This is a genomic window from Ureaplasma rhincodontis (assembly GCF_057537535.1).
Genome location: NZ_BAAKAX010000002.1, coordinates 115,343 through 173,013 on the forward strand (window position 1 = coordinate 115,343; position 57,671 = coordinate 173,013).

A 57,671-nucleotide genomic window follows, 5' to 3' on the forward strand; every position below is an offset into this window, starting at 1 on the left:
CAACTATTAAAGGACCTATTCCTTTACCTACTAAAAAAGAAATATTTACAATTTTACGTTCACCTCACGTTAATAAATCATCACGTGAACAGTTCGAAAGAAGAACACACAAACGTTTAATTATATTTACAAATACAAAACCAGAAACTATTGAGAAATTAAAACATTTAATTACTCCAGCTGGTGTTGAAATTAAAATAACTTTTAACTAATTGCTAGAACTATAGAAAGGAAACATAATGAAATCACTTTTAGGAACTAAAGTCGGAATGACTCAAGTCTTTACAAAAGACGGTAAAAAAATTCCTGTAACTGTTGTTTTTTGTGAACCCAATCAAGTACTAGCAGTCAAAACTCTAGACAAAGATGGTTACAAAGCTATCCAAGTTGGATATCATACAGTTAAAGAAAATAATTTAAATAAACCAAAAAATGGTTACTTTAAAAAAGTTAAATCAGAACCAAAAAGATTTATAAGAGAATTTAGAGACATGGAAGGTTTTAATGTTGGAGACAAAATTAAAACTGACATATTTGAAAATGGACAATTCGTTGATGTTCAAGGAATTTCAAAAGGACATGGATTCACTGGTGCTATTAAGCGTCATAATTATTCAATCGGTTCAATGGGTCATGGTGCAGGATATCCTCACCGTTATCTAGGTTCTATCGCTGCAGGTCGTGGGGGTAGTCAAGCTCAACGTGTTTTAAAAGGTACTAAGATGCCTGGTCATTGAGGACATGAAACTATAACTACTAAAAATTTAGTTATTGTTGATGTACTAACTGATAAAAACTTAATCTTAATTAAAGGTGCAATACCTGGACCTAAGAATAGTTTAGTTAGAATTAGAACTTCAAAAAGTTTTCCAACTAAAAAAGAAACCTTTGAATTAATCAATAATTCTGTTAAACAAGAATCAGCTAAAACAGAAGAAGTAAGTAAATAGGAGTTTTTATGGCAAAAATTAATTTGTTAAATATGGAAGGCAACATTGTTAAAGATGTTCAAATTTCTAAAAACGTTTTTGTTGAAGAACCACATAAACAATCTATCTTTGATTGCATTATTGCTGAAAATGCTGCTTTAAGACAAGGTACTCACTCAACTTTAACTAAAGGCGAAGTTAGAGGTGGTGGTAAAAAACCATGAAGACAAAAACATACTGGTAGAGCAAGAACTGGTTCTACAAGAAATCCACACTGAGTAGGTGGTGGTGTTGTATTTGGTCCTAAACCAGGAAGAAATTACAACAAGAAAGTTAATAGCAAAATATTTAAACTAGCTTTTAAATCAGCATTAACTTTAAAATTAAATTCTGATTCATTGTTTGCTTTATCAAACGATGCTAAATTTGAAAAACCTTCAACTAAGAAAGTTATTACATTATTAAGTAATGCTAAATTAGAAGATAAAAAAGTATTATTCGTAGTTGATAAAATAGATGAAAACTTCTTAAAGTCAACTGCAAACTTACAAAAAGCTAAATTAAAAATGTTAAACCAAGTGTCTGTAAAAGATATTGTTGAAGCATCAACTATAATTTTTAATGAAGCAACAATTAAAAATCTAGAAACAGAGGCAAGTAAATAATGGAATTAACAAATATTATTATTAAACCATATCTAACTGAAAAAACATTTACAGTTAGAGAAGCCTCTGAAAAGAAAGTTTATGCTTTCATTGTTGATAAGAGAGCTAACAAAAACCATATTAAAAATGCTTTTGTTGCAATTTATGGAGTAAATCCAGAAAAAATTAACACTATTAAAAGAAAATCAACAAAAGTTAGAACAGGAACTGCTAAACCTGGATTTTCAAAAGTTAAAAAAATTGCTTATGTTACACTTCCAAAAGGTGTAGACATAGCAGTTGAAGCTGATGAAATTGAAGAAGCAAAAGACGCAAAATAGTCGAAAAGATCTAATATAAGGAAAATCACATATGGCTGTTAAACATGTAAAGTCAAGAAGTAGTGGTAAACGTCAAACAGTTATGATTGATTACAAATCAGTTTTAACTACAAACAAACCAGAAAAATCATTACTTGTTACATTAAACAAAAATGCTGGTAGAAACAACCAGGGTAAAATTACAATCCGTCACAGAGGTGGTGGACATAAAAGAAAATATAGATTAATTGATTTCAAAAGAAATAAAGATAATATTGTTGGAACAATTAAATCAGTTGAGTATGATCCAAATAGAACATCATTCATTTCATTAGTATCATATGCAGATGGTGAAAAACGTTACATCATTGCTCCTAACGGAATTAAAGTTGGGGACAAAATTGTATCTGGTGATGAAGGCATTGATATTATTGTTGGTAACACAACATCATTATCAAAAATTCCTGAAGGTACACTAGTTCATAACGTTGAGCTACAACCGGGTCATGGTGGTCAAATTGCTAGAAGTGCTGGTTCATCAATTCAAATTTTAGGTTTTGATGAATCTGGAAAATATGTAATTTGTAAACTTTCAAGTGGTGAAGTTAGAAAAATACGTAAAGAATGTAGAGCTACAATCGGTACTGTTTCAAACTCAGAACATAACTTAGTTAATTTAGGTAAAGCTGGTAGAAGCCGTAACTTAGGTATTAGACCTACAGTTAGAGGTTCAGCTATGAATCCTAATGATCACCCTCATGGTGGTGGGGAAGGTCGTACACCTGTTGGTAAAGATGCACCTAGAACACCTTGAGGTAAAAGACACATGGGTGTTAAAACTCGTAATAAAAAGAAAAAATCTACAGATTTAATCATACGTAGACGTAATAGCAAATAATAAGAAAGGGAATTATTAAATATGTCAAGAAGTTCAAAAAAAGGAGCTTTCGTTGAACCTAGCCTTCTAAAAAAAGTACAGGCAATGCAAGCTGCTGAAAAGAAAAAACCTATAAAAACATGATCTCGTAAAAGTACAATCTTCCCTGAATTTATTGGTCTAAACTTTGAAGTTCATAATGGAAAAGCTTTTCTTAAAGTTTTCGTAACTGAAGATATGGTTGGTCATAAACTTGGTGAATTTGCACCAACTAGAAACTTCAAAAATCATACAGAAGCAAAACGTTAATTTAAATAAGGATAGAATATGAAATCACGTGTTATTCAAAAAAACGTTAATGTTTCACATAGAAAAGCAAAATTAGTTGTTGATCTAATTAGAAATAAAAACGTTAATGAAGCAATTAGAATTTTAGATAATACTAATAAAAAAAGTGCTCCAATATTAAAAAAATTATTATTAAGCGCTATTGCTAATTCAACAAACAATCATTCAATGAATGCTGCAAATCTTTATATATATGAAATATTTGCAAACCAAGGTCCTACTTTAAAAAGGACTTTACCAAGAGCTAAAGGTTCAGCTGATCGTATTTTCAAAAGAACAACTCATTTAGAAATTATTTTAAGTGATGATAAGTTTGAGAGAAATAACGATTTACAAGCCATTAAGGATCTTATTAAAAAAAGAGCTGATGGTAATAGAAATAAAAACAAAACAGTTAATACAGTTAAAAAAACTGAAACTAAAAAAGTTACAACTTCTAAAAAACCAGCAGCCAAAAAACCAGTTGCTAAAAAAACAACAACTGCTGCTAAAACAAGCACAGCAAAAACTACTAACAAAACAGTTAATAAAAAAGGAGAATAATCAATATGGGTTCTAAAGTAAATCCAAACGGTTTAAGATTTGGTATAAATAGAGATTGACATTCTAGATGAGTTGCTAATGACAGCGCTCAAACTGCTCAATGATTAGTAGAAGATGACAAGATCAGAAATTTAATTATTTCAAATTATAAAAAAGCTTGAGTAGATCATGTTGAGATTGAAAGAGATCAAAAATGAATTTCTTTATTCATATATGCTAACCAACCAGGAATTATCATTGGTAATGAAGCAGCTGAACTTAAAAAATTAACTTTATCTATTAACAAAATTGTTGGTAGAAACATTAAAGTTAAAATAAATGTTTTAGCAAATGAAAACCCAGCATTATCTGCAAGAGTAATTGCTAGAGAAATTGCTGATGCTATTGAAAACAGAGTTTCATTTAGAAATGCACAAAAGTTTGCTATTAGAAAAGTTCTAAAAGCAGGAGCTAAAGGTATCAGAACTCATGTTTCTGGACGTTTAGGTGGTGTTGAAATGGCCAGAGAAGAAGGTTATTCAGAAGGTATAGTAACTTTATCAACATTGAGAGCTGATATTGACTATGCTTTAGAAGAAGCACAAACTACTTATGGTATTATTGGTGTTAAAGTTTGAATCAACAAAGGTGAAATCTTTGGTAAAGGTTTCAAAAAACCAGCACCTGTAAAACCAAAAAGATCATTCAACAAAAATCAAAACAACAAAAACTTTAAAAAGCCTGAAACTTCAAAGGGACCGAAAAAATAGGAGGATTTAGTAAATGTTACAACCAAAAAGAACAAAATATCGTAAACCTCATAAAGTAAGTTATGAAGGAAAAGCTAAAGGTAATAGTTATGTTGCTTTTGGTGAATATGGATTAATGGCAAGCCAAGGTGCTTGAATTGATGCAAGACAAATTGAATCAGCTCGTATTGCTATTAGTAAAAGACTTGGTAAGACTGGTAAAATGTGAATCAGAATCTTTCCACATATGTCACTAACTAAAAAACCCCTAGAAGTTCGTATGGGTTCTGGTAAGGGTGCACCTGAAAAATTTGTAGCTGTTGTTAAACAAGGAACAGTTATGTTTGAAATTGCTGGTGTTACAGAAGAAATTTCAAAAAATGCTTTAAGAGCAGCTGGTAACAAATTGCCAATTGGCTGAAAAATTGTTAAAAGAGAGGTTAAATAATGAGTAGATTAGTTAATCAAGATCTTCGTAAAAAAAATAACGAAGAATTAACAAATATAGTAACTGAACTTAAAACTAAATTATTAGAAATTAGATTCAGTGTAGCTAGTGGTGAAACTTCACAGTTAAACAAATCAAAAGAAATTAAAAAAACTATAGCAAGAGTACTAACTATATTAAATGAACGTGCTAGAGAGGAAAGTCAAGATGGAAAGAAATAATAGAAAAACACTTCAAGGAATTGTTGTTTCTGACAAAATGACTAAGACTGTAACTGTTTCAGTTGAAACAAAAATGAAACACTCAAAATATAGTAAATTAGTTATTCAAACTAAAAAATATCATGTTCGTGATGAAAAATCTGAAACAAACGTTGGAGATAAAGTTGAAATTGTTGAAACTAGACCTATTTCAAAAACAGTAAACTTTAGAATTTCAAAAATTATAGAAAGAGCTAAATAATATGATACAAACTCAGACAAGATTAAAAGTGGCTGATAATTCTGGCGCTCGTGAAGTTGGAGTTATTAAAGTACTTGGCGGAACTGGTAGAAGATATGCAAATATCGGAGATATTGTTGTAGTTTCTGTAAAAAAAGCAACTCCTAATGGTGTTGTTTCAAAAGGTCAAGTTCTAAGAGCTGTTGTTGTTAGAACAAAAAAAGGTGTTAAACGTGAAAATGGTAACACAATCAAATTTGATGAAAACTCATGTGTAATTATCAAAGATGATAAATCACCTAGAGGAAGTAGAATTTTTGGACCTGTTGCTCGTGAATTGAGAGACAGAGGATACTCAAAAATTGTTTCTTTAGCACCGGAAGTTCTTTAAGGAAGGGTTTTTAATGAATAGAATTAAAAAAGGCGATAGAGTCAGAGTTATTTCTGGAAAACACACAAACAAAGAAGGTGTTGTTTTACAAATTTTTCCTAAAGATGAAAGAGCTATAGTTGAAGGTGTTAACATGGTTAAAAAACATGTTAAAGCAAACCAAGAAAATGAAAAAAGTGGAATTGTCTCAAAAGAAGCTCCAATTTATTTATGTAAATTAGCTGTAGTTGAACAAAAAGGAAAAGAAAAAGGCCAAATCACAAAAGTGAAATTTGGTAAAAATAAAGATGGTAAAAAAATTAGAATCTCTAAAAAATCAAATCAAGAGATTGTAGTTGGAACTAAATAAGGAATATTATGAATCAATTAAAAAATAAATATAATACTGAAATTGCTTCTAGTCTAAAAAAAGAGTTCAACTTATCATCAATTATGGAAGTTCCAAAATTAGAAAAAATAGTAATTAATAAAGGTGTTGGATCAGCCGCTAATGATTCTAAAAATTTAGAAATTGCTATGAAAGAACTTGAATTAATTACTGGTCAAAAACCAGTAATCACAAAAGCTAAAAAATCTATAGCTTCATTTAAATTACGTGAAGGCCAAGGAATTGGTTGTAAAGTAACTTTACGTGGAGACAAAATGTGAGCTTTCGTTGAAACATTATTCAACGTGGCTTTACCTAGAGTTCGTGACTTTAGGGGTTTATCAAATAAATCATTTGATGCATTATCAAATTATACATTTGGTGTTAAAGAGCAAATCATCTTCCCTCAAATTGTTTATGACAATGTTAAACAAGTTGGTGGATATGATATTACATTTGTAATTTCTAATTCAAAATCTAAAGAACAATCACGTTCTTTATTAAAACACTTAGGTGCTCCATTCCAAAGAATAAAGGGAGAAAAATAATATGGCTAAAAAATCATTAATTGCAAAACAAAAACGTCATCCAAAATTCTCATCAAGAGCATATACTCGTTGCCAAAAATGTGGTAGAGTACATGCTGTTAATAGAAAATTTGGTCTTTGCCGTTTATGCTTTAGGGAATTAGCATATAAAGGCGCAATCCCTGGCGTTAAGAAAGCTTCATGATAGGAGAATAAGAAAATATGCATATTGATCCAATATCTGAATTATTAACTAAAATTAGAAATGCTAAAAAAGCACGTCATAATTCAGTAAAAATAGCAAACACTAATATGAAAAAAGCCATTGTTACACTTCTTAAAGAAGAAGGTTACATTAGTGACTTTAAAATAAACGAATTAGAAAACAATAAATCAGAAATCGCAATAAAATTAAAATACAAAAATAATGTATGTTCAATTAATGGATTGCGTCAAATCTCAAAACCAGGTTTAAGAATTTATGCTAAGAGTTCAAACTTACCTAAAGTTTTAAATGGTTTAGGAGTTGCAATTATTTCAACTTCAAAAGGAATTATGTCAGATAAACAAGCCAGAGCTGAAAAAGTTGGTGGTGAAGTAGTGGCATACGTTTGATAGAAAGGTTTACACATGTCAAGAATTGGTAATAGAGTTTTAACAATACCTGCAAACCTTTCAGTAGAAGTTACTAAAGAAAAAGTAATTGTTAAAAATGCTAAACAAAGCTTAGAAGTTAATTACGATTCAAAAATTCTAGAAATAGAAACAAAAGATAATCAATTAACTGTTAAAGCAAACAAAAATATTCAAAAAGCAAACATGTTTCAAGGAACTGTTAATGCTTTAATTAGAAATACTTTCATTGGTTTAACCGATGGATTTAAAATTGAACTTGAACTTAAAGGTGTTGGTTATAGAGCCAAACTTGAAGGAAACAAAATTAATTTAAACTTAGGATTTAGTCATCCTGTAATAATTGATATTCCTGCTTTAGTTGAAGTTACTGTACCTTCAGCAACTGAAATTGTAATTAAAGGTGCTGACAAACAAGTTGTAGGACAACTAGCTGTTGAAATTAGAAAATATAGAAAACCAGAACCTTATAAAGGTAAAGGTGTTCTATATAAAGGCGAACACGTTGTACGTAAAGTCGGTAAAACAGCTGACAAGAAAAAATAGGAGGTTTAATATATGAAAAGAATTAATTTTGATAAAAAACAACAAAGAGTTTTACGTCATAAAAGATTTGTGAATAAATTCAAATCAAACACTATTACTAAACCTCGTTTAATTGTTGTTAAATCAAATGCACATATTAGTGCTCAATTGTTTGATGATAGAACTAATAAAGTATTATGTTCAAGTTCTTCAGTACAATTAAAATTAAAAAATGGTAATGTACAAAACGCAACTAAAGTTGGTGATGACATTGCTAAAAAAATAAGTAAATTAAAAATCACTGAAATTGTTTTTGACAGAGCTGGTTCAAAATACCATGGTCGTGTTAAAGCAGTAGCCGAAGCTGTTAGAGCAGCTGGATTGAAATTCTAAGGATAAGGAGAAATAATAGAATGTCAAATAAAGAAAACAATACAAAAAAACAACCTATTAAAAGATCTTTATCTCCAGACGGTTTTGAAGAAAGAATCGTTAAGATTAAAAGAATTTCAAAAACTACAAAAGGTGGAAGAATCATGAGATTCAGTGCCTTAGTAGTTATAGGTGATAAAAAAGGAACAGTTGGATTTGGAATGGGTAAATCTAATGAAGTTCCAGATGCAATCAAAAAAGCAATTAAAAATGCAAATAATAACTTAGTAAAAGTTAAAATGAATAAAAACGGTACAGTTTATCATGAAATGAATGGTAGACATGGTGCTTCAAAAATTCTTATCAAACCTGCACCACTTGGTAAAGGTATTATTGCTGGTGGACCTGTTCGTGCAGTTGTTGAACTTGCAGGGTTCCAAGATATTTATACAAAATCTCTTGGAGCAAACACAGCTATCAATATGATAAGAGCTACAGTTAATGGATTAACTGGACAATTTAGTCCTCAAGAAATTGCTAATCTTCGTGATAAAGAATTGAAGGATTTATAATGAATTTACACAATTTAGAATATACTAAAGGTTCACGTAACCAAAAAGAAAAAAGAGTTGGTCGTGGTCATGGATCTGGTATGGGTAAAACTTCTACTAGAGGACAAGATGGTCAAAAAGCTAGAAAATCTGGTCATACAAGATTAGGTTTTGAAGGTGGTCAAACGCCTTTATACCGTCGTGTTCCAAAAGTTGGTTTTAACAATGACAGATTTGCTACAAAATACAATGTTGTTTCTTTAAAACAAATTAATGCTTTAGAAGCAAAAACAATTAATTTTTCATTGTTATTAGAAAAAGGATTGATTAAAGACAAAAAATTACCTATTAAAGTAATAGGAAATGATAAAATTAATTCAAGTATAGTAATTGAAGCACATAAATTTTCTAAAGGCGCTTTAGAATCTATCGCTCAATCAAAATCAACAACAAAAATAATAAAATAAAATGATAACTAAAAAACACAGAAATCCAAAATTAGAAGAACTGAAAAAAATCTTCACTAATAAAAAAGTAATAATTGCTATTGTAACAACAATAGCATTATTAATTTTATTTCGTTTGGGCTCTATAGTTCCTATGCCATTCATTACCATTAAAGAATCAGCCAATGGTTCAAACTCTTTAATGGAAATGATTAACTTATTAGGTGGTGGTGGTTTAAGCCAAGTTTCAATGTTTGCTATTGGAATTTCTCCCTACATTACTGCTCAAATTATTATGCAATTATTATCTTCTGATTTAATACCTCCATTATCAAGACTGTCTAAGTCTGGTGAAAGAGGTAGAAAAAAAATAGAAGTATACACTAGAATTCTTACATTACCATTAGCTGCTATACAAGCCTATGCTATATTGATGTTAGTTACAACAGGACAAACATCCATTGTTGATTTTTCAGCAAGTATGACATTTGCTCAAAATAGTCCTATGTTTTATTTCTTTTATATAACATTAATGATTTCTGGAACTTACATTTCAATTTTCCTAGCTGATCTTATTACTAAGAGAGGTGCAGGTAATGGTGTAACTATGATTATTCTTGCTGGTATATTAAGTTCTTTATTCAGTTCTTTTCAAACTGTTTTCATAAGTTTTCAAGCTATAAGCGGACAAAATGCAAAATTAATATCAATAATTTCATCTATTGTTTATGTAGTGTTTTACATATTATTAGTAATAGCTGTTGTCTTTGTTAATGGTTCTGTTAGAAAAATACCAATACAGCAAGTAGGACAATCACTTACATTGAATCCAGATGAATTATCATATTTACCATTAAAAGTAAATACAGTTGGAGTTATTCCAGTCATCTTTGCTTCGTCATTAATGACAATACCTTCCACAATTGCTCAATTTTTACCAGCATCTGATCCTTCTAGATATGTAATTGAAGAATACGTATCTTTAAATGGAGTTAGTGGAATAATTATTTATTTTTTATTAATACTATTCTTTACATTCTTCTATAGTTATGTTCAACTTAACCCCGAGAAGATATCTAAAGACTTTAAAAAATCTGGTAGATTTATACCCGGTATTAAAATGGGTAGAGACACAGAAAAACACATTACTAAAACCTTATTTAGAATAAATTGAATAGGAGCCCCTTTCTTAGGAATAATTGCTGCTATTCCTTATATAGTAAGTTTGGTCTCTAAAATAGTAAGTAACGGAACAGTCACAATACCTTCCTCATCAGCTCTTGGTGGAACTGGGTTAGTTATTATTGTTACAGCAGCATTTGATTTTTGATCTTCAATTCAATCAACTGCTACTACAACGTCATATACAAATAAGAAAAAACATATTGAAAACAATATTGAAAAGACGTACGTTGATTCTCAACTTTGATAGGTAAATAAATGAAATTATTAATAATTGGTGCACCAGGTTCTGGTAAAGGCACCGTTGCTAATTACATTGTAAATGCATCAAACATTAAACACATCTCAACAGGTGATTTGTTTAGAGCAAAAATTAATTTAAATGATGAATTAGCTATTAAAATTAAAGAATTAATTAAAAATGGAATATTAGTACCTGATGAAATTACTAATGAAGTTGTTAAAGAAGCTTTAACAAATACAAAAGACAATTTCATTCTAGATGGTTATCCAAGAACCTTGGATCAAGCTGAATATTTAGAATCTTTAATAGATATAGATAGAGTGCTTTATTTAAATGTTAATATCGATTCTTTAATTAAAAGAATTGTAGGAAGAAGGATTTGTGAAGAATGTAATTTTATATTCAACATTTATACTAATCCTATTCCTAAGAATGAAAATATTTGCGATAAATGTAATGGAAATCTTTATCAAAGAAAAGATGATAACGAAGAAACAGTTATCAAAAGACTTAAAATATTCAATGAACAAACTTCAGCTTTAATTGAATATTATAAAAACAAAAACTTGCTTGTTGAAATTGATGCTAATCAAAATTTAGAAAACATTTTTGAAGAAATAAAAAAATGAATATAGTTTTAAAAAACTTCGATGATATTTCAAAAATCAAACAAGCAGTTGAAATTTGAAAAGAAGTTAAAAAAGAACTTATTGCAAATGTTAAAGTAGGAATAAGTCTAAATGAATTAGATTTAATTGCTAAAAACAAAATAGAAGAGTTAGGAGCAATTCCAACTTTTTATGGATATTATGATTATCCAAAGAATATTTGTATTTCAGTGAACGAAGTTGTAGTTCATGGAGTCCCCAACAATTATCTTATAAAAGATAAAGATTTGATTACTTTCGATATCGGAGTAACATTTAAAGATCATGTTTGTGATTCTGCTTTTAGTGTTATTGTAGGCGAAAATCAAGAAGCCCAAAGAATAAGCTCTGTTTGTGAACAAGCTATTTATGAAGCTGCTGATATGATTAAGCCTGGAATAACTAATTTGCAAATCGCAAAAACAATTCAAACATTTGTAGAGAATAATGGTTATGAAGTATTAAGAGACTTCACTGGTCATGGATGCGGAAATGTAATGCATGAAGATCCATATATTCCCAATTATTATTCAAAGACATTCACTGAAGTTCCTATGCAAGAAAATATGGTTATATGTATTGAACCTATGATTCTTACTAGATCTAAAAAATATTTTATTGATCCTATGAACAAATGAAGTGTCATTGCTAAAAACAAAAAATTAACAGCACATTGAGAACACATGATTCTTATTACTAAAGATGGCTGTGAAATATTAACAAAAGAAGATTAAAAGGATTTTTAATATGACAAATGATCAAGTGATCAAAATGACTGGTGTAGTATCAGAAATGCTACAAGGTAATAAATTCAAAGTTAAATTAGAAAATAACGTCGAAATTGATACTCATGTCTCAGGTAAAATGCGTGTTTATAAAATTCGTATTTTACCAGGCGACAAAGTCGATGTTGAATTAAGTCAATATGATTTAACTAAAGGTAGAATTGTTTATCGTCACAAAGATGAAAGGAAATAATTATGAAGGTAAGAGCTTCAGTTAAACCTATTTGTAAAGACTGTAAAATTATTAAACGTAGACGTGTTATCAGAGTAATCTGTAAAATTAAAAAACACAAGCAACGTCAAGGATAGGAGAAATTATGGCACGTATATTAGGTGTTGATATTCCAGATAATAAAAGAGCTGTCATTGCTTTAACATATATCTATGGAATCGGAAAAAGTACTGCTACAAAAATTTTAGAAGAATCTAAAATTGATTTAAGCAAAAGAATAAAAGAATTATCTGAAAGTGAATTAGCTACTATAAGAAAAGTTGCTAGTCAATACACTTTAGAAGGTGATCTACGTAGAGAAACAGCTATGGACATCAAACGTCTAATGGAAATTGTTTCTTATAGAGGGATTCGTCACCGTCGTTCACTTCCTGTAAGAGGACAGAGAACTAAAACTAACGCTAGAACTCGTAAAGGTCCTAGAAAAACAGTTGCAAATAAAAAAATGGAATCTAGATAATAAGAAAGAAGTAAAATTATGGCTAAAAAGAAAAAATTGAATTTTACTAGTGGGCTTGTTCATATTCATGCAACTAGAAATAATACTATAATTACAATATCAGATGAAAAAGGTAATGTAATTTCATGAGCTTCTTCTGGATCAATTGGTTATAAGGGTTCTAAAAAAAGAACACCTTATTCAGCAGGTATTGCTGCTGAAAAAACAGGTAAAGATGCATTTGATTTAGGTTTAAGAACAGTTTCTGTTGAAGTTAATGGTACAGGTTCTGGTAGAGATACTGCAATTAGAAGTTTACAAACAGCAGGATTAGAAGTTACAAGAATTAGTGATGTGACACCTATTCCTCATAATGGTTGTAGACCACCTAAGAAACCTCGTTAATTAATTGAAAGGGAAATACAATGAATAAATTCTTAAAATACGATATCAAACCAGAATTTTTAACTGATGATAAAAACAAAGCAAAAATTGTTATTCATCCATTAGAAACAGGATTTGGTACAACATTAGGTAATGCTCTTAGAAGAGTAGCGTTATCAAACATTCCAGGAGCAAGCATTTTTGCTGTTAAAATTCCTGGTTATACACATGAATATCAAGCAATTGATGGAGTTTCAGAAGATATTACAAATATAATTCTTAATCTTAAAAAATTAGTTATCAAGGTTGATACTAATATACATTCAGAAGAAGAATTTGAAGAAACAAGATTAGAATCATGACCAACATTAAAAATAAATGTTAACGGCCCAACCAATGTTACAGCAGCTGACATTGTTTGTCCAACAGGTTTTGAAATTGTTAATAAAGATTTAGTTATTGCAAATGTAACTGAAAAAATTGAATTTAAAATGGAAATCTTTGCTACTTTAGGAAGAGGATTCACAACATTTACTGATAATAAAGATAAATGTAATTCATTATCAATTATTCCTACTGATTCAAACTTTTCACCAGTATTGAGTTTTAATTACAATGTTGAAGAAGTTAAATTATCAAAACTTAATTCATCAGATAAATTAACAATTGAACTTTCAACTAATGGTTCAATTTCTGCAACTGAAGCTTTAGCTTTAGCTTCAAAAATTCTAACAGCTCACCTTGATTCTCTAATAACAACTGATTATGAAAATATTATTGTTATGAAAGAAGCAGATGCTCAAGAAACTAAACAAGAATTATTCATACCTATTGAAGAACTTGACTTCACAGTTAGAGCTTACAACGCTTTAAAGAGTCGTGGAATTAACACAGCTCATGAATTAATTCAATTACCAAGATCAGAAATTGAAAAAATCAAAAATTTAGGTAGAAAATCAATCCATGAAATTATTGAAAAAGTTCATGAACATGGTTTAAAACTTAAAGACGAATAAATTTTATAGAGAGGAAGAATGTATTAAATGAGTTTTATAAACAAACCCGGTAAGACGCGTTCATGAAGAAAAATGGTTAGCCGTCAACAAGTTAGTGACGTACTAGCTTATGGTGAAATCATTACTACTGCTACAAAAGCTAAAGAAACACAACGTCATGTTGACAGAATAATAACTTTAGCTAAAAAGAATACTTTAGCAAGTAGAAGACAAGCTGCTTCTATTATCTTAAGTACTTCAAAGTTAAATGATAAAGAATTACTTACGAAATTATTTGATGAAATTGGACCAAAATATAAAGATAGAAATGGTGGATACACTAGAGTTCTTAAATTAGGAACTAGACCTGGTGATAACACTGAAAGAGCTATCATTCAATTAGTTTAATTTTTAAAAAATATAACGATAAAAACCACTCCAAGTTGGAGTGGTTTTTATATTAGATGTTTTTAATAACTCTATAAATATTTCATTTGTATTAATTGAAAATAATATAAGCAATCAACAAAAAAATTGTAATAAAAAAAATCACCCTTAAAAAATAAATAATTTTTAGTGGCGATTTTTAATTAAAACAATTATATTATTTATTGTTATCAATTCTATTTATTGTTTTAGAAAGTCCTGAAACAAAAACAAATTGAGCAATTCAACTTAATAGTAATAAGCTTAACAAACCTCATATTATCTTGTTGGTGTGCGTCTCAGCATCATTGTTGTCATTCATAACTAATATTGTTATTGAGTTAATGAAACTTAATAAACAACTTAATGGCAATGAAATTAGAAAAACTATTCCAAGAGATAATTTAATTGTCTTATAATTTTGAGTCACATTTCCATTGTTAGACACTGAAAATACATATAATATAAGAACAGAAATGCACGCAATAAGCATTAATATAAGAGTAACAACAGCTAAATTTCTAATTGTTTTTCTTTTTTGTTTTAAATAATCCATAAACTATATACCTTTATTTAGATTTAATAATGAATATGATAACAATCATTTTCATTATTTAAATTAACATATTCACTTAAAAAAATTATATTACATTTTATAAACTTAATAATAATATTATGAATTAATTTAAGATAAAAATTTTTTGTTTTGCTTTTAAGTAATGTTATTAATTTTAAATAATATTGATAAAATAAATACATGTTTAAATAAGGAAATTAAGAATGTCAAACAAAAAAACAGCCATTGAATTTATTGATGTTAATTTCTCTTATGTAGAAAATCAACCTATACTTAAGAATATAAATTTTAAAATTTATGAAAATGAATATGTATGTATTATCGGACATAATGGTTCTGGTAAATCTACTGTTTCTAAAATACTAACAGCTTTGTTGAAACCACAACATGGAACTATTAAATTATTTGATCAAGAAATAAATACAACTAATTTAAAATATTTAAGAAATAATATTGGAATAGTTTTTCAAAACCCTGATAATCAATTCGTAGGTCTTACAGCAAGAGATGATATTGCATTCGGATTAGAAAATAGAAAAGTGCCAACTCATTTGATGAATGACATAATTCTAAATGCTGCCAAAACTGTTGAAATAGAACATTTATTACATAAAGAACCATTAGAACTCTCTGGTGGGCAAAAACAAAGAGTAGCTATAGCTTCTGTTTTAGCTATTAATCCGAATGTGATGATTTTTGATGAATCAACTTCAATGTTGGATCCAAAAGGTAAATTGGAACTTAAAGAACTTATGCTTGATCTTAAAAAACAAGCCAACAAAACAATAATATCTATAACACATGATATGGAAGAAGTAATTAATGCTGATAAAGTTATAGTTTTGGAAAAAGGTGTAATTCAAATGATTGATAAACCTGAAAATGTTTTTGTTAATAAAAAAAATCTGGAAAAACTAAAACTTGACTTTCCATATACTTTAAATTTATCTGCTCTTTTAGAAGACAAAAAAATTATAGATAAAAGAACTTTAGATTATGGAGAATTAATAAATTTAATATGTCAAAAATAAATAATACATTGTTAGAAATTAATAATTTGTTCAGTGTCTATGATGAAAAAAAAGAAGCACAATTCGTTTCTTTAGCAGATATTAATTATAAATTCGATAGAAATAAAATATATTGCATAATTGGAAACTCTGGCTCTGGTAAATCTACTTTGGTTACTCATTTCAATGGTTTATTGCCAACTAAATACGGAACTATAAAATTACAAGACAGAGTTTTGGGTCACGATTGAAATTTACAAAATTTATTATTAGGCGCTTTTGAAGATAAAGACTTTCTTGCTAAGTTTAATAAAACATTTAACGAAGCTTTTGTTTTTAGTTCAAAAATATCTTCTTCAAAAGCTTCATTGTTAGTAGAAGCTTATTACAAAACAAAAATAAAAAAAATAAAAATCATTAAATATCTAGATACAGATTTTTATATAGCGTTGGTTTTGTTTCAAAACCCTGAATATTTAAATGTTCTTAAAAAATGAAACAAAGAGGATTTAAAAAATTTCAAGAATGAAATTATCAATCAACCAAGTTTATTCAAAAGAATAAACCTTAAAAAAATTAAAGATATTAAAAAAATAAGACAAGAAATTGGAATGGTATTTCAATTCCCTGAATATCAGTTATTCAAAGATACTATTGAAAAAGATATCATGTTTGGACCAATGGCTTTAGGAGTTTCTAAAGAGGAATCTCAAAAGAGAGCCAAAAAATATTTAAATGCTTTAGGTCTCGATGATTCTTATCTTCATAGAAATCCTTTTGGATTATCCGGTGGTCAAAAAAGAAGAGTTGCAATTGCTGGAATACTGGCAATTGAAACTCCAATATTAATATTTGATGAACCAACTGCAGGATTAGATCCCCAAGGTGAAGAAGAAATGATGTCTATCATAAAACAAGCCAAAGCAGACGGAAGAACTGTTTTTGTTATTACACATACAATGGAGCATGTATTAGAAATAGCTGATGAAGTAATAGTTTTAAACGATGGAGAAATTGTTAAATCAGGAACGCCTTTTGAAGTGTTTTCAGATTTAGAATTAATCAAAAATACTTCGATAACACCTCCAAGAATCATGAGAACTATTAATGATTTAATGAAGAAAAATAAAAAATTTAAAAAAATATTAGATTTTGAACCAAGAACAGTTAATGACTTAGCTGATGGTATAGAAAGAATACTGAAAGGAAATTAATGAATTCATCAAATGCTTTTGTTAGTAGAAAATCATTAGTACATAAAATTAATCCTGCTTTAAAGGTGTTAATTTTTGCTATGTTCATTGCTATGATTTTTATGCCAATCGGTTTTGTTTTACAAATATTTTTAATTTTATTTTTAGTTTCTATATTCGTTATTGCTAAACTGCCCTTCAAAATGCTATGAAATATTTTGAAGTCAGTTTTATTCTTATTCATAGTATTGTTTGTAATAAATTGATTTATATATAAAGAACCTATAATTGTTAATGTTCCAAAAGATGTTTGATGAATCGGACAAAAGAGCGGCAATGTATTTCATTCTCCTTTATGAGGAGCTCAAATACAACCCTTTACAAACTCAGATACTGCATTTATTAATCAAGCAATTGCTTCTTTTAAAAATCCTGATTATTCAAAAGTAGATGTTAATAAATATTTAAATTTATTTAACAATGATGCAGATATTTCAAAAAAAATTGCTTTTCTTGTTTCAAAAGGTAATTTTAAAATAAATGGAGTTTCTTGAACGATTATGGAAGCTTCAAATATGTCAATTCCAAATAATCCCATTACATCAACATTAGACAATGCTCAAATTTGATGTTACACTAACAATTGATACACATTAAGTCCTAAAGCAATTGAACTTGCTTTATATATTTCAATTAAAGTAGGATTGATTATTATTGCTGCTACTTTATTAACTTCAACTACTAACTCTATTCAACTTACAAACGCTTTTGAAGATTTGTTTAGTCCATTAAGATTTTTAAGATTCCCAGTTAATGAAGTTTCAATGATGATTTCTATTGCCTTAAGATTCATTCCTTCGTTATTAAGTGAATCAAGAAGAATAATGAATGCGCAAGCATCAAGGGGTGTTGATTTTAGAAACGGAAATGTTAAAGATAAAACTAAATCTTTAATATCTTTAGTTGTTCCATTATTCAGTATCGCTTTTAAAAAAGCAGAAGAGTTGGCAAACGCTATGGATGCTAGAGCTTATAATCCTAGATATATAAGAACTAGATATAGAAACTTTTATTTAAAATATTATGATTGAATAGTATTCTTTATAATTTCATTTTTATTAGGTATTTTTATCAGTTTAGTTTCCATGAATGTGTTTTTCTCAGATCTTGGTTATTTCGAAGCCGGAGCTTTATATAAATAAAATGAAATATTTGGCTAGAGTTTCTTATGATGGAAAAAACTATCATGGTTGAGCTAAACAACCTAATAAAAAAACTATTCAATCAACTATAGAATCTTCATTTCTTGATTTATTTAATCAAAAAATAATGATTAAGGGATCAGGTAGAACAGATTCTGGTGTTCATGCTTTGAATCAAACATTTTCATTTAATTTAAATAACATTGATATTACTAATGAAAATTTAATGATTGCTTTGAATAAAAAATTACCAAATGACATAAGAATTTTAAATTTAGAAAATGTTAAAGAAGATTTTGATGCTCAATTTGATGCAATTAAAAAAAGTTATTTATACGTTATAAATACTTCAAAAAAATATGATCTTTTCAAGAAAGATTATATTTTTCAATATAACAAAAATATAAATATTAAATTATTAAGAAAAGCTTCAAAATTATTAATAGGAAAACATGATTTTTTATCTTTTTCAACTTCTGAACTTGATAACACCACAAGAGAAATTTTTAGTATTAAAATAATTAAAAAAAGTTCAAATGTTCAAATAGAAATATGTGGTAATGGTTTTTTAAGAAATATGATCAGAATGATTGTTGGTTCTTTTATACTTCTTAATGAAAATAAAATAGATATTAAAGAATTTGAAAAATTGATTAAAAAACCTAAGAAAGGTAGTTCGAATTTAAAAGCTCCTTCTTGTGGTCTTTATCTTAAAGAAGTTTTATATTAGAAAAGAATGTTTATGATAACCAAAAAAGAAATAAAAGAAATAAAAGAAATAAAAGAACTTAAAGATAATTTAAATAGATGAAATTATGAATATTATGCATTAAATAATCCTTCGGTTCCAGATTCTGTTTACGACAGATCTATGAATAGATTAATTATCCTTGAAACAAAATATCCAGAATACAAAACAAAAGACTCTCCAACTGTTAGAGTTGGTGGTTTTGTAAGTTCTGAATTTAAAAAAGTTAAGCATATAGTTCCTTTATTATCTTTATCAAATGCTTTTAATGAAGATGATTTAGATAAATTTCATTCTGATGTTAAAAAATTATCAAATAATAAAGAACAATATGTAATTGAACCAAAAATAGATGGTTTAAGTATTTCTTTAATATATGAAAATTCTAAATTATCAAGAGCTCTTACAAGAGGTGATGGTGTTCATGGTGAAGATGTTACTCAAAACATATTAACTATTAAAGAAATACCTCAATATATAAATGATAAATACAAAGACATGGTTATAGAAATTAGAGGTGAAGTTTTTATGACTAATGAAAACTTTACAGAACTTAATAATTCTTTAACAGATAAAAAGTTTTCAAACCCAAGAAATGCAGCATCTGGGACTTTAAGAAATCTTGATTCTTCTATTGTTAAAAAAAGAAAACTACAAGCATATTTTTATTACATGCCTTTTGCTGAAGAATTAGGAATTTCATCTCATTATGAATCTATTCAATGATTAAAGGAAAACAAGTTCAAAACCTCAAATGAAATTAAGCTTTGTTCTTCTTTTGACATTGTTAAAAAAGAAGTAGAATCATTAACATTAAAAAGAAAAGATTTAAACTATCAAATAGACGGCGTTGTTATTAAAGTTAATGATTATGCTTTATATGATGAAATAGGTTACACTTCTAAGTTTCCCAAATGAGCAATTGCTTATAAATTTCCAGCTGAAATTGGTTTAACTAAACTTCTATCTATTTCAACAGAAATCGGAAGAACTGGAAAAATAACTTATGTAGGAACTCTAGAAGATATACTTTTAGATGGAAGTTCAGTAAATAAAGTAAGTTTAAATAATTATGAATATATTAAAACTAAGGACATTAGAATCAATGATTATGTTTATATTTATAAAGCAGGAGACATAATACCTTATTTAGATTATGTTGCTATTGATAAAAGAACTAAAGAAGCAATAAAATTTGAAAAGGTTTTAGAATGTCCTAATTGTAATTCTTTATTAATACATATTGATGATGATGTAGATCAAAGATGTGTTAATAAAAAATGTTCAATTCAATTAATAAAAAGAATTGAATATTTTTGTTCAAAATATTGCATGGACATAGTTGGAATGAGTATTTCAACTATTACAAAACTTTTTAATAACAATATTATTAAAGATGCTTCAGATCTTTATTTGTTAAAAGATAAAAAAGAAATTGTTTTATCTTTGGATTTACAAATAAAAGATAAATCATTTAACAAATTAGTAGATTCTATTGAAAAGTCTAAATCAAATAGTCTTGAAAGATTATTATGTGCTTTATCTATTAGACACTTAGGAAAAACAAGCGCTAACAAAATAGTTAAACGTTTTAAAACAATAGATACTTTAATAAGCGCTGATTATGAAACTCTTATCAAAACAGAAGATGTTGGTGAAAAATTAGCTAATGAAATAATAGAATTCTTCAATAATAAAGAAAATATTGAATTTATAAATAAACTAAAATCTTATGAAATAAATACGCAATATAAAGATGATTTTATTATTGAAGATAACATAGTTATTAAAGAAGAATATATAAATAAGAGAATGGTAATTACTGGAACATTTTCCAAATCTAGAAATTACATTAAAAAACTTTTAGAAGAAACACATAACATAACTTTTGTAAATACAGTTTCATCTAAAATAGATTTTTTATTATGTGGAGAAAATGCCGGTTCTAAATATAAAAAAGCATTAGAATTAGGAATTGATATAATCAAAGAAGAATTTTGAAATAAGTAAAGGATAGAAAATGATAATTACTACAACTGATTTAATACCTAATAGAGAATATGAAATATTAGGAGTGGTCTTTGGAAATAGACTAGTTAGTATAACTTCTAAAACAGAAGGCGAAAAAGCTATAAAGAAAATGAAGTCAGAAGCAAAAGACTTAAATGCAGATGCAATCGTAGGCATAAGAAGTTATACTACTAAAAATGGATCAACATGTTTTTTCGGAACTGCTGTTAAGTTTATTTAACTTTTAAAAAGTACAAAAATTTTATATAATTATTAAAGCAATGTGCCAAAGACAGTAACTGACTTTTAGTCTTAATTTGTTACCGAGGAAATATCTTATTTGCATATTGTAAAAAAATATTAAAAAGGTGGTGTTTACTAATGAGCAAAAAAGCAATAATCGCTAAAGAAGCTAAAGTAAATGAAGTTGTTACAGACCTTCAAAAAGCTAAATCATTTATAGTTTTTGAATACCATGGTCTTACAGCTAAAAGCATCGCGGCTTTAAGAAAAGAATTACATGACGCAGGTTCAAAACTTTATGTTTTACAAAACAACATTTTACGTCGTGCATTGAAAGTTGCTAAACTTGAAGGTGTAGAAGACAAAATTGTTGGACCTAATGCTATTGCTATAGCTTTTGAGGATGAAATTAATCCTATTAAAGCTGTAAACAAAGTAGCAGAAGAATATGAAGTAGTTCAACTTAAAACAGCATTCTTAGAAGGAAACTTCATGGATGCAAGCATGATTAAAGAAATCGCTAATATACCTGGTAGAGATGGTTTATTATCAATGTTCTTATCATGTTTATCAAGTCCAATTCGTGGATTCATGTATGCTCTAAAAGCAGTGAGCGAAACTAAAGAAAACTAGGAGATTACAATGGCAAAATTAACTAAAGAAAAATTAATCGAATCATTAAAAGAAATGACAATTTTAGAAATTAATGATTTAATCAAAGCAATCGAAGAAGAATTCGGTGTTAGTGCAGCTGCACCAGTTGCAGCAGCAGGTGCTGGAGCATCAGCTGAAGCTCAAACAGAATTTAACGTAGTATTAGCAGATGCTGGTGCTAACAAAGTTGCTATTATTAAATTAATCCGTGAAATCACAGGATTAGGTTTAATGGAAGCTAAAAAAGCTTCAGAAACTGTAGGAAGCGTAATTAAAGAAGGCGCAAGTTCTGAAGAAGCTCAAGAATTAAAGAAAAAATTCGAAGAAGCTGGAGCAAAAGTAGAATTAAAATAATTAATTTTACTCCAACAAAAAAACACGAGCACATGCTTGTGTTTTTTTAATAGAATAAATGATTAAAAGATTATAATATTTACATGAAAACAAGTTTATATGAAATATTAAATATTAATCAAGATACAAAAAATGAAGAAACACTTTCTAAATATTTAGAAAGTTCTTATAATTTTTTAAAATACTTGATCTCAAAAAACAATTCAAATGTTAAATCTTCAAGTGAAGAAATATATGTGAAATTGAAAACTCAAACAACTTTAGGAGCTATGATTGTTAACAAGTTAACAAATTCTCCAATATTGTTAATTCCTGCAGAAGAGTTTATATTAGAAAAAAAACAAACAAGCATTGATACTTATCTATATTTTCTAGAACACGCTTTAGAAATTATTTCTAAAAAGTTATCAAAATTTGAAAAAGAAAACATTAAAATTATTAAAGAAATTAATGAACTTAAAGAAGCGGTTATAAACGTTATATCTATTAACATTGATTTATAATGTCCTTATTACAAAACAAAACTGGGAAAAACCCAGTTTTTTATTTTATAAAATTTTAAATACGACCTTGTTTTTTAAGAGTCTTAATAGTTCTTGCTGAAACTTTAATAGTTTGTGTATTACCATCGTCTGTTTTAATAGTAACTTTTTGTAAGTTAACATTTCAAACTCTACGAGAGTGGTTTAACGCATGCGATCTAGTATTACCTCTTAAAGGGCCTTTGTTAGTTAACATATCTCTTCTTGCCACTTTAATTCTCCTGTAAAACTTAAATATTATACACTATTAAACATTAAAAGTAATCTTATATTTCAATTTTTCAATTATATTTGTAAATTACGAAAATGTTTATGTTTACAATATAAGACAATGTAGTAGAATATATATATTGTAAAAGAAGTTTCGTATTGAGGAAAAAGATGCAATCAAATACAATTTTTAATAAAAAAATAATAATTAGATTGATAACAGAGATATCAAAACAAATACCTGGCGTCAAAAAAGTTTTTGTTAATCCAGAAGACATCGATGTTGAAAATCACAAAATTAACATTAAAATGCAATTGCATGAAAAAATATTTAATGTTAAAAATACCTCAATAGAATTTCAAAAAACTATTTATCAAAATTTAGTGAATAAAAAATATCCAAAAGAATTAAAAATTAATATAGAAATAATAAATTAAGCAAATGAAAATTAATATAGAACTTTTTAGAAAAATGCTTGAAGTAGGATCTAAATCTATTAGCATTGAATACAAATATATAAACGAATTAAATGTATTTCCTGTTCCTGATGGAGATACTGGTATAAATCTTAAGAGTACCACTGCTGGTGCAATTAAGTCTATTAAAGATGAAGAGTTTGAAGACTTTAAAACTTTTGGTGATAAATTATCAAGAGCCTTATTAATGAATGCTAGAGGTAATTCTGGTGTTATTTTTAGTCAAATAATCCGTGGTTTTTGTTCAACGTTTACTGAAAAACAAGAGTATTTAACTATTGATGATGTTAAAAAAGCTTTTTCATCAGCCAAAACAAAAGCTTATTCTTCTGTAACTAAACCAATCGAAGGGACAATGTTAACAGTTGTAAGAAAAATTGATGAATTTCTTATTAATGATAATTCAAAAACAGTTGTAGAGTTATTTGAAAAAATATCTAAAGAAGCACATGCTGCTGTTGATTCGACTCCTGAATTTTTAGAAGTACTTTCTGAAATTGGTGTTGTGGATTCTGGTGCCTATGGGGTTGCTTCTTTCATAGATGGAATGTATTCTGTTTTAACTAATACTCAAGATGAATATTTAGAAAAAATTGAACTTTCTTTAAAAGACAAATCTGTTAAAACATCTGATAAAAAAGATACTTTTGATAACGTTGTTGAAGAAGAAGGTTTTGGATATTGTAGTGAAGTTATTTTAAAAATAGGTTCAATAATTAATCCTTCCATTGAAGAGAAGAAAACATCTTTTAATGAATCAAGCTTTAGAAAAAGTTTAAATTCTATTGGTGATTCAATAGTATTAGTGGTTGATGAAGATCTTGTTAAGGTTCATATTCACACTATGAAACCAGCCAAATTATTAACTTTAGGTCAAAAATACGGAGAATTTGAAAAAATTAAATTTGAAAATATGACTAATCAATACTTAGAAACATTAAACAATGTTGATAAAATTGATACAAAGGGTTGAGATGATAGAAATGTTGTTATTGCAACTGTTCCAACTGATGAAATAAGTGTAATAATGTCTGAAGATTTTGAAGTTGACAAAACTATAATTTCACATGAAAAAAACAATCCATCAACTAAAGATTATTTAGAAAAAATTCATGAACTTAAATCAAAAAACATTTTAATAGTTACTGATAATTCAAATATATTGATGGCAGCAGATCAAGTTGTTGATCTATTATCAATTAATTCTGAAATTAATATTTCTATAATTAGAGCAACAAACACCTTTGAACAAATTAATGTTCTTTCACATTATGATAAAGGTGCTACATTTAAAAGAAATTTAGATGAAATGAATAAGATTCTAAAAAGAACAGTATCAGCACAAATTTCTACAGCCAATAAAAATGTAAAAATTGACAACAAAGATGTAAAGAAAAATGAATCAATAGCTGTCTACAATAAGAAAATTATTTTTAACAATAAAGATAAATTAAAGACACTAAAAGAAACTTTTGATTTATTATTTAAGAAGAACAAGAACACTGAAATTTGCTATTTAATATATGGTAAAAATATTAAATTAGATATTATTAAAGAGTTTGAAAAATATATTTCTGAAAAATATGGAATATTTACTGAAATTAAAAATGGTAATCAAACAATATACGATGCTATTTTAGGTCTTGAATAAGAAAGATTATACTATGATTAAAATAGCATTAGATGTAATGGGTTATGAGAACGACATTAAACACGCTCTTAACGCTGCTATTAAATTTCAAGCAAAACACAAAAACAGTTTAAAAATAATTTTAGTTGGAGATAAAGAAAAAATTCTTAATTCTAACAAAAATATTAATTTAGACATAATTCATACTGATGTTTTTGTTACTCAAGAAGACACCATTCTTAAAGCAAGAAGAAAACCAACAAGCTCTATGCAAATATGCGCTAACATGTTAAAAAACAAGGAAGTAGATGGTATTTTAAGTGCCGGTTCAACTCCAATATTTGTTTATACCACTTATTCAACTTTAGGATTATTAGAAGGCATTAAGCAAATAGGATTCATGCCTAGTTTTCCAACTGTTGATTCAAGTTTTTTCAATATGATAGATGTAGGCGCTTCTATTAATGTTACTTCACAAGATATGATAATGTTTGCTATCATGGCGTTAGAATATGCAAAACAAACTAAAACAAATCCTTCAATAGGTGTTTTAAATATTGGTACAGAAGATCATAAGGGTCATGAATATCATAAAGAAACACATGAATATTTTAAGAACTCAAATTTCAACTATAAAGGATTTGTAGAACCAAAAAATTTATTATATAGACCAGTAGATATAGTTGTGACTGATGGTTTTACTGGAAATATCGCCTTAAAAGCTATGGAAGGGACAGCACAAACCTTGTCTAAAATGTTTAAAATGGAATATAAAAAACCCTACAACATATTAGCAGCTCTTTTATCATTAAAAATAATTAAAAATGTTTCAAACAAATTCGACTATAAAAATTATGCTGGCGCATTTGTATTAGGTCTTAATGAAGTTGCTGTAAAAACACATGGTAGCGCAGATGAAAAACAATTCTCTAGCGCACTTAGAATGCTATATGATTGCTTAGAAAATAAGGTATTAAATAATATAAAAGAAGCGGTAAAGAAATATTATGGTACAACAACAAAACAAAAATAAAACAATTGAAAAATTTTTAAAAAAATTCAAAATAAATCCAAAAAAACTTAATATATATATCCAAGCATTTACTCACTCTTCATATTCTTCAGAACACGATTTAAATTATAATTATGAAAAACTTGAATTTTTAGGCGATGCGGCCATATCTTGAATTATTTCTAATTATTTATTTGATAAAGAAGAACTTTCAGAAGGCGAAAAAACACTGATAAGATCTAGTATGGTAAATGGTAAAAATTTATCTAAAATAGCTAAAGAAATTAATCTTCAGGAATGTTTATATTTAGGGAACAGCTTTGAAGTAACACAAGAAATTCCAGACAAAATATTAGAAGATGCTTTTGAAGCATTTATAGGAGCTGTTTCACAAGATCAAGGAATTAAGAAGGTGTCTCAAATTATTGAACCATTAATTATTGATTCTTTTGTATTAGAACATCCAAAAAATTCTGATATTCCACTTAAACCTTATAAAACTATAATTCAAGAAATTCTTCATAGAAGCGCAGACAATGACATAGTTTATAAGAAAATATCTGATAATCAAGCAAATTTAAAAGAAGTTCATTTGATATTTGAAAAAAAGATAATGGGAAAAGGAACTGGAAAAAACTATAAGCAAGCAGAAGAAAACGCTGCTGAAGATGCTTTTAAAAAACTTCCAAATGATCTTAAAAAAGAATTTGCTCATCATTAAATTTATAATTTAATACAACAAAAAAAACACAAGATAAATTGTGTTTTTTTATTTGAATGTTAATTTTTATATTTCATATTTATTTTTTTGAACAATAAATACAATTGCTAATATTAATGTTATTAATACTAAAATTCCTATTCCAGAACCAATTGCTATTTGTTGAGAGTGTTTAGATATTTTGTTGTTTTTAACATCTTCTTTTATTTTAAATTGAACATTGAATTGAATTGGATTATTAACTAAATTGTTCTCGTTGTTTACTAATCCCAATACAAACATAAATCTATTCACATTTTTATCAAATGTGTGGCTAGTTATTTTAAGTTTTGTATGTGTAGCATTCGGCAACTGAAGTTTAAGAGAATTAAGAATTGGACAACCCTCAAAATCTTTAACAGTTTTATTATTTCATTTTATAATTTCATTTTCTAATTCAGTTAAGAAAGTTTCTGAATTAGAGAAATCTTCAGTCGTTAATTCTAATGTTCCATTTTCTAATGTAGTTTCGAATGATGGAATTTCAATTACTGGAGAAAATAATATTGTGAAATTTAAAGAAAGAGTTTTAGAGAACCCATTAACATTTGAATTTTCTAACGATAATTTGATTCCTAGTGAACTAGTAGAAACGCTTTCTACATATGTTGCTTTAAGTTGTGAATCAGTACTTAAATTAGTTGCTGATATTCCAAATCATTTTAAAATAGTATTATTCGCAAATGAAGTATCTTTTGTTCTATTTCATTCAACTATTTCGCTATTTAGAGCGTTTTTAAAATCACTCATTTTGTTAACATCTGCTTCTTTTGAAATATCTTTAATTGAATTTGTTAAAGATGAAGTAAATGTGGTATCAGCAACTTTTTTGAATCAAACAGTAAAGTTAAAATCAATTGATTGATTTTCAACTTCATTAACTTTGACATGTTCTAATGTCAAGGTTACATTTAATGATGAATTAGATGCTATATTGTCAATATAAATAGCTGAAGCTAGCGACATATTAGTAGTAGGATTAGTTATCGATAAACCAAGTTCTTTTAAAATCGGAGAATCAGCAAAATTTAATTTTTTAGTTTTATTTCAATTTTGTATTTCAAGATTTAAAGTATCTTTAAATTGTTGAACAACTTCAATACTATGAGAGGTTAAATCTAAAACATTATTAGGTTTAGAAGTAGTAAATGTTGTAGAAGTATCAACAGTAACTGTTGGATCTGTAAACATAACATTAAATTTCAATATTGCAGGAGTGCTTGCAATTGGATTGTTTGCTTTATCAAGAGTTAAATTAAATCTTAAAATTTTAGTTGTTTGGTTATATTCATATGCTGAGATACTAATATTTGAATCTTGTTGCATACGTTCTATGTTTAAACCAAGAGATTCCAAAATACTTGAGCCAGCAAAATTAGAGACATTATTTAAATTTCAATCATTTATTTGTTTTGTTAATTCTGTTTTATAAGCATTCAATTTGTCTGTAGTTAAATCTACTGATGTATAAGTATTGTTGATTAATGACGTTTGAAATAGTGTGTCTACTGAATCGCCATATTGTAAGGTGAAGAATTGATTTAATTCTTTATATTCAGGAGTTGCATTTGAATTTGAAATAGTTAGTTTTAATTTCAATTCCTTGTTTGCTGTATTGTTAGATAATCCATAAGACATAGTGTAAGTGTCTGCTTGATTAATATTTAATTTTAAAATTTTAAACACATCATTGTTTTGTCAATTAGATGAGTGATTAGCGTTTCAATTTTGAACTTCTTCATTTATTTTTGAATCAAATTCATCAATTGAAGATGCACTTAAATATTTGTTAGGATCGGTTCTTAGATCTATTGTATTGTTTGTAAGTGAAGTGCTAAACAATGGAGTTGGAATTGTGTTGCTATTGTAAATAACACTAAAATCTAGAGTCAATGGTTTCTTGACATTGTCAATTGTGTAAGCATTTGTTAAAGTAAGCTTAATTCCTAAAACATTATTAGAACTTTTTTCAGTAATTGTTGTTTTTAATAAAGAATCTGAATTTGCATTGGTAATGTTAATTTTAAATAAATTTTTTAACATTTCTGAATTAGTTAAATCAGCATTCGTTGGCGATCAAGCGTTTGTTTCGCTTTCCAATTTAGCTTTAAATGCTTCTATATTAGAAGAATTCATTTGTGAAGATAAATCGAAAGTTGAAGTTGTTTGTGAAGTTGTTAATGTTGCAACAGAAGGTCCACCAAATAACACGACATATGTTAATTTAAGTGATGTTGATATGCCGTTTTGTAATGCATTACTTAGAGTAAGCTCTATTGTTAATGTTTTATTTTTTTCATTAAACACTTCAGTAGAAGAAAGTTTTGAATTTTTTTGAATGTTAGTTGCTTTAACTTTTAATTTTTTAAGGATTTGCGTTGTATCAAAAGAAACATCACTTTGATTTCTTAAATTCCATGTGTCGATTTCGTTTTTAAGTGCTAATTTAAACTTATCAATATTGTTTGTTGTTGCTTCGTGTTGAGTTAAGTTTCAAGTATTGTTAGTTGTTGAAAGGCTTTCAAATTTAGTTGAATTATCAACAACCGGATCTTTATCAAACAATACTGTGAATAAAATTTTATTACTTGTAGCTCCATTTGAATTTATTCCATTAAGTATTATGTTTTCTAAATTAAGAGAGAAAGAAACCTTATTTAATGTGGCATCTTCAGTCAAAGTTATTTGGAGTTTTGTATCATCTGCAACATTCTTTGTCTGAATTCCTAATTTTGAAAGAATTGGATAATCAGCTGGTGTAATAATTTTTTTATTTGCTTTTGAAGCACTTCATTTATTTATGTCTGATCTTAATGCAGAAATAAATTCGTTTCTTCTTGAGAATTGATAAGCTGTTGCATTTATAATTGTTGAATTTATAGTAGTTAAAAATTCAGTATTGTTGCTTGGTAATAAACTTTTATCGAATGATAATCATGCATTATCAGTTTTATATAAACTGTTCAATACAAAATTAATTCTCAAATTTCCTGAAACAACTGAAGAACTTGCGCCACGTAAAAAATCAATATGTTCTAAACTTGATATTGCTGAATTATATTCAATATATTTATATTTTTCATCGAGACTAAGACTATTAAAAGCAGAATTAAGTTGTTCAACTGTTGTTAATGTTGGATTACTTAATAAAAATTTTTCACTATCAAAACTTAATTTTACATATTCTGGATCTAATTTAGTATAAGGTGTTCCATCTTCTTGAACGATACCAGATTTTTTAAATTCATTAACATTGTTGTATTGATCTGGTAAATTTACATTTCATCTTGTTAAAAATTTAAAACCGTCTGTGTTTTTTGATCCAAAGTTGTTTGCACCAAGTCAATTAAGACCATTCTCAAGATAAAAATGTTCAATATTATTATTTAAAAAAACCTTTCCATTTAAAGTATGAAAAACATCACTTTTTATAACCACTCTTTTTAAATTTTTAACATTTGAATATGCTGTTAATAGAATTGTATTTACATTTTTAGGTAATACAAAAGAATATAAATTTGTGCCATTGAAAAGACTTCTAGATATTGAACCGATTTTTGTGTTTTCGAAATTTGGAATATTTATAAGTTTTGAACAACCCATAAAAACATCATTATCAATTGATGAAATGTTTGAACTAAAAACAACTTCTTTAAGATTTGTTAATCCTTTGAAGCTCTTTTCTCCTAAATTTGTTATTGTTCCACTAGAATTTAAATCTACTCTAACAATTTTGTTAAGTAAATCTTTATGTTTTGAAGAATTAGAATATTCAAAAGCCTTCATTTCTATTTTGTTGACACCAGTTGGTATATTTAAATTTAAGAATTGTGCATTTGCAGGCATTATAAAGTTGTTCTTGAAACCAATAATAGTAGTTTTACTATTTGGATCTGAATATTCATATTGATCGGCTGATGGAGTATAAATTCTAGCTAAAGGGAGAATTTGTCCCGGCTGAATAATATTTTCAATTTTACCTAATTCTCCAAGAATAGGAGAAGTATAAGTATAAGAATTTTTTTTGATTTTTGGTTTAAATGCTAAAGATGAAGGTAGAGTAACGCCTAATGCTAGAGTAGCTCCTAAAACAATAGAACTAACTATTATTAATTTTTTATTAAATTTTTTCATTGTTAATTATCTTTCCTATCTATTTAATTGCTTTTTTTCTTCTCATTATTATCATTCCAGATATTATTGCAATGATTATCAATAATAAAACGAATATTGGAGCACCAAAGTAAGTTAAAATTTCTGTGGTAGAAAATGAAGACTTCGCATTAGTAGGTTGTTTAAATTGAGCAACAAAGTTTATTTCAGTTTGTTCTGTTCCGTTTATTAAAGCAATTTTGAAACTTATTTCTTTAGTTTTGTTCTTGTTTAATGAACTTGCATTAACTAATTTTAATTTTGGATTTTGGATTGAAGTTGGTATTTTCAATTTCAATTCTTTAAGTATTTGATTTGAATTAAAGTTCGGATCTTTATTTCAGTTTTCAATTTCCATGTTTAATTTATTTAAGAAATTTTCAATATTAATTTTGTTAAATTCGTAATTTTTTAAATCTAAAATTTTATTTTTTAATTCTGAAGAAAATCCAAATTCTGGAAGTGATGTATCTTTTTTAAACATAAATGAAAAATTATGCGTAATAGAATTTGTATAACTTCCATTTGAATAAGCGTTTTCTAAAGTAAGGCTAAGTCCTAGTGTGCTGTTTATTGAATCAACAACAAATTCAGGTGCTTTTAATTTTGTGTTAGTTTTAATATTTGTGATGTTTAATTTTAATTTTTTTAATAATGGAAAATTACTAAAAGTTAAATCTGTTTTATTAGAATTATTTCAATCTTCAACTTCTTTTATTATTTCATTCTTGACAATTTCAATTTGTGATTTATCTAATGTAGTTAAATCAATATTTGGTTTTGAAGTTGTTGTAAAGGTAGTTGCTTCAGTGTTTTTAAATAAAATATTGAAGTTTAATGGAATCTGATAACTTGTATCACCAGAATTATAAGCATTAACAAGAGTTAAATTGATTTCTAATGAAGCATTATCTAGATTTTCTGTAAATGTTGGTTTTGCTAATTTTGTATTTGTATCAAGATTAGCAACTTTTAAACCTAGTCATTTAAGTATTTTAGAATTAGCAAATTCTAAATTTTTTGATGAATTGTTTCAAGTATTAATTTCAGTTTCTAAATCAGTTTTTAATGTGTTGATTTCTTCTTTTGAAATATCTGCAATTTGAATAACTTTATTGTTTCTTGAAGTTGTGAAAGTTGTATCAAGTATTGGCGTTTTATATAAAACAACATTGAAATTCAATTTAATTTCAGCTGTTGATATATTGTCAATAAAAGCATTCTTTAAAGTTAAATTAAATCCAAGAACATTTGTTGTTCCTATTAATGCAGGAGTAGAAACCTCTAAAATAGAAGAGTTTGTTAAATTCGAAACATTAAGTTTTAAATTATTTAGAATTTTAAAGTTTTTAAAATCGGTTTTGTTGTTTGATTTATTTCAGTTTTCAACCTCTTTAATTAATTCTGCATTGAATTGAGGAATAATATCAAGATTTTGAGAAGTTAGATCTCATGTGTTGTTAGTTAAAGAAGTTGTAAATGTGGTATTTGCTTTTTCTTTAAAATTAACTACAAATGTTTGTGAAAGATCTTGAGTAGTAGAAGGAGTTAAATAACCGCCTTTTAATGTTAATGTTATAGTTAGTTTACTATCGTTATTGATATCTTTAATAACATTTGCTACTAATTCAGTGTTTGTAGTGTTGGTTAAAACTAAACCTAATTCATTTAATATTTTAAATGAAGAGACATTCGTAGGCTTTGTTTTGTTTCAGTTTGTTATTTCAGATATTAATTCATTCTCAAATGCTTGTATTTGAGTTTTATCAGTACTTTGAGTTAAATCTAATGTTTTGTTTGGTAGTGTTGTTTCAAAAGCAGTAATACTTTCGTCTTTAAAAAAGATTGTAAAATCTAAATATAAATCTTCGTTTGTTTTTGTTTCATTTATATGTGCATTTGAAAGTTTTAGTTTAATAGCAACAGTATGTGCATTAGGAGTAGAACTTGTATATGTTAATTTTGAAGAGTTAGTTGGGTTTGTTATTGTAACCCCAAGAGCATTTAAAATTGTATTTGTCGAAGTTATTGGATTTTGAGGTGTTCATGCATCTACTTCTGTAGTTAAATCATTTAATAGGGTTTGTATCTCTGATTTATTATATGCTGTTCAATTTTTAATTAAATTTGATTCATTTGTTGTAAATGTAGTTATTTTTAAAGGAGCAAATAAAATTTCAAAAGTTATTGATATTGTTCCAGCAGAATTATCATTAACTCTTGCATTTGTCATTTTAAGTGTAAGAGTTAATGAATTGTTAGATGTGTTTTTTGTTGAAGTTATCTCGATTTTTGAATTATCAGAATAATTAGATGTTGAAAGATTTAATTTATTTAGAATAGTTAAATTATGAAAATCGTTAGTTTTATTATTTTCTCATTGAGTTATTTGATTTTCTGTTTCTGTTATGAATTCGTCCATTTTTGTACTATCACAATTTGCAACGCTTGTTAGATCAATAACATTATTTGTTGTGTTAGTAGTTTTGAATTCAGTATAAAGTGTGGGAACTTCATCAAAAAATACAGAAAAATTAAGTTTTAAGTTTCCATTAAGTGTTAAAGTAACAATTAAACAATTTGCTTTTTGATTGAAAACATCACTATATTCTAAAGTCATTTTATTTGTAGGATTAGTTATTGAAAGTCTTAGTTCACTTAATAAATCATAAGAAGTAAAATCAGCTTTATTAGATGAAGCGTTTCAAAGGCCTATTTCTTCTAAGGCTTTTTCTTTAAATTTAATAATGTTTGTACTATCATGAGGTATTTTTAATTCTAAATTTGGTAATGAAGAAGTGAATTTAATTTTATCATCAGGAAAGGAATTGGAATTGACTTCAATAGAAGTATTATTAATAGAATAAAATTTATTAATTTCAGGAATTATTATTAATTTTTTGTTTGTTTCATCGTAAATTGATGAAATATTTCTTAAATAACTCATAGGTATTAAACTTGGTTCAGGAGAGTTATTTAAAATTAAATATTTTGCTAATGTTGATTTAGGCGCTTTAGATAATTCTTTTAATGAGCTTTCTACAGAACCATTAATTTTTACAAAATCATTATAAAATTTAACTTTATCGAAACCAATGTCAATAGGTTGCACAGGCGCTGATGTAGGGAATCATTCATTTCTATCGTTGTCAAGAATGCCAAAATTATAAAGTTGAGAAAATGTAAATTTTGTTGGTAAATTAACATTTCTTATTCTGTGAAAATAAGAATTAGGATCGTTCACATCTGGTGTTGAAGGAAAAAAAGCTAATTGATCAATATTTATATTATTACCATCAGGTATGAAAATATGATCTATTCTTGAATTTTGAAAGGCATATTTGCCTATATTTTCAAGATTGGTAGAAGCAGAAGCGTCAAAATATTCCATGTTTGCAATATTGCTAAATGCATGCTCGCCTATTAATATTAAATTTTTTGGAGTATTCAATTTAGAAATGGATGTTCCAGTAAATGAACCTGATTGAATTGTGTTTAATGAATTTTGATTTTCAAAATTTCTCAATTTAAACAATCTATTACAATTCGCAAATGCATACATAGGCAATGTAGTTATATTATTAACACCAAAAATAACTTCTCTAATTTTTGAATGTAGAGAAAAATTGCTTGAAGTATCTGATAAAAAAACAAATTTTTCAAGAGTGTTCAAAGTAGAACTTCTAAGATCAACTCTAACAATTTTCGAAGTTATTTCAGGTTTTGAATGAGTATTGTTTGCTGTAGAAAAAGCAAATTCTCCAATTGAAACAACACCTTCAGGGATTAAAAGGTTAATATAATTGGCATTTGTTGGAATAACAAAGTTATTATTAAATCCTATTATTTTCTTATTTCCATCTATTTTAAAATCATCAATTTTAGTTGTATATATATTATATTTATCAACTGTTGAAAATGGATCTTCAACGGCAACTATTGAGCCAGGTGTTAAAGACATTTTTTCAAAATCGTTTGATGACTTTTCCTTAATTTGTAGTTTAAAAGAATTGTTATTAATATTATTTAATAACGAATTTCTTTTTATTTCGTTAGATTTATTATATGGCAAAAAAGCACTTGTTAAAAATGCCCCACATAAAATCAAAGAACTAGAAACAACTAGCTTTTTATTGATTTTTTTCATCTATTTATTCCTTATTTAAAACGTTTATTACTTACTTTATAAAATTTATTTACATATAAAAAACACATTGTAAAAAAATAATATTTTACAATTTAAGATTTTATCACCTTTAAATAGAAAAAAAATACTTCTTTTTCTATTTTGAATATTATAAATCTATTTTTTATCTAATATTTTTCTAACAAATAATTCTACAGCGACCATAGCTCTTACATCATTTTCACAATAAATAGAAATGTCTTCAACCAATTGCTTTCATTCTTCTTCACTTAATAAGTCAAAAAATCTAGCAGTTGTTTTTTGTTGACAATCTAATCCGTTTTGAACATTAAGCTTCTTATAATCAAGACATCCAGTTTGTTCATATAATTCTGGATAGTTTTTTTCAACAAGAGGAAGAACTTTTTTGATTGAATAAAACCCACCTAATTCTTTTATAAATATTGTTTCTTTATTAAGATCAAAAAAATCAGCCAAATCAAAAAGATTATTATTTATTTTTTGGCCCTTCATTCTATATTCATCTTCGTCAATGAATCTCATCATTTCTTTGATTCTTGATTCTTCAAAGCTTTTGTTATAAACTACATAACTATATTCATTCTCTTCTTCATATAAAGAATCAATGACTTTTTTGAATCATTCTTTATTTATTTTTTTAGGATCCATTACTAAGTTGTTACATTTTTCATTTAAAACGCCATTTGAATGATCTTTAATAACAGAACATTGAGTAACTATTTGAATAAAAGGAAGTGAATTATCTACCACCCTAATAGAAGTATTTATGGTTTCAAAATCAAAATAGACTTTTTTTGTTTTTAGCTTTTTTAACAAATTAAGAGAGTTATTTTGATTTATAACTATGTTATCTTTTGAAGAAAACAAATCTAAATATTTATTAGGATTTTTTTGTGGTTTTTTTATGTAATCAAAAAGATTAAACTGATTTGGTTTTAAATTAGAAAAAGAATCTGATTTTTGTTCTACAACATTACCACTATAACTGAATAATTCATAACCGGTTGAAGAATATAATTTTTTTAATTGTTGTCAAGTATCTGTATCTTTGAATTCTGATTTGTCTTCTTTGGAAGGTATAAAGTTTTTTGGTTTATCATCTTCTTTCATTTTATTTTTATGAATTCATAAGTTTTGAATTACAGAGTTAAATTCTTGATAAATAGATTTAATAAAATTTATTTTTTCTAAAAGTGAATTGCTATTAAAAACATTTTCATCAAATATCAAGTTACAAATTTCAGTAATATTAATTGAAACATTTTCTTCTTTTTTGTATTTAATTCCTAATTTTAGATCTGCCTTTTCATATTCTGTTTTTTTAACAGTTGAATAACCACCTTTAGAAAGAGAAATGTATTCAGTAATAGCAAAACTAACTTCATCTTTTATATCTAATTTTTCATATTTAATTAGACATAAAAATAAACTAAGTTGTTTATTCTTTAATAGTTCTTGTTTTTCAATAATTCTTTTTTGATAAAACAAATCAAGAAAATGACCAAACTTACAAGTAGAAGTACCTTTTGTTTCAATAATTTTAACATCATGTTCTGTTATTACAACTGCATCACATTTAGTAATTATTTTTAATTTTTCATCAATGAAAGTTGGTTGAAATAAAATTAAATTTTTATTTGTTTTTATAAATTCATTTGTTTTTTCTGATAATTCATTATTGTTTAAGCCTTTGTAAGTGTCATCATCAAAATCAACTATTAACAAATCATTAAGATGGGAAAATTCATTTTTAACATGTTCTTTAGATTTTTGATCTAATATTCTACCTTCCACAATAATAGTATTGGTGTCATCAACATCTTTGTTCTCTTTATAGTTTTCTTTATAAATAGAAAAACTTGAGGATTCTAAAGTAGAAAACTCATCTTCTTCATAGTCAATAGAACTATCTTCAACTTTTGCTCTTTCAAACTGTTCTTCAAATGATTTTTCTATTTCATTGTTAGTAAAGAATCACATAGCTGGTTGTTTTGTGTAATAAGCGATGTAATCATATTTTGTAATATATTTAGATTTTTTCAATGATAAACTCCTTAAATGGATGATTGTTTGCGTTTATAATTTGTTTAACTTCTAATGCTTTTTTAGAAGGTAATTGTATTTTAGTTATTATTAAATCATAATCGTTTGTATTAATAAATATTCCTTCTTTATTCACTTTATTAATGGTTCCAGGTTTATTTAAAGATTTTATTTTTGAAATTTTAGATTCTAAAACTTTAATATTTAAATCATTAAATAATCAAACAGCAAAAGGTTTGTTATTAAGTCCTCTTATTTTTCTTTCTATATCACTTGCATTAATAGAAAAATTTAAAATGGCATCTTCTTTTTTTATGTTGTATCCAAATGTTGCTTGTTCTTCTAGTTGTTTTGTTCATATTAAATTATTATCAAATAGAATTTCGAAGTTTTCTTTCAACAAATCAGAAGCTGAAATAGAAAGTTTGTTATACAAAGATTCATAAGTTTCAGTTTCTGATATTTTAACAATGCTTTGTTTGATGAAATCTCCAGCATCCATTTTTTTAATCATTTTCATTAAACTAACGCCAGTTTCTTTTTCGTTGTTTATGATTGCCCAATGAATTGGAGCTCCGCCTCTTAATTTTGGTAATAAAGAAGCATGGAGATTAAAAGAATTATATTTTGGTAAGGCTAATATTTTATCAGGGACGAATTGACCAAAGGCGCAAGTTATTATTGCATCAATTTCTAAAGTTTTCAATTCTTCGTATATATCACCTATTTTTTCAGGTTGATAAATTTTAATATTATTTTTTAAGGCTAATTCTTTTACTTCTGAAAAAATAATTTCTTTTTTTCTATTAAATTTTCTGTCGGGTTGACAAACAACCCCAATAACTTCTGCTTCTTTTATTTCTAATAATGTTTTTAAAACACTTGCGCCTATAGCCGGCGTTCCCATAAATAATATTTTTTTCATTAATAACCTTCTTTAATTATGAAATTTTCAAGAATAACTCTAGCAGCCATTTTATCTTTTATTTTTTTTCTTTGTGAAGCTTTTAACCCAAGATTCATTAATTCTTCGGTTGCTGTTTTAGTTGAATATCTTTCGTCAAAAAGAACGACTTTTATGTCAATTTTGCTAATAAGATTTTCATAAAAAGCTTCAACCATATAAGTTCTATCATTCTTAGTATCATCAGTGTTAGTTGGATAACCCAAAACAATAAGATCAATAGAATTTTCATAAAAATCTATTCAATATTTCAATCTATTGATAGCTTGATTAAAATCATGTTTTGGAAAAATAAAATTTTCAATAGCTGAAGCTATTGTTACTTTTTCATCTGTAATAGCAAAACCACAACTTTTAGAACCTAAATCAAGAGCAATTTTACGCAATTTTGAATTCCTCTTTTTTTAGAAAGTTAGTAATTTCATCTTTAGTTATTGCACTTTGTCCACCACCTTGTACAAAGTGATTTCTACCACCGCCTTTGCATTCGAATGATGACATTAATTTTTTAGCAATTTCTAGATTTAGATTTATTTTGTTGTCATTTGCATAATTTTGGTTGATCATAGCAATGAATTTTCATGAATTGTTTGTTAGATTAATTACTATGAAAATAGATTCTTTATTTTCATTTGTAAGTTCATTAATAGAATTTTTAATAGAATCCATAGACTCATTATTAACTATCAAAGCGACCTTATTAGAATTTATTGAACTTAATGATTCTTTTAATTTTTTAGTGTTGTTTTCAAGGTTTTTGAAATAACTTTCTTTTTTAAAATCATTAATTTCATTTTGAAGAGTTTTAAAATTTTCAGAATAATTTCTTAATTTTGAAGTTTCTAATTTTTCATAGAATGATTCTATTTTTTTATCTAAATAATTTAAATCATATTTTTCTTCTTTAAATATATTTTTCAGAATTTTGAATTCTTCTTTAAATTTGTTTAAAATATTCTTTTTATAATTTTCTATATTTTCTATTGAAGAGGTTGCTTCAATTCTTCAAGAACCAGAGCCTTTTGAATAATATTCTAATATTTGAAATGATTCAATATCTTTTGTGTTGTGTACATGAGTTCCACCACACAATTCCATAGATTCTCCATCGCCCATTTTTATAACTCTTAATTTTCCTTTAAGTTTTTTGTACATTTCACCAAAATAAGCCAAAGCTCCGGCTTTTTTTGCTTCTTCTAATGAAAGATTAAGGACTTTAACTTCAAGTTCTTTTTCAATGATGTTGTTAATTCAATTTTCAACTTTTTGTAAATCATCATCGCTGATTTTTACATGATGTTGAAAATCGAAAGTAATTTTATAAGGAGATTTAAAAGCACCTTCTTGTTTTATTGATTCACTTATATTTGTTTTAAGTGAAGCATGTAATAAGTGTTCAGCAGAGTGATTATGTCTTATTAATTTTCTATTGTGTTTATTTATTTCTAATTTGTATTTTTTATTAAGTTCTAAGGTCGCGTCAAGAACATGATGAATATGCTGTAATCCAGGCGCTTTGAAAACATCATCAACAATAAAATTATTTATTGTTCCTGTGTCATTAATTTGTCCACCACTAGTTGCATAAAAACAGGTTTTATCAAAAACAACAAATCCATTTTCGTTTTTAAGATTCTTAACTTCTTCAAATTTATTGTTGAATAATTTAACAATTTCTGAATTCATCTCTTCGGCATCATAATCAAAAGTAGATTTAACGGTTAAATTTAATAAAGAATCGTTTTGATTATCTAAAGCTTCTGTTGCTTTATGGTTTTTTGAAATCAATTGATGTTTTTTGAATGATTTTTCGAATGCATTAATATCGACTTTAATATTTTTTTCTTCAGCAATTTCTTTTATAAGTTCTATTGGAAAACCATAAGTTACAACTAAATCAAAACAAACGTCATTAGATAACTTGTTGCTTTTAATAGAATCATTAAATAATTTTAATCCCTTTGTTAATGTTTTTTTAAATATATTGTTTTCTTTAGAAATTATTTCAATTATTTTATTTTCATTGGTTTTTAAATCAGAATAAAAATCTGACATTGATTCAACGACGGATTTAACTCCATCAATTATTCAATTTTCGTTAGTTATTTTAAGTTTATTGATGAAGACCATAGTTCTTCTTAATAGTCTTCTAAGTATATAACCTCTATCTTTGTTAGAAGGAATTACGCCGTCATTGATAGCAAAAACAACTGCTCTTAAATGATCTGATATTACTCTATATGCATAATTAATTTTTGCTTGATTTTCTTCTTTGTTGAAGTAGTTATTCAAATCATATTTGTATTTAGAGTGTTTTTCAATAGATTTTATAATGTTTTGAAATATATCTATATCAAAATTGGTTGGAACGTTTTGACTAATAGAAGCTAATCTTTCAAGTCCAGCTCCTGTATCAATGTTTTTTCTTAATAATTCTTCATAATTGTTTTTTCCATCGTTTTTGAATTGTGAAAAAACTATATTTCAAATTTCAATATATCTATCATTTTCAATATCTTCAATTATTAGTCTAGGTCCAATGTTTTTAGGATCATATTTTGGTCCTCTATCATAATGAATTTCTGTACATGGACCACAAGGACCAGAACCAACATCTCAAAAATTTCTGTCTTTTCCACATCTAATGATTTGATCTTTATTAATTCCTAAAGACACTCATTTATTAAATGTAATGTCATCATCGTGAAACACTGTAATTCACAATAAATTAGAATCTATTTCTCATTCTTTTATAAGAAGTTCGTATGCCAGCTCTATTGATTTTTCTTTAAAATAATCTCCAATAGAAAAATTACCCAACATTTCAAATAATGTATGGTGTCTACTTGTTAAACCCACATTAAAAAAATCATTAGTTCTAATGGCTTTTTGAGAATTAGTCATTCTAGGAGAAGGAGGATTTTCCTTGCCACTGAAATAATCTTTTAAAGTGGCTACCCCACTATTTATTCATAACAATGATTTATCATTAATAGGAACTAATGAACTTGGTTCAATAAATTCATGATCTCTTTCTTTAAAAAAATCAATTCAAGAATTTCTAATTTGTGATGTTGACATCTTTTTCATGTTGATTCTCCGACTGTATTTATACTTATTATATAAATATATAATTAAAGTTTTTTAATAAAAAAAATAAAACTAGTATAATTATATAGTTAATAAAAATAAACTTTAATCAAGAGGAAAAATATGGCAAACATTAAGTCAAATGAAAAAAGTCATAGACAAGATGAGAAGATTAGATTAAATAATCATTCTCAAAAATCTGCTATGAGAAAAGTTGTTAAAAAAACAAGAAATGAAGCAGAAACAATCAAAGATTTAACACCTGCTTATAAAAGTTTAGATACTTTAGCTGGAAAAGGTATTATCCACAAAAACAAGGCTAATAGAACTAAATCTCGTCTTGCTAAAAAAGTTAACAACTCTACAAAATAATTTAATACATTATTTTGAAAATATATAAATATACAAGATAGATAAACCATCTATCTTTTTTATTTGTAATAAAAAAAGAAAGAGTTATTTCTTTCTTTTTTTGTTTAAATTATATTTTTTTTCTAATTGTTAGAGAAAGTATTGAACCAACAATTGCTACAACAGCAACTAATGCTGAAACAGATATTCCTATAATTGCACCTTTACTAAGTGAATAAAAAGTGTTTGTTTTGTTTATTTCTTCAGGAGTTGTTGGTGTTTTAACAATTGGTGTTGGAGTTGTTTTTATTTCAGATAGATTAATTGTCGGGTGTTTTTTAATAACAACTTCAGGTATTAATTTAAGTTCAAAAACAATTTCATTGTTTTGTTTATTGTAAATAGCTTTAATGTCTTTAAAAACATTTATTTCGTGTTTTGTTTTGATTATTAAAAATTTTATTTTCTCAGCAAGTTGCTTTTTATTGAAAATTTGTACAATTTCCTCAGGGTCTACCTTTTCCAAAAAGGTTGCAGCAAATAATGAGTGATTGATAATCGCTATTAATTCTTTGTTTGTTTCAACAATTGTATTTTTGGGTAGTTCTAATGGCTTTTTAGTTTTAATTGGTTTTACAACCGGTTCTAATTTTTCTTCTTTTGGTTTAATAGTTCTAGTTGGTTTTTCTTTTTTTATATTTTCATAAATATTATCTGTTTTATTTATAACTTTAAATAAAGGATTTGTTTTAAATTCAAAAATTAATTTATTTGTTTCTGGTTGAAGTTTTGCTATAACTTCTTCAAAGATTAATTCTAAATTTTTATTAAGAATTTTTTCATCAGGATTTTTAACAGTTAAAAGTTGTAATTTATCAATTAATGGTAAATGATTAAAAACTTCAACTGCCTCTTTATAAGTTTTTGTTTCTTGCATTTTTGTTGTGAATTTTTGTGTATTAATGGTTACAGTTATATCTAATATACCATTAACATTTCCTTCAAGTGCATTATTAGGTTTTAGCTGTGAAATTTCAATTTCTCTACCTATAATATCTTTTCAAATAATGTTATCTGCAGGATTATGTTTTAAAACATCATAACCCTTTTTGTTTTTAATTAATTCGGTCGTTTTTGCATTCTTTATAACAGAATTTTTGCTCCTTGAATTAACTGCCATAGGAACTATAACGGATGTTGAAATAGCTGTTCCGACAAATATAGAACTCGCTAATATAATTTTTTTATTTAGTTTTTTCATAATGTTCCTTAAATGTAAATTTTTTAATTTACTAACTTAATTTTAGAAGGATTTTCCAATTAGGTGTTTAAATTATTAATACAAATTTAAAGGATAAATTTAAAAAAGAACACCGTTTATTAGTGTTCTTTTGTCTTTTGATTTATGAATATAAAAATAAAAAAATGCTTATTTTTTATTTTTAGCAATAGTTGAAAATGCAGCAATTAAAAGTGTTAATCCTACAATAACAGCTACAGATATTGCTATTATTTCTCCAATAGTAAATTTTGAAATTTTAAATTCATGCAATGTAATTATGTCATTTGTTCCAAGCGTATATCCTGGAGAAGTGGTGAATTTAAATTCTATTTTATTGGTTTTTTTATTTATAGAAGCCACGATGTCTGTAAATGGTTCTTTATCAGCAGTTGTAGCTCCGGTGATATTGAAAAATTGTATTTGTTCTTTATAAGGTAAAGAATTAAATGATTTAACTATTTCTTCTAGTGATTCTAGAGAATTGAATTTTGCTTCAAATTTTTTCTGATCAAGTTTAACATCTAATTGAATTGGTTGTTCAGGGTCTGGCGTTGGTGGAACTGGGTCTGGATCTGGTTTTGGTGGAATTGGGTCGGGTGCTGGAGGAACTGGATCTGGGTTTTGGTTATCTCCGCCACCTTGATCAGGCGCTGGGGGAATTGGTTCTGGTGTTGGAGGAACATTGCTTGTTAAGATTTCAGTTTTATCAGTAACAATATATCCATTCTTGTTAACAAGAATAAATTGAATTTTATTTTTAGAAATTTTTCTTAAAAATATATCATCAAAAACTTCTGCAGGATTATGAGTTTGTTGTTTATCATCTTTAATTATTAGATATGCGCCTTTATCAGCAATTGTTGATAAATTATTAAATTTAGAAATTATTTCCATTGTATTTAAATTAGCAAAATCTTTTTCGAAATTTGCAAAATTAACAGAAACTTCAATATTAACATTATTTTGTGGAGCAGAATCACCATTACTATTTAGTGAGATTCCAGTTTTGTCAGTAATAATATAACCATCTTTTTTAATAAAAATGAATTTGATTTTATTGACTGGATTTTCTACCAAAATTACATCACTCAATACATCAGTTGCTTTGCAAGTTTTTAGAGATTCATCTTTAATTATTAAAAATTTGGCTTTTTCAGCAAAAGATGACAACTTGTTAAATTTGTCAACAACTTCAGATATTGTAAGATTAGCAAACGCGGCTTGAAATCTGGCAGTTTCAATTGCTATAGTTACATTTTTAGCACTTGTTTGATTGTTTTCTGTAACTTGATTTGCATTTTTTATTGATTTTATTTTAGTATTCATTAAAAGCGGAGCAGTGACTCCAGTAACAATCGAAGCGCCAATAATTAAAGAGCTTGCTAATGCAATTTTCTTGTTAATTTTATTCATAATTTTATAGTTTATCCTTAACATACATTACTTGTATTTTATAACAATCTTCATTTTAATTTTATTTAATTGTATTAAAAAAACCAAGAATTATATTCTTGGTTTTTTTATTCTTGTGATTGAATAGATACATAACTAAATGCTTTTAAAATATTATAAACATGTTCAACTACTCTTTGGATCTTGGTAATTGCTATTATTATGTTTATATTTGTCTTATAAACATCATTTTCTTTAATTTTTTTAGTTTCTTTTATAACTTGATAAATTGAAGAATTAACAAAGTCTGAATATTCAACAAGTTTAGTTTGTGTTTTATTTTTAACATCAAATTTAACAGATTTTTCTTTAAAAGATTTAAACATTTTTTTGATTAATTTAAAAGCATTGGTATAAACTTCTATAAAATCCTTTTTTGATTCATTATCAAATTCTGGTTTTTCTAAAAGTTCTGAAATATCTACTGCATAATCAGAAACTCTTTCTAATTCTTTAGCAGTATTAATAGAAGCAATTAAATATCTTAAGTGAGAAGCTCTTGGTCTGTGTTTCTGAATTAATCAAGAAGCTTCGTCAACTATATCATTATAAAAAGCATTTGATTGTGCTTCTAAAGCCCTAACTGTCTTTAATTGATTTTTGTTAAAACCTTTTTCTTCAGTTAAAACTGACATATTATATTCATGGATTTCTATTGTTAATTTGAAAAAATTAACAATAGTTTGAAAAAGTTTATCTTCTTCTTCTTTCATCATTAAGTAATTTGAACTCATAATTATAACTTTCCAGAAATGTAATCTTTAGTAATTTTTTCTTTGGGATTTGTAAATAATTCTCTTGTATCACTATGTTCTTTTATTAATCCCTTATAAAAGAATATAGTTTCATCACTAACTCTTGAAGCTTGATTCATAGAATGGGTTACTATTACTATAGTAAATTTTTCTTTTAATTGTAAAATTAATTCTTCAATTTTTCCAGTCGAAATAGGATCTAAAGCACTTGTTGGTTCGTCCATTAGTATAACTTCAGGATTTAAAGCAATAGTTCTTGCTATGCAAAGTCTTTGTTTTTGACCACCAGATAAATCTGTCCCTAATTTATCTAATTCATCAGAGACTTCTTCTCATAAAGCAGCAGATTTTAAAGAGTTTTCAACTATTTTGTCTAATAATTTTTTATCTTTAATTCCATGTGATCTAGGACCAAATGCAACATTATCATATATAGACATATGAAATGGTGTAGCTTTTTGAAAAACTAATCCCACTCTTGTTCTAAGTTCAAGTTCTGTTAGATATTTCGATTTAATATTTACTTTGTCAAAATAAATATCACCACTAGTTAATACTCCTTCAATAGTATCATTTAATCTATTAAGATTTCTTAAAAAAGTAGATTTACCACATCCAGAAGGTCCAATAAGAGCAGTTACTTTATTTCTCTTAATATTTACATTAATATCATACAATGCTTGTTTTTTTCCGTGTAAATATCATAAATTAAAATCTCTAACTTCAAATGCGTTTTCATTATTAAAATCTTTTTTAACAGTAGATTTTTTCTTTTTTTGAAATTTTTTGTATTGAATATATTCTTGTTTTTGTTTATAAGATAAAGACAATAAGAAAAACACTTGTTTAGTTTTAGACATTAGAAACAATTCTCTATCAATTTCTGATGGATTCATTTCTTTTGTGCTTTTTGCAGTTGATAAATTAATATCCTTCATATTATCTCCTTTGAATGTAGTTTTCATATTTTTCTTCTGTTATTTGATTTATGTTCTTTTCCATAATCAATAATTTTTCATCTGATATGTAATTAATTTTTATAAACTTGAAATTATTCAAGAAATATTTATTTTTTCTTTTGCTTATATTAAATTCTTCTAGTTGAGAATTTGAAATAAATATTTGATTGCCAACTCTTTGATTCTTCATGAGTTGCTCTGGAACATATTGATGAATATCTTTAGTTTGATCATAAACATAAAAACTAAATTTAATTTTTTCAATAAAGTATTTATAGTTAGGAATTAATAAATAACCTATCATAATCATAATAACAATTAAAAATATATTGGTTAGTGCTGATTCATACATTATTCCATAAGAAGAACTTAAATTGGTTCCAAACATTTGAGAATATATTCTTGTTGTTAGTGTCTGTCCTGGATACATAATAGCCACAGAATTTGCAGAACTTAAACCCGCTGTTAAATATAAAGGAGCGGTTTCGGATAAAATTCTGTTAATCATTACTAATACAGAAGTAACTATTTGGTTTAGTGCTATTGGTAATACTAATTTTCTAATAGTTTCAAATTTAGAATTACCAAGAGAATAAGCATTCATTCTTATTTCATCTGATACATTGTTTAAACCTTGTTGTATTGTTCTAATTAAGTTTGGTAATACAACAAGAGCAATTGTTAATGAACCAGCCAATAAGGAGTTACCCATTTTACCTGCCATTGTAAGTCCCATTGTTTGAATAAAGAACGCCATTCCAAACATACCAAACAATATAGATGGAGTTGAAGATAATGAGTCCATTGCAAACAACATAGTTTTTCTTGGTCATCTATTTCTTGAAAATTCATTTAAATAAACTGCAAGCACTAAAGAAAATGGTAATACAAAAAGAGTTGTAGTAAATATCAATAAAAGAGTATTTAAAGCAGCTTGTCCTGTTGTGTTCATTCCATAATCAAATATTGTATTATTTTGTAAGGTTTCTGGAGACAATCCACGAATTAATATATCAAGTACTATTCATAAAACAAAACCAAATACCACACTTGCACAGATTGCTTCAGATCCAAATTTATATCAAGTTGATACATTTTTAAACTTATTTGTTTTAATTCTATTTGAAATATATTCAGACATTTCTTGTTTAGTTGTATTTACGTTAATGTTTTTTGAAGGTTTATAAGTTATGCTTTCAAATGTTTGAATAATTTGATTTGGAACAAAGCATAAGATTTGCATAATTTTATTAAATATGGCATTTAATCTTATGAATTTACTCTTGTTTTTCTTTTTAGTTAGGAAAATAACAAAACCATTAATGATTGTTATAATTATGAATAATATTATTCCAAAAGCATAAAGTAATCCTCTTAAACTTTCCCCGCCATTTTCACTAAACATACCAACAGATATTACAGAACCTAATGGACTTAAAGAAGAAGTAAGTACAGCTCATATTCCTTGTGAGAATATATCATTATAATTTTGAGAACTTAATAGCATAGATACAGCCATTGTTTCACCAACTGCTCTACCAAATGCAATTAATACAGCAACCAATATCGCTCCTTTAGATTGTTTTTTGAAAACTTTATAAATAGCAATTGTTTTTGTATTTCCCAATGTTATAGAGTTTTCTATTAATCCAAAATCTATATTGTCATAAGAATTAAGAGTTAGAGATATTATTGTAGGAATCAACATGAATCCCATCATAAATATCGCAGATAATACAGTTGATGATGAATTTAAATGAAAAATTGCATCAACAGCCGAACCTAAAGAACTTAAAGTAAAAAGACCAAATACAACTGATGGGATTCCAGCCATAATTTCTATTGATATTCTCATAGCTTTTTCAAGCTTCTTAGATTTGATTCTAAATTTAATAAATGTAGCAGTTTTAATTGCTAAAGGGATTGCAATTATTAATCCACAAACAGATATTAATAAAGTAATAGCTAATGGCATTCATATTGAGGCGTGTTTAATGTCTGGATTATTAATATTAAATTTATCAGTTCCTAATATGTTTGATAAACCATATGCCTGAAAACCAGGAATACTTTTTCATATTATAAAACCAACAAATCCAACAAAAATAAATAACAATAATCAAGCTGCAATTTGTGAAACAATCTTCGCAATTGAATTACTTAACAATTTGTTTTTAGTTATTTTATTCATTTAATACCTTCATTAAATAGCACCATATCAAGTGTCTTTGTTTTTTCTTTTAATATATTGTTCTGAATTTTTTAATAATTGATAATCACTAACAAAGAAATCCATGCTTCCATTGATTTTTAAACACATGGAGTTAAATTGAGCCTCGTTAATTGGTTTATAATCAGATGAAGTAATTAAATTATAAAGTTCGGAATTTGGTTTTTTTATTATGTTTTTATAGTATCAATCAAAAAATTGATTAACAATTTTATATTCATCAACTCTAAACAAAAGATTAAATGGTCTATATCAATTATAACCATTGGCAATATTATTTAAGTTTAAAGGACTTGGAGATTGTTCGTTTGGTCCTTGATATTCGGCTATAACAAAACCATTATTTCTTATTTCTTCTATATTGTTTAAAACAAATCCCGCAGATAAATAAACCATTTTAACAATGTTTTTATTTGTATTGTAATTATTAACTTGTTGAAAAGCTTGTAAATTAGATTCTGCAGTCTGTTCAGTTATGGGACCGTAACTACCATTTTTAAGTGGATCAAACTCTTTTGCATCTAAATCAGAATGATTAACAAGTCCTGTATATTCAAAAAAAGATTCAGCGGTTCCAGAGGCTTCAGCTCCTCCAACTCTGGCAAATGGTTTTATTTGATATGATGGTAAATCGCTTTGTAACATATTAAGATTATAAGTTTTAAAGCCCGCAAAAGCTCTGAACAAATCTAAAATATTCTTTTGATTTATAACTAATTTTGGATATTTATTTTCATTTGGAGGTAATTTATAAATTAATGCCATTCCATCTCATGCAATCGTTGCAGTTTTTATTTTTGATTTTTCTCACACTTCACTATTAGTTCCTGTGATTGCAACATTAGTTCCGTTAGCTGGAACTCCTGCAACTTTTGAAGATGGAGTTTTTGAAACAAGCCCAACATTTTTTTTATTATTAATAATATATTGGATTCCAACACCAGAGCCACCAGCGCCTGAAATTATTTGGGTTCCAGTGTCTTTATAATAAAGTTTTGATATTTTTTCTATTAACGGATGAACCGAAGAAGAACCTGCCATATATAAAAAAGTGGGATTTGAATTTCAATTAAATAAAAATGCTACAAACATTCCAATTATTAAACCAATCATAGAAACAACAAGACCTATTTTGATTATTCTCTTCTTAATCATTAAATTCCCCAATATAAACTTAATACTATTTTATTAAATTTTTCTTTTGAAAATAAACAATTATTTAATTATTTTTATAAGTTTTTTTAATTTACTCTTTTTTATAATTTGTATACTATAATTTTAATTATTATTTGTAACGAAAAAGAGATATTAAAATGAGCAGAGAATTTACTGATCAAGAACTAATAAGAAGAGAAAAATTAAAAAAACTACAAGAAGAAAAGAACAATCCTTTTGAAATTGAAAAAGTCAAGAGAACATGTAGCTTAAGTGAATTCAAAAATGAATTCAATAAATTTTCAAAAGAAGAATTAAAAGAAAAAACAAATAAGACATTCACTTTAGCTGGAAGACTAGTTTCTTTGAGACAAACCTTTGGTGTTATTAAAGATTTTTCAGCTAAACTACAATTTTATGTAAATAAAAAAGAAGTAGACGAACAAACATTTTTAGTTTTTAAATCACTTGATTTTGGTGACATTGTAAAAATTACTGGTGTACCAACTAAAACTAATACTGGTGAAATAACTATATATGTAAAAACAATTAAAATAGTTACAAAATCTTTAAAAGTATTACCAGAAAAATTTCATGGTCTTCAAGATGATGAAATAAGATCAAGACAAAGATATCTTGATCTTATTGTTAATGATTCAACAATGGAAATTTTTGTACTTAGAAGTAAGATAATAAAAATAATTAGAAACTATTTGGATAATAAAGATTATTTTGAAGTTGAAACTCCAGTCTTACAACCAACTTTAGGTGGTGCTGCTGCAAAACCATTCATAACTCATCATAATACTTTGGATAGAGATTACTATTTAAGAATAGCAACTGAAATTCATCTTAAAAAAATCATTGTAGGTGGTTTTGAAAAAGTTTATGAACTTGGAAGAGTTTTTAGAAATGAAGGAATGGATACAACTCATAATCCAGAATTCACTTCTTTAGAACTTTATGAAGCATATTCTGGTATGGAAGAAATGTTAGTTATTTGTGAAGAAATTTTTAAAGAAATTTCTAAAAAATTAAATAAAACGATATTTAAATATAGATCGTTTGACATTGATGTTTCCAAACCTTTTAAGGTTATTCATATGGTTGATTTTATTAAAGAAGTAAAAGGTATTGATTTTTTCAAAGTGAAATCAACAAAAGAAGCTTTAGAAATCGCTAAAAAACACAATATTTCTTTAGAAAAACACGAACAAACATATGGACATGTTGTAAATGCTTTTTTTGAAAACTTTTGTGAAGAAAAAGCAATTGAACCAACATTCGTTTGAGGACATCCTGTAGAAGTTAGTCCATTATCTAAAAAAGATTACTCAGATGAAAGATTCACTAAGCGTTTTGAGTTGTTTATTGGACAAAAAGAATTTGCAAATGCTTTTAGTGAATTAAATGATCCAATTGATCAATTATCAAGATTCGAAGAACAAGTAAGAGAGAAAGAACTTGGCAATGATGAAGCCAATGAAATTGATAATGATTTCATTGATGCTCTCGAATATGGTTTGCCTCCAACTGGAGGATTAGGAATAGGTATAGATAGATTAATAATGCTGTTTACTGAACAAGATAGCATTAAGAATGTTTTATTATTTCCTCACATGAAAGAGAAAAAATAAATTAGAAAATCAAAAAAGTATTATAATTATTCCAATAGTGCTTTATATGTAATAGAGTAAAGATTAAATATATGAAATTAAACTAAGGCTAAAGCTAAAATGAAAAATAAGAATAAAACAACTCCTCAAATAAACAAAGAGTTTTTAGGACATAATGATTTAGAACTTCAAAATTTATCAGAAGAACAAATTAAAAATTCAATTTTGGTAAACACAATGTCTGAAGAATGAGCATTGAATCATGATTTCTTTAAATTTGTGTCTGTTCATAAATACAACAACAAGGGTAAATTTTTAAGATTGATTGTAGATAATAAACCTATTTATTTAGCTAAATATTTAGATTATGATTTACATGATATTGAATCAAACATTAATCTACATCAATTTTTAACTGATGAAGATTTATTAAGAGATCAATTTGAATTAAGTGTTGGAACAAAAGAAGTAAATCGTTTCAAAGTAGATGTTAATGTTTTAATTCAAAAAATTGTAATTACAAACTTAGAACTTCAAGAATTACTAGTGAATATCAAAATTGCACACTCTCATGATGAAATTATTATGTATAAACAAAAAATAAGTTGATTAATAATTTTATTAGGTAATTTTTATACAGATGCTGCAAATTTAGATTTTACAAATTTACAGATCTATATTAAAAACTTAATTAATTATGTTGAAAGCAAGATTTAAAAAGAAGAGTTTAAATTAGGATAAAAAAATGAATAATAAAAATAAAAAAAATTTAGTAGTAAATGAAAACCCAATTATTTACACTAATGTTAATGATTCTATTCTTAAAGAAGAAATCAACTACGTAAGTTCTTTACTATACTCACAAAAAATTACAGAAGAAATTTTATGTGAAGCAAAAGAAACTATTAATATTGATATTGCTAATACATATAGAAATTGAGATTTTAACCCTAACCAACCTTTTTCAAAATTAGGTAATGTTGGAATATTTGAAAATAATCCACGTGTATACCAAAAATTATTAAATCTTTCTGAACTTTCATTAGAAGAACTTAAAAATAATTCAAACTGAAGAGACAAAGAAAAAACAGGTAGTTTTGTTAATGTTGTTTTAAAAACTATTATTCAAGATCTATTTATCGTAATGAATGTTACAAATAAATATCGTCATTTTGATAAGTTAATTAAAACATCTAAAAAATTCATTTTTGATCTTACAGATTTGAGTTTATCAAAAAATAAAAATAAATATATTTATCATATTAAATTAAACTCTAAAAAGACTTTTGCTGAAATTAGAAAAACATTAAAATTACTTGAAGAATCAGAAGTTAAAACATTCAATAATTTAAGAGCCAATGTTAAATTATTAGTTAATATAATTACTGTTAATGAAGATTTAAACTTCTATGAAGTTATTAAATCTGATAAAGAAACTTTAAGTGACAATGCTAAAAAAGTTGTTAGAAATAGAATTGTTGCTGAACATATTGTTAAAGACAAACAAGTTAGAATTTTAATTGCAATTTCTTCAATTAAAAGTATGAATGAATTGATTTGTATTTATTCTGAAAAACTTATTTTCTTTTCAGAGTTCTCTAATTTATTAGCATTATTAAGATCAGAACATATTGAAATTTTAAAAACTATATCAATTAATAAAATTAAAGGTTACAGTGTAGTTGCTTCTCAAAAGAAGGCAATTATAAATGTTCTTAAACAAAAAATCCTTTTAGAAGAATTAAGAGAATTACTTAGATTCATCAATATTATTAAAGAAAATGAATTTTCTAAATATTTTGACTCATTCAAAGAATATATTATTGAATTAGAAAAATATGAGAAAAAAATTATTAATCTTGCAAGACAAAGAAAGTCTGATGCTACTAGCGTAAAGAACATGTTGAAAAACATTAATAAATTTGCTGAAAACGACAGTCGTTTAAATTATTCTTATCCTATTCATTTAGATAATCCAACAGATGTTTGTAAAAAAATAGTGTTGGCTGATAAAAAAGAAGTTCATCAGAAAAACACTATTGAATATATTGATGATGTAATTTCTTTTGTGACTCAAACTCCTTCTTCTATTATTGATCGTAATGATGAAGAAGTATTAATAGAAGATTTATTTGAACAAGAAGAAATAATTCAAAAACAAGAACAAGAAGATAGAATTGCCTTCTTAGAAGATGAACCTGAAGAATTAATATATAGAGTTAAAAGAGATCCTGAATTAATCGATGCTTATGAAGATTATTCTAATTCTAATCATTCAATTTATGAAGTTGAATGAATGCCCGGATTTATTCCTGAAATCGAAGTTGATTTAACTGCTTATGCTGATGGCGAAAAACCACTTCCAGTTGAAGTAGAAGAAAAAGAAGTTATCAAAGAAGTTGTTGATAAAGAACCAACTCCAGAAAATATCGGTGTTACTCTTGAACACTTCAACAATGATATTGATAAATGTAATGAATGTAATAAAAACCCAGTTGCTAAATTACCAGAAACTGAACAAACAGGAAGTACTGTTCTTTACTCAAAACAATGTCTTGATTGTCAACCAAAAGAATTATTTGTTGATGGAGAACAAGAAGCTGAATTAATTCCAATTGTTGATGATGCTGAAATGATTCATTCTTCTAATGAAGAAGATCCAATTGGTACTGATGTAGAAGTTTCATTTGAAGATGATTCAACAATTGATTCATATGAACCAATTTACACTCCAATGAAAGAAGAAGAAATATCTCTTTCTCCAATTGTTCAAGAAAAAATTATTGAAACTACAATTATAGAAAAAAGAATTCCTGAACATCAACCAGAACCAACTGCAGAACCTGAATTCTGATCTCAACCAGAATCAGAATTAAAATCTGGACCAGAACCTGAACATCAACCAGAAATGGAATATGAACCTGAACCAACTCCAGAATTAGCTCATGAAGTTGAAGAACCTCAACCAGTCAAATCTAAACCACTTAGACGTAAAGATATTGACATAGATATAATTAAAGAAAAATCTAATGACGCTAGTCTTTTACAAGCAACAAGAATGCCTGGTAATGATGAAGAAGCAGAAGGTATATGAGTTGACACTGCTTATAGAGTTAAATATGAAATTTCAGATAATGGTTGAAAACTAAGTAAATTAGTTAAGATCATTGAAGATGAACTTGAAAAAATAGAAAAAAACCCTGATACTAATATTTCTAACTACTCTCCTTCAAGTAAAACTAAATTCTTCAATATTAAAAACTTACCTTCATTCGAAGTTTTAAATCAAGAAGAACTTGAAATTACTGATGCTGCGGTTAATGTTATTAGTGATACAAGATATACTTTAGCTCATATGGAAAAAGTATCTGAAGAAATTGCTAAGGAAAAAGCAATTAAAGAAGCTAAGAAGGCTGCAAAAGCTGCTGCAAAAGCTTAATAATAGTTTATAATTATTATTGAAATTCAATTTAAACAAAATTAATATTTACTCTTGGGCAACCAAGAGTTTTTATTTGTACTATAAACGATTGAATAGGCTTAATCTTTTCTTTTTATGATATTTGTATTCATTTACAAATAAAAAGCCTTTAAGGGGTGTTTAAAGACTTTTAGAAAAGTTATTTTGAATTACATAATTTGTTTATAAGTATTTGAAGTAATTATTTAATAGCAAAATAAAAACCTGCACTTAAACACAGGTTTTTAAGCAAATATTCTAATAACAAGAATTAAAACAATAGCAGATGTTATTCCTAATATTATAGTTAAGATAATCATATTGATTTTGAATCAATCAACTTCTGTTTTAACTTTTTGATCTTGAAAATTTGTAGCTTTTGGAATGTTTTTAATATTGTCTAAATTATTCTTTTTCATTTATTAAATGTCAAGAATCTTTTTGTCACCATACATTCCACAACTCAAGCAAACACGGTGAGGTTTGTTTTGAACTCCACATTTTTTGCATGCTACAGAAGTTTGTATTTCTAAATGATGATGACTACGACGCATTCCCTTACGAGACTTACTTACTCTACGTTTTGGTACGGCCATTTGAAATCCTTTTCTAAATTTTAGTTAGTTACTAAATACTAAATAATTATATAATTTTTTTAACTTAAAAAATAACTATTTAAAAAACTTATTTTTTATAGTGTTTTATTTAAGAAAGTTATCTTTAATTTCTTTTATTATACTATTTTTTTCAAACCCTAATAATTCATAAAGTTTTTGTCCATCCATTGAATGTCCATAATCATTAACTCCAAAGAATTTAAAATTATTAGTATAAATTGCTAATTTATATCACATAGGATCATTTGATGCTTCAATAGCAAAAATTCCTAATTTAGATTTCAAATCTGATTTTAAATTTTTAGACTCTAAATATTTATTAAGATTTGGAACTGATATAACTTTTATTTTAATTTCTTTAAATTCATTAGCGACTTGAACAGCAAGTCCAACTTCAGATCCAGAAGCTACTATAGTAAGATCGGCTTCTTTTTGTTCTTTGACTATATAACCACCTTCTGTTTCTGATAGCTTGTAGTTTGTACTTTCTAATGAGTTTAAGTTCTGTCTAGAAGCCAAGATTTGATAAGTAGTAGTTTTGCTACTTAAAGCTTCAGAAAGGGCCATAAGCGTTTCTTTTTCATCTGCTGGTCTTATTGTTTGTGTATTTGGAATGGTTCTAGCCATTGCAAATTGTTCAACAGGTTGATGAGTAGGACCATCACTACCTATTAACACACTGTCATGAGTGTATACATAAACTGAATTTAGTTTTGAAATAGCTCCCAATCTAACAGATGGCTTCATGTAATCACTAAATGCCATAAAGACACTTGATATACTTCTTAAACCGCCATGTAATAAGATTCCATTTTGGATTCCTGCCATTGCATGTTCTCTTAAACCTAGTTTAATGTAGTTATTAGTTTTGTTTTTGTTAAAAGATTCTTCATTATTTCTTACGCCCGTTGAAGAACTAACGTCTGGAGAAAGTAATAAAGTATCTTTAATTTCTTTTTCTACTTGATTTAATATTTCATTAATAGTGGTTCTTGAAGGAACATTTTTAGATAATTTGTTAATGTTAACAATATCTTCAATTTTTTGAAAAATACCATTTGTTTGATTAATGAATTGCTTAGTTAGTTCTGGTTTTTCTGATTTATATTTTTCTAATAATTTATTTCATTTTTCAAATTCATTATCACCAGAACTTACTATTGATTTAAATTCAGAATATATATCTTCTGAAAACTCTCAACCATTATCTTTAAGATTAAAATGATTTAAAAATTTATTGTATTCTTCATCGCTTATTGAAGGGCCATGTCCTTTAACTGTGGATTGAACACTAAGTCCTTCGGAGATAATTGTTTTAACTTCAATGAATGTTGGTTTTGAAGATTTCTTTGCTTTTTCAATAGCAGTAAGAATGTTTTTTTCTTCATTATTAGTTTTAATATAATTTCAGTTCATACTTAGCATTCTTTTTTCTAAGTTTTCTGCATTTACTTCTTGAACTGAAGATTCTAATTGTCAATCATTTGAATCATGTAAAACTATAAGTTTGTTTAAACCTAATTTACCAGCAGCACTCATTGCTTCATATGATATTCCTTCTTGAATATCACCATCACCAGCTACTACATAAGTGTGATGATCAATTAGACCTTTCAATTCTTTGAATTGAGAATATAAATAAGATTCAGCTAAAGCCATTCCAACGCCTAATGCTATACCCTGTCCAAGCGGTCCAGTAGAAGCATCAATATAAGGAGTTAAAAAACTTTCAGGATGTCCTGGTGTTTTAGATTTATATTGTCTAAAATTTTGCATTTCTTTCATGTCTAATAAGTCCATGAAAGCTAGTATAGGATATAAACTCATAACGCCATGACCACCAGAAAGCACAAATCTATCTCTATTAATTCATAAATGATCTTTAGAAGTTATTTTAAAGTTTGATTTATAAATCGAATAATTTATAGGAGCGGCACTTATTGTCATACCTGCATGTCCGTTATTAGCATTTTTGATTGATTTGATACCTAAGTGTCTTATAGCATTTGTATATTGTTTCATATTACTGTCCTTTAGTTATTAAATAACTTTAATATCTCTTAATAGTTTTTCAACTGAATCAATAGCTTCTGATGAATCTTCGCCTGTTATTATCATTTCTAATTCATCACCTTGTTTGATATTAAGAGCCATTAAATTTATTAAAGATTTAGCATCACAAATTTTGTCATTTACTTTGAAGTTAATACTTGATTTAAATGCAAATGTGAAATTTACTATTTTAGTTGCTTTAGTATATTCAATTCCGAGCTTGGAATTAATTATATATTTTCTAGTATACTTTTGCATTTTAATTCTCCTTATAGTAAT

General features: G+C 26.5%; 65 protein-coding genes and 1 other annotated feature (2 of these 66 running past the window's edge). Of the genes, 46 read left to right on the top strand and 19 right to left on the bottom strand.

The window, feature by feature from the left end; all coding sequences use genetic code 4:
* The 29 genes in view from rpsJ to rplQ are tightly spaced (at most 31 nt apart) and all read left to right on the top strand, a layout consistent with a single transcriptional unit that may run on beyond the window.
* Window positions 1-212: the 3' portion of a 30S ribosomal protein S10 gene (gene rpsJ / locus AC27EK_RS02400; protein WP_487231760.1), read on the top strand. 97 nt of this gene lie to the left of the window's left edge; only the last 212 of its 309 coding nucleotides appear in the window; its start codon lies off the left edge, out of view; its stop codon occupies window positions 210-212.
* Window positions 213-239: 27 nt separating this feature from the next.
* Window positions 240-950: a 50S ribosomal protein L3 gene (gene rplC / locus AC27EK_RS02405; protein WP_487231761.1), complete on the top strand. Its 711-nt coding sequence runs from the start codon at window positions 240-242 to the stop codon at window positions 948-950.
* Window positions 951-958: 8 nt separating this feature from the next.
* Window positions 959-1,594, top strand: coding sequence for a 50S ribosomal protein L4 (rplD, locus tag AC27EK_RS02410; RefSeq protein WP_487231762.1), 636 nt, complete (start codon window positions 959-961; stop codon window positions 1,592-1,594).
* Window positions 1,594-1,914, top strand: coding sequence for a 50S ribosomal protein L23 (locus AC27EK_RS02415; protein ID WP_487231763.1), 321 nt, complete (start codon window positions 1,594-1,596; stop codon window positions 1,912-1,914). The genes rplD and AC27EK_RS02415 overlap by 1 nt, the downstream gene beginning before the upstream one ends.
* A 31-nt stretch (window positions 1,915-1,945) precedes the next feature.
* Window positions 1,946-2,791: a 50S ribosomal protein L2 gene (gene rplB, locus AC27EK_RS02420; RefSeq protein ID WP_487231764.1), complete on the top strand. Its 846-nt coding sequence runs from the start codon at window positions 1,946-1,948 to the stop codon at window positions 2,789-2,791.
* A gap of 21 nt (window positions 2,792-2,812) precedes the next feature.
* Complete coding sequence (rpsS, locus tag AC27EK_RS02425; RefSeq protein ID WP_487231765.1) at window positions 2,813-3,079, top strand: 30S ribosomal protein S19; 267 nt, start codon at window positions 2,813-2,815, stop codon at window positions 3,077-3,079.
* Between the two features lie 18 nt (window positions 3,080-3,097).
* Window positions 3,098-3,661 (top strand): 50S ribosomal protein L22, encoded by a 564-nt coding sequence (gene rplV, locus AC27EK_RS02430; protein ID WP_487231766.1) that lies wholly within the window; start codon window positions 3,098-3,100, stop codon window positions 3,659-3,661.
* A gap of 5 nt (window positions 3,662-3,666) precedes the next feature.
* Complete coding sequence (gene rpsC, locus AC27EK_RS02435) at window positions 3,667-4,410, top strand: 30S ribosomal protein S3 (protein WP_487231767.1); 744 nt, start codon at window positions 3,667-3,669, stop codon at window positions 4,408-4,410.
* A gap of 13 nt (window positions 4,411-4,423) precedes the next feature.
* Window positions 4,424-4,837: a 50S ribosomal protein L16 gene (gene rplP, locus AC27EK_RS02440; protein WP_487231768.1), complete on the top strand. Its 414-nt coding sequence runs from the start codon at window positions 4,424-4,426 to the stop codon at window positions 4,835-4,837.
* Complete coding sequence (gene rpmC, locus AC27EK_RS02445; RefSeq protein ID WP_487231769.1) at window positions 4,837-5,058, top strand: 50S ribosomal protein L29; 222 nt, start codon at window positions 4,837-4,839, stop codon at window positions 5,056-5,058. The genes rplP and rpmC overlap by 1 nt, the downstream gene beginning before the upstream one ends.
* Window positions 5,045-5,299, top strand: coding sequence for a 30S ribosomal protein S17 (gene rpsQ / locus AC27EK_RS02450; RefSeq protein ID WP_487231770.1), 255 nt, complete (start codon window positions 5,045-5,047; stop codon window positions 5,297-5,299). Before rpmC ends, rpsQ begins: the two co-directional genes overlap by 14 nt.
* Before the next feature lies 1 nt (window position 5,300).
* Window positions 5,301-5,669, top strand: coding sequence for a 50S ribosomal protein L14 (gene rplN / locus AC27EK_RS02455; protein ID WP_487231771.1), 369 nt, complete (start codon window positions 5,301-5,303; stop codon window positions 5,667-5,669).
* 13 nt (window positions 5,670-5,682) lie between these two features.
* Window positions 5,683-6,018 carry a 50S ribosomal protein L24 gene (gene rplX / locus AC27EK_RS02460; RefSeq protein ID WP_487231772.1) on the top strand — a complete coding sequence of 112 codons (336 nt, stop codon included), beginning with the start codon at window positions 5,683-5,685 and terminating at the stop codon, window positions 6,016-6,018.
* 8 nt (window positions 6,019-6,026) lie between these two features.
* Complete coding sequence (gene rplE / locus AC27EK_RS02465; protein WP_487231773.1) at window positions 6,027-6,584, top strand: 50S ribosomal protein L5; 558 nt, start codon at window positions 6,027-6,029, stop codon at window positions 6,582-6,584.
* A 1-nt stretch (window position 6,585) separates the two neighbouring features.
* Window positions 6,586-6,771, top strand: coding sequence for a type Z 30S ribosomal protein S14 (locus AC27EK_RS02470; protein WP_487231774.1), 186 nt, complete (start codon window positions 6,586-6,588; stop codon window positions 6,769-6,771).
* A gap of 14 nt (window positions 6,772-6,785) precedes the next feature.
* Window positions 6,786-7,181 (top strand): 30S ribosomal protein S8, encoded by a 396-nt coding sequence (rpsH, locus tag AC27EK_RS02475; RefSeq protein WP_487231775.1) that lies wholly within the window; start codon window positions 6,786-6,788, stop codon window positions 7,179-7,181.
* A 12-nt stretch (window positions 7,182-7,193) separates the two neighbouring features.
* Window positions 7,194-7,742: a 50S ribosomal protein L6 gene (gene rplF / locus AC27EK_RS02480; RefSeq protein WP_487231776.1), complete on the top strand. Its 549-nt coding sequence runs from the start codon at window positions 7,194-7,196 to the stop codon at window positions 7,740-7,742.
* A 12-nt stretch (window positions 7,743-7,754) separates the two neighbouring features.
* Window positions 7,755-8,114, top strand: a complete 360-nt coding sequence (gene rplR, locus AC27EK_RS02485; RefSeq protein WP_487231777.1) for a 50S ribosomal protein L18 — start codon at window positions 7,755-7,757, stop codon at window positions 8,112-8,114.
* Window positions 8,102-8,665, top strand: coding sequence for a 30S ribosomal protein S5 (gene rpsE, locus AC27EK_RS02490; RefSeq protein ID WP_487231848.1), 564 nt, complete (start codon window positions 8,102-8,104; stop codon window positions 8,663-8,665). The genes rplR and rpsE overlap by 13 nt, the downstream gene beginning before the upstream one ends.
* A complete protein-coding gene (gene rplO / locus AC27EK_RS02495; RefSeq protein ID WP_487231778.1) occupies window positions 8,665-9,111 on the top strand; it encodes a 50S ribosomal protein L15 in 447 nt (148 codons plus the stop codon). Before rpsE ends, rplO begins: the two co-directional genes overlap by 1 nt.
* A gap of 1 nt (window position 9,112) precedes the next feature.
* The gene (gene secY, locus AC27EK_RS02500) at window positions 9,113-10,522 is read left to right on the top strand and encodes a preprotein translocase subunit SecY (RefSeq protein ID WP_487231779.1); all 1,410 of its coding nucleotides are present in this window, start codon (window positions 9,113-9,115) and stop codon (window positions 10,520-10,522) included.
* 8 nt (window positions 10,523-10,530) lie between these two features.
* Complete coding sequence (locus tag AC27EK_RS02505; protein WP_487231780.1) at window positions 10,531-11,151, top strand: adenylate kinase family protein; 621 nt, start codon at window positions 10,531-10,533, stop codon at window positions 11,149-11,151.
* The gene (gene map, locus AC27EK_RS02510; RefSeq protein WP_487231781.1) at window positions 11,142-11,897 is read left to right on the top strand and encodes a type I methionyl aminopeptidase; all 756 of its coding nucleotides are present in this window, start codon (window positions 11,142-11,144) and stop codon (window positions 11,895-11,897) included. The genes AC27EK_RS02505 and map overlap by 10 nt, the downstream gene beginning before the upstream one ends.
* 13 nt (window positions 11,898-11,910) lie before the next feature.
* Entirely contained in the window at window positions 11,911-12,141 is a 231-nt protein-coding gene (gene infA, locus AC27EK_RS02515; protein WP_487231782.1) for a translation initiation factor IF-1, read from the top strand.
* A gap of 2 nt (window positions 12,142-12,143) precedes the next feature.
* Complete coding sequence (rpmJ, locus tag AC27EK_RS02520) at window positions 12,144-12,257, top strand: 50S ribosomal protein L36 (RefSeq protein WP_487231783.1); 114 nt, start codon at window positions 12,144-12,146, stop codon at window positions 12,255-12,257.
* An 8-nt stretch (window positions 12,258-12,265) separates the two neighbouring features.
* Window positions 12,266-12,640, top strand: a complete 375-nt coding sequence (rpsM, locus tag AC27EK_RS02525) for a 30S ribosomal protein S13 (RefSeq protein WP_487231784.1) — start codon at window positions 12,266-12,268, stop codon at window positions 12,638-12,640.
* A gap of 18 nt (window positions 12,641-12,658) precedes the next feature.
* Entirely contained in the window at window positions 12,659-13,024 is a 366-nt protein-coding gene (rpsK, locus tag AC27EK_RS02530; protein WP_487231785.1) for a 30S ribosomal protein S11, read from the top strand.
* A gap of 20 nt (window positions 13,025-13,044) precedes the next feature.
* Window positions 13,045-14,019 carry a DNA-directed RNA polymerase subunit alpha gene (locus tag AC27EK_RS02535; RefSeq protein ID WP_487231786.1) on the top strand — a complete coding sequence of 325 codons (975 nt, stop codon included), beginning with the start codon at window positions 13,045-13,047 and terminating at the stop codon, window positions 14,017-14,019.
* A 27-nt stretch (window positions 14,020-14,046) separates the two neighbouring features.
* On the top strand, window positions 14,047-14,406 hold the full coding sequence (rplQ, locus tag AC27EK_RS02540; RefSeq protein WP_487231787.1) for a 50S ribosomal protein L17: 360 nt from the start codon (window positions 14,047-14,049) through the stop codon (window positions 14,404-14,406).
* 196 nt (window positions 14,407-14,602) lie between these two features.
* On the opposite strand, the gene AC27EK_RS02545 is transcribed toward rplQ, so the two are convergent.
* Window positions 14,603-14,980, bottom strand: coding sequence for a hypothetical protein (locus AC27EK_RS02545; RefSeq protein ID WP_487231788.1), 378 nt, complete (start codon window positions 14,978-14,980; stop codon window positions 14,603-14,605).
* Window positions 14,981-15,204: 224 nt separating this feature from the next.
* Here AC27EK_RS02545 and AC27EK_RS02550 point away from each other — a divergent pair, with 224 nt between their 5' ends.
* From AC27EK_RS02550 to AC27EK_RS02590, 9 genes are all read left to right on the top strand, one after another.
* Complete coding sequence (locus tag AC27EK_RS02550; protein WP_487231789.1) at window positions 15,205-16,032, top strand: energy-coupling factor transporter ATPase; 828 nt, start codon at window positions 15,205-15,207, stop codon at window positions 16,030-16,032.
* Window positions 16,020-17,225: an ATP-binding cassette domain-containing protein gene (locus AC27EK_RS02555; protein WP_487231790.1), complete on the top strand. Its 1,206-nt coding sequence runs from the start codon at window positions 16,020-16,022 to the stop codon at window positions 17,223-17,225. Before AC27EK_RS02550 ends, AC27EK_RS02555 begins: the two co-directional genes overlap by 13 nt.
* Window positions 17,225-18,406, top strand: coding sequence for an energy-coupling factor transporter transmembrane component T family protein (locus tag AC27EK_RS02560; RefSeq protein ID WP_487231791.1), 1,182 nt, complete (start codon window positions 17,225-17,227; stop codon window positions 18,404-18,406). The genes AC27EK_RS02555 and AC27EK_RS02560 overlap by 1 nt, the downstream gene beginning before the upstream one ends.
* Before the next feature lie 10 nt (window positions 18,407-18,416).
* The gene (gene truA, locus AC27EK_RS02565; RefSeq protein WP_487231792.1) at window positions 18,417-19,136 is read left to right on the top strand and encodes a tRNA pseudouridine(38-40) synthase TruA; all 720 of its coding nucleotides are present in this window, start codon (window positions 18,417-18,419) and stop codon (window positions 19,134-19,136) included.
* Between the two features lie 12 nt (window positions 19,137-19,148).
* Entirely contained in the window at window positions 19,149-21,164 is a 2,016-nt protein-coding gene (ligA, locus tag AC27EK_RS02570; RefSeq protein ID WP_487231793.1) for an NAD-dependent DNA ligase LigA, read from the top strand.
* A 10-nt stretch (window positions 21,165-21,174) separates the two neighbouring features.
* Window positions 21,175-21,405, top strand: coding sequence for a heavy metal-binding domain-containing protein (locus tag AC27EK_RS02575; RefSeq protein WP_487231794.1), 231 nt, complete (start codon window positions 21,175-21,177; stop codon window positions 21,403-21,405).
* A 27-nt stretch (window positions 21,406-21,432) separates the two neighbouring features.
* Window positions 21,433-21,518: a sequence feature (ribosomal protein L10 leader region), on the top strand.
* 27 nt (window positions 21,519-21,545) lie between these two features.
* Window positions 21,546-22,040, top strand: a complete 495-nt coding sequence (gene rplJ / locus AC27EK_RS02580) for a 50S ribosomal protein L10 (protein ID WP_487231795.1) — start codon at window positions 21,546-21,548, stop codon at window positions 22,038-22,040.
* Between the two features lie 9 nt (window positions 22,041-22,049).
* The gene (gene rplL / locus AC27EK_RS02585; RefSeq protein ID WP_487231796.1) at window positions 22,050-22,415 is read left to right on the top strand and encodes a 50S ribosomal protein L7/L12; all 366 of its coding nucleotides are present in this window, start codon (window positions 22,050-22,052) and stop codon (window positions 22,413-22,415) included.
* 83 nt (window positions 22,416-22,498) lie between these two features.
* On the top strand, window positions 22,499-22,918 hold the full coding sequence (locus AC27EK_RS02590; protein ID WP_487231797.1) for a hypothetical protein: 420 nt from the start codon (window positions 22,499-22,501) through the stop codon (window positions 22,916-22,918).
* A gap of 55 nt (window positions 22,919-22,973) precedes the next feature.
* On the opposite strand, the gene rpmB is transcribed toward AC27EK_RS02590, so the two are convergent.
* Window positions 22,974-23,168, bottom strand: coding sequence for a 50S ribosomal protein L28 (gene rpmB / locus AC27EK_RS02595; protein ID WP_487231798.1), 195 nt, complete (start codon window positions 23,166-23,168; stop codon window positions 22,974-22,976).
* Between the two features lie 170 nt (window positions 23,169-23,338).
* Between rpmB and AC27EK_RS02600 the strand changes: the two genes are divergently transcribed.
* From AC27EK_RS02600 to rnc, 4 genes are read left to right on the top strand one after another with little or no spacing between them, the layout of a single operon-like run.
* Window positions 23,339-23,605, top strand: coding sequence for a hypothetical protein (locus tag AC27EK_RS02600; RefSeq protein WP_487231799.1), 267 nt, complete (start codon window positions 23,339-23,341; stop codon window positions 23,603-23,605).
* Window positions 23,606-23,609: 4 nt separating this feature from the next.
* On the top strand, window positions 23,610-25,295 hold the full coding sequence (gene fakA, locus AC27EK_RS02605) for a fatty acid kinase ATP-binding subunit FakA (protein ID WP_487231800.1): 1,686 nt from the start codon (window positions 23,610-23,612) through the stop codon (window positions 25,293-25,295).
* 13 nt (window positions 25,296-25,308) lie between these two features.
* The gene (plsX, locus tag AC27EK_RS02610; protein ID WP_487231801.1) at window positions 25,309-26,307 is read left to right on the top strand and encodes a phosphate acyltransferase PlsX; all 999 of its coding nucleotides are present in this window, start codon (window positions 25,309-25,311) and stop codon (window positions 26,305-26,307) included.
* Window positions 26,282-27,007, top strand: coding sequence for a ribonuclease III (rnc, locus tag AC27EK_RS02615; protein ID WP_487231802.1), 726 nt, complete (start codon window positions 26,282-26,284; stop codon window positions 27,005-27,007). Before plsX ends, rnc begins: the two co-directional genes overlap by 26 nt.
* A 66-nt stretch (window positions 27,008-27,073) precedes the next feature.
* On the opposite strand, the gene AC27EK_RS02620 is transcribed toward rnc, so the two are convergent.
* The 6 genes from AC27EK_RS02620 to alaS all read right to left on the bottom strand — a co-directional run bounded on the left by AC27EK_RS02620 (window position 27,074) and on the right by alaS (window position 41,463).
* Window positions 27,074-31,180, bottom strand: coding sequence for a leucine-rich repeat domain-containing protein (locus AC27EK_RS02620; protein WP_487231803.1), 4,107 nt, complete (start codon window positions 31,178-31,180; stop codon window positions 27,074-27,076).
* 19 nt (window positions 31,181-31,199) lie between these two features.
* Window positions 31,200-35,345 carry a leucine-rich repeat domain-containing protein gene (locus AC27EK_RS02625; protein ID WP_487231804.1) on the bottom strand — a complete coding sequence of 1,382 codons (4,146 nt, stop codon included), beginning with the start codon at window positions 35,343-35,345 and terminating at the stop codon, window positions 31,200-31,202.
* A 156-nt stretch (window positions 35,346-35,501) separates the two neighbouring features.
* The gene (locus AC27EK_RS02630) at window positions 35,502-37,409 is read right to left on the bottom strand and encodes a DUF2779 domain-containing protein (RefSeq protein ID WP_487231805.1); all 1,908 of its coding nucleotides are present in this window, start codon (window positions 37,407-37,409) and stop codon (window positions 35,502-35,504) included.
* Complete coding sequence (gene fmt, locus AC27EK_RS02635; RefSeq protein ID WP_487231806.1) at window positions 37,396-38,334, bottom strand: methionyl-tRNA formyltransferase; 939 nt, start codon at window positions 38,332-38,334, stop codon at window positions 37,396-37,398. The genes AC27EK_RS02630 and fmt overlap by 14 nt, the downstream gene beginning before the upstream one ends.
* Window positions 38,334-38,759: a Holliday junction resolvase RuvX gene (ruvX, locus tag AC27EK_RS02640; RefSeq protein ID WP_487231807.1), complete on the bottom strand. Its 426-nt coding sequence runs from the start codon at window positions 38,757-38,759 to the stop codon at window positions 38,334-38,336. Before ruvX ends, fmt begins: the two co-directional genes overlap by 1 nt.
* Window positions 38,752-41,463, bottom strand: a complete 2,712-nt coding sequence (gene alaS / locus AC27EK_RS02645; protein ID WP_487231808.1) for an alanine--tRNA ligase — start codon at window positions 41,461-41,463, stop codon at window positions 38,752-38,754. Before alaS ends, ruvX begins: the two co-directional genes overlap by 8 nt.
* Window positions 41,464-41,586: 123 nt before the next feature.
* On the opposite strand from alaS, the gene rpsT reads away from it, so the two are divergent.
* Window positions 41,587-41,835 carry a 30S ribosomal protein S20 gene (gene rpsT, locus AC27EK_RS02650; RefSeq protein WP_487231809.1) on the top strand — a complete coding sequence of 83 codons (249 nt, stop codon included), beginning with the start codon at window positions 41,587-41,589 and terminating at the stop codon, window positions 41,833-41,835.
* Window positions 41,836-41,944: 109 nt separating this feature from the next.
* Here rpsT and AC27EK_RS02655 read toward each other — a convergent pair whose 3' ends face one another.
* The 6 genes from AC27EK_RS02655 to AC27EK_RS02680 all read right to left on the bottom strand — a co-directional run bounded on the left by AC27EK_RS02655 (window position 41,945) and on the right by AC27EK_RS02680 (window position 49,647).
* Window positions 41,945-43,075, bottom strand: coding sequence for a hypothetical protein (locus AC27EK_RS02655; protein ID WP_487231810.1), 1,131 nt, complete (start codon window positions 43,073-43,075; stop codon window positions 41,945-41,947).
* Between the two features lie 168 nt (window positions 43,076-43,243).
* The gene (locus AC27EK_RS02660; protein WP_487231811.1) at window positions 43,244-44,509 is read right to left on the bottom strand and encodes a hypothetical protein; all 1,266 of its coding nucleotides are present in this window, start codon (window positions 44,507-44,509) and stop codon (window positions 43,244-43,246) included.
* Between the two features lie 107 nt (window positions 44,510-44,616).
* Entirely contained in the window at window positions 44,617-45,282 is a 666-nt protein-coding gene (locus tag AC27EK_RS02665) for a PhoU domain-containing protein (protein ID WP_487231812.1), read from the bottom strand.
* A gap of 2 nt (window positions 45,283-45,284) precedes the next feature.
* Window positions 45,285-46,241: a phosphate ABC transporter ATP-binding protein PstB gene (gene pstB, locus AC27EK_RS02670; RefSeq protein ID WP_487231813.1), complete on the bottom strand. Its 957-nt coding sequence runs from the start codon at window positions 46,239-46,241 to the stop codon at window positions 45,285-45,287.
* 1 nt (window position 46,242) lies between these two features.
* Complete coding sequence (locus AC27EK_RS02675) at window positions 46,243-48,453, bottom strand: ABC transporter permease subunit (RefSeq protein WP_487231814.1); 2,211 nt, start codon at window positions 48,451-48,453, stop codon at window positions 46,243-46,245.
* A gap of 12 nt (window positions 48,454-48,465) precedes the next feature.
* Entirely contained in the window at window positions 48,466-49,647 is a 1,182-nt protein-coding gene (locus AC27EK_RS02680) for a type 2 periplasmic-binding domain-containing protein (protein ID WP_487231815.1), read from the bottom strand.
* Window positions 49,648-49,805: 158 nt separating this feature from the next.
* On the opposite strand from AC27EK_RS02680, the gene lysS reads away from it, so the two are divergent.
* The 3 genes from lysS (at window position 49,806) to AC27EK_RS02695 (ending at window position 54,702) form a co-directional block, all read left to right on the top strand.
* Window positions 49,806-51,284: a lysine--tRNA ligase gene (gene lysS, locus AC27EK_RS02685; RefSeq protein WP_487231816.1), complete on the top strand. Its 1,479-nt coding sequence runs from the start codon at window positions 49,806-49,808 to the stop codon at window positions 51,282-51,284.
* Between the two features lie 99 nt (window positions 51,285-51,383).
* On the top strand, window positions 51,384-51,980 hold the full coding sequence (locus tag AC27EK_RS02690) for a hypothetical protein (protein ID WP_487231817.1): 597 nt from the start codon (window positions 51,384-51,386) through the stop codon (window positions 51,978-51,980).
* A gap of 28 nt (window positions 51,981-52,008) precedes the next feature.
* The gene (locus tag AC27EK_RS02695) at window positions 52,009-54,702 is read left to right on the top strand and encodes a hypothetical protein (protein ID WP_487231818.1); all 2,694 of its coding nucleotides are present in this window, start codon (window positions 52,009-52,011) and stop codon (window positions 54,700-54,702) included.
* A gap of 266 nt (window positions 54,703-54,968) precedes the next feature.
* On the opposite strand, the gene AC27EK_RS02700 is transcribed toward AC27EK_RS02695, so the two are convergent.
* The 5 genes from AC27EK_RS02700 to AC27EK_RS02720 all read right to left on the bottom strand — a co-directional run.
* Window positions 54,969-55,142, bottom strand: coding sequence for a hypothetical protein (locus tag AC27EK_RS02700; RefSeq protein WP_487231819.1), 174 nt, complete (start codon window positions 55,140-55,142; stop codon window positions 54,969-54,971).
* A gap of 3 nt (window positions 55,143-55,145) precedes the next feature.
* The gene (gene rpmF / locus AC27EK_RS02705; protein ID WP_487231820.1) at window positions 55,146-55,319 is read right to left on the bottom strand and encodes a 50S ribosomal protein L32; all 174 of its coding nucleotides are present in this window, start codon (window positions 55,317-55,319) and stop codon (window positions 55,146-55,148) included.
* Between the two features lie 105 nt (window positions 55,320-55,424).
* On the bottom strand, window positions 55,425-57,362 hold the full coding sequence (locus AC27EK_RS02710) for a thiamine pyrophosphate-binding protein (RefSeq protein ID WP_487231821.1): 1,938 nt from the start codon (window positions 57,360-57,362) through the stop codon (window positions 55,425-55,427).
* Between the two features lie 18 nt (window positions 57,363-57,380).
* Window positions 57,381-57,650, bottom strand: coding sequence for an HPr family phosphocarrier protein (locus AC27EK_RS02715; protein WP_487231822.1), 270 nt, complete (start codon window positions 57,648-57,650; stop codon window positions 57,381-57,383).
* 11 nt (window positions 57,651-57,661) lie between these two features.
* On the bottom strand, window positions 57,662-57,671 hold the end of the coding sequence (locus tag AC27EK_RS02720) for a phospholipase D-like domain-containing protein (protein ID WP_487231823.1). 1,730 nt of this gene lie beyond the right edge of the window; only the last 10 of its 1,740 coding nucleotides appear in the window; the start codon falls outside the window, past its right edge — the gene reads right to left on this strand; it ends in the stop codon at window positions 57,662-57,664.